This is a genomic window from Streptococcus sanguinis SK49, from assembly GCF_000212815.1.
Lineage (GTDB): Bacteria > Bacillota > Bacilli > Lactobacillales > Streptococcaceae > Streptococcus > Streptococcus sanguinis_C.
The window spans coordinates 738,534-792,747 of sequence record NZ_GL890985.1; the positions used below are offsets into that span (position 1 = coordinate 738,534).

At 43.2% G+C, this 54,214-nt stretch carries 52 protein-coding genes and 2 pseudogenes; 49 read left to right on the forward strand and 5 right to left on the reverse strand.

The window, feature by feature from the left end; genetic code table 11:
- The 26 genes and pseudogenes from HMPREF9380_RS11995 to icd form a co-directional block, all read left to right on the forward strand.
- The coding region (locus HMPREF9380_RS11995) for a prealbumin-like fold domain-containing protein (RefSeq protein ID WP_002932759.1) at nucleotides 1–490 on the forward strand (490 nt) is incomplete at its 5' end.
- A gap of 272 nt (nucleotides 491–762) precedes the next feature.
- Nucleotides 763–894, forward strand: coding sequence for a hypothetical protein (locus HMPREF9380_RS12110; RefSeq protein WP_009659231.1), 132 nt, complete (start codon nucleotides 763–765; stop codon nucleotides 892–894).
- Nucleotides 895–1,072: 178 nt separating this feature from the next.
- The gene (locus HMPREF9380_RS07280) at nucleotides 1,073–1,834 is read left to right on the forward strand and encodes an ABC transporter ATP-binding protein (protein ID WP_002932762.1); all 762 of its coding nucleotides are present in this window, start codon (nucleotides 1,073–1,075) and stop codon (nucleotides 1,832–1,834) included.
- Nucleotides 1,834–3,822 (forward strand): ABC transporter permease, encoded by a 1,989-nt coding sequence (locus HMPREF9380_RS07275; protein WP_002932763.1) that lies wholly within the window; start codon nucleotides 1,834–1,836, stop codon nucleotides 3,820–3,822. Before HMPREF9380_RS07280 ends, HMPREF9380_RS07275 begins: the two co-directional genes overlap by 1 nt.
- Before the next feature lie 156 nt (nucleotides 3,823–3,978).
- Nucleotides 3,979–5,378 (forward strand): annotated as a pseudogene (locus tag HMPREF9380_RS07270) (amino acid permease).
- Nucleotides 5,379–5,421: 43 nt separating this feature from the next.
- Complete coding sequence (locus HMPREF9380_RS07265; RefSeq protein ID WP_002932765.1) at nucleotides 5,422–5,691, forward strand: hypothetical protein; 270 nt, start codon at nucleotides 5,422–5,424, stop codon at nucleotides 5,689–5,691.
- Between the two features lie 66 nt (nucleotides 5,692–5,757).
- A complete protein-coding gene (locus HMPREF9380_RS07260) occupies nucleotides 5,758–6,768 on the forward strand; it encodes a S41 family peptidase (RefSeq protein WP_002932766.1) in 1,011 nt (336 codons plus the stop codon).
- A 63-nt stretch (nucleotides 6,769–6,831) separates the two neighbouring features.
- On the forward strand, nucleotides 6,832–7,257 hold the full coding sequence (locus HMPREF9380_RS07255) for a GNAT family N-acetyltransferase (protein WP_002932768.1): 426 nt from the start codon (nucleotides 6,832–6,834) through the stop codon (nucleotides 7,255–7,257).
- 15 nt (nucleotides 7,258–7,272) lie between these two features.
- Nucleotides 7,273–7,731: a GNAT family N-acetyltransferase gene (locus tag HMPREF9380_RS07250; protein WP_002932770.1), complete on the forward strand. Its 459-nt coding sequence runs from the start codon at nucleotides 7,273–7,275 to the stop codon at nucleotides 7,729–7,731.
- Nucleotides 7,732–7,861: 130 nt separating this feature from the next.
- Nucleotides 7,862–8,098 (forward strand): DUF2829 domain-containing protein, encoded by a 237-nt coding sequence (locus HMPREF9380_RS0110980; RefSeq protein ID WP_002899859.1) that lies wholly within the window; start codon nucleotides 7,862–7,864, stop codon nucleotides 8,096–8,098.
- Nucleotides 8,091–8,789, forward strand: coding sequence for a 3-oxoacyl-ACP reductase (locus HMPREF9380_RS07245; protein ID WP_002932774.1), 699 nt, complete (start codon nucleotides 8,091–8,093; stop codon nucleotides 8,787–8,789). The genes HMPREF9380_RS0110980 and HMPREF9380_RS07245 overlap by 8 nt, the downstream gene beginning before the upstream one ends.
- 20 nt (nucleotides 8,790–8,809) lie before the next feature.
- On the forward strand, nucleotides 8,810–9,136 hold the full coding sequence (locus HMPREF9380_RS07240; RefSeq protein ID WP_032907264.1) for a DUF7716 domain-containing protein: 327 nt from the start codon (nucleotides 8,810–8,812) through the stop codon (nucleotides 9,134–9,136).
- Between the two features lie 148 nt (nucleotides 9,137–9,284).
- The gene (locus HMPREF9380_RS07235) at nucleotides 9,285–9,977 is read left to right on the forward strand and encodes a phosphoglycerate mutase (protein ID WP_002932777.1); all 693 of its coding nucleotides are present in this window, start codon (nucleotides 9,285–9,287) and stop codon (nucleotides 9,975–9,977) included.
- Nucleotides 9,978–10,186: 209 nt separating this feature from the next.
- Entirely contained in the window at nucleotides 10,187–12,253 is a 2,067-nt protein-coding gene (gene pbp2b, locus HMPREF9380_RS07230; RefSeq protein ID WP_002932778.1) for a penicillin-binding protein PBP2B, read from the forward strand.
- A 103-nt stretch (nucleotides 12,254–12,356) separates the two neighbouring features.
- Nucleotides 12,357–12,953 (forward strand): recombination mediator RecR, encoded by a 597-nt coding sequence (gene recR / locus HMPREF9380_RS07225; protein ID WP_002932779.1) that lies wholly within the window; start codon nucleotides 12,357–12,359, stop codon nucleotides 12,951–12,953.
- A gap of 218 nt (nucleotides 12,954–13,171) precedes the next feature.
- Nucleotides 13,172–14,218, forward strand: coding sequence for a D-alanine--D-alanine ligase (locus tag HMPREF9380_RS07220; RefSeq protein ID WP_032907270.1), 1,047 nt, complete (start codon nucleotides 13,172–13,174; stop codon nucleotides 14,216–14,218).
- Nucleotides 14,219–14,293: 75 nt separating this feature from the next.
- A complete protein-coding gene (locus HMPREF9380_RS07215; protein WP_002932781.1) occupies nucleotides 14,294–15,664 on the forward strand; it encodes a UDP-N-acetylmuramoyl-tripeptide--D-alanyl-D-alanine ligase in 1,371 nt (456 codons plus the stop codon).
- A complete protein-coding gene (locus HMPREF9380_RS07210) occupies nucleotides 15,654–16,265 on the forward strand; it encodes an NUDIX hydrolase N-terminal domain-containing protein (protein WP_002932782.1) in 612 nt (203 codons plus the stop codon). The genes HMPREF9380_RS07215 and HMPREF9380_RS07210 overlap by 11 nt, the downstream gene beginning before the upstream one ends.
- Nucleotides 16,266–16,374: 109 nt before the next feature.
- Nucleotides 16,375–17,061 (forward strand): YwaF family protein, encoded by a 687-nt coding sequence (locus HMPREF9380_RS07205; protein WP_002932785.1) that lies wholly within the window; start codon nucleotides 16,375–16,377, stop codon nucleotides 17,059–17,061.
- A gap of 18 nt (nucleotides 17,062–17,079) precedes the next feature.
- On the forward strand, nucleotides 17,080–17,766 hold the full coding sequence (locus tag HMPREF9380_RS07200) for a YwaF family protein (protein WP_002932786.1): 687 nt from the start codon (nucleotides 17,080–17,082) through the stop codon (nucleotides 17,764–17,766).
- A gap of 73 nt (nucleotides 17,767–17,839) precedes the next feature.
- Nucleotides 17,840–18,124: pseudogene (locus tag HMPREF9380_RS12135) on the forward strand (hypothetical protein).
- A gap of 187 nt (nucleotides 18,125–18,311) precedes the next feature.
- A complete protein-coding gene (locus HMPREF9380_RS07195; RefSeq protein ID WP_002932792.1) occupies nucleotides 18,312–19,856 on the forward strand; it encodes a peptide chain release factor 3 in 1,545 nt (514 codons plus the stop codon).
- A gap of 337 nt (nucleotides 19,857–20,193) precedes the next feature.
- Nucleotides 20,194–21,102, forward strand: a complete 909-nt coding sequence (locus HMPREF9380_RS07190) for a magnesium transporter CorA family protein (RefSeq protein ID WP_002932797.1) — start codon at nucleotides 20,194–20,196, stop codon at nucleotides 21,100–21,102.
- A gap of 211 nt (nucleotides 21,103–21,313) precedes the next feature.
- Nucleotides 21,314–23,977 (forward strand): aconitate hydratase AcnA, encoded by a 2,664-nt coding sequence (acnA, locus tag HMPREF9380_RS07185; protein WP_002932798.1) that lies wholly within the window; start codon nucleotides 21,314–21,316, stop codon nucleotides 23,975–23,977.
- Nucleotides 23,978–23,979: 2 nt separating this feature from the next.
- On the forward strand, nucleotides 23,980–25,098 hold the full coding sequence (locus tag HMPREF9380_RS07180; protein ID WP_002932803.1) for a citrate synthase: 1,119 nt from the start codon (nucleotides 23,980–23,982) through the stop codon (nucleotides 25,096–25,098).
- Complete coding sequence (gene icd, locus HMPREF9380_RS07175; RefSeq protein ID WP_002932806.1) at nucleotides 25,085–26,296, forward strand: NADP-dependent isocitrate dehydrogenase; 1,212 nt, start codon at nucleotides 25,085–25,087, stop codon at nucleotides 26,294–26,296. The genes HMPREF9380_RS07180 and icd overlap by 14 nt, the downstream gene beginning before the upstream one ends.
- A 28-nt stretch (nucleotides 26,297–26,324) precedes the next feature.
- Here the strand turns inward: icd and HMPREF9380_RS07170 are convergent, their stop codons facing one another.
- Entirely contained in the window at nucleotides 26,325–26,723 is a 399-nt protein-coding gene (locus tag HMPREF9380_RS07170) for a hypothetical protein (RefSeq protein ID WP_032907274.1), read from the reverse strand.
- 356 nt (nucleotides 26,724–27,079) lie between these two features.
- Between HMPREF9380_RS07170 and HMPREF9380_RS07165 the strand changes: the two genes are divergently transcribed.
- From HMPREF9380_RS07165 to HMPREF9380_RS07155, 3 genes are all read left to right on the forward strand, one after another.
- Nucleotides 27,080–28,651 (forward strand): DEAD/DEAH box helicase, encoded by a 1,572-nt coding sequence (locus tag HMPREF9380_RS07165; RefSeq protein ID WP_002912002.1) that lies wholly within the window; start codon nucleotides 27,080–27,082, stop codon nucleotides 28,649–28,651.
- 385 nt (nucleotides 28,652–29,036) lie between these two features.
- Nucleotides 29,037–29,783 (forward strand): DeoR/GlpR family DNA-binding transcription regulator, encoded by a 747-nt coding sequence (locus HMPREF9380_RS07160; protein WP_002932812.1) that lies wholly within the window; start codon nucleotides 29,037–29,039, stop codon nucleotides 29,781–29,783.
- Between the two features lie 182 nt (nucleotides 29,784–29,965).
- Nucleotides 29,966–30,499 carry an isoprenylcysteine carboxyl methyltransferase family protein gene (locus HMPREF9380_RS07155; protein WP_002915656.1) on the forward strand — a complete coding sequence of 178 codons (534 nt, stop codon included), beginning with the start codon at nucleotides 29,966–29,968 and terminating at the stop codon, nucleotides 30,497–30,499.
- 45 nt (nucleotides 30,500–30,544) lie between these two features.
- On the opposite strand, the gene HMPREF9380_RS07150 is transcribed toward HMPREF9380_RS07155, so the two are convergent.
- The 4 genes from HMPREF9380_RS07150 to HMPREF9380_RS07135 all read right to left on the reverse strand — a co-directional run bounded on the left by HMPREF9380_RS07150 (nucleotide 30,545) and on the right by HMPREF9380_RS07135 (nucleotide 34,863).
- Entirely contained in the window at nucleotides 30,545–31,411 is an 867-nt protein-coding gene (locus HMPREF9380_RS07150; protein ID WP_002932814.1) for a DapH/DapD/GlmU-related protein, read from the reverse strand.
- On the reverse strand, nucleotides 31,404–31,667 hold the full coding sequence (locus HMPREF9380_RS07145) for a GIY-YIG nuclease family protein (protein ID WP_002932815.1): 264 nt from the start codon (nucleotides 31,665–31,667) through the stop codon (nucleotides 31,404–31,406). The genes HMPREF9380_RS07150 and HMPREF9380_RS07145 overlap by 8 nt, the downstream gene beginning before the upstream one ends.
- Entirely contained in the window at nucleotides 31,657–32,403 is a 747-nt protein-coding gene (locus HMPREF9380_RS07140) for a tRNA1(Val) (adenine(37)-N6)-methyltransferase (protein WP_002932818.1), read from the reverse strand. The genes HMPREF9380_RS07145 and HMPREF9380_RS07140 overlap by 11 nt, the downstream gene beginning before the upstream one ends.
- A gap of 120 nt (nucleotides 32,404–32,523) precedes the next feature.
- Entirely contained in the window at nucleotides 32,524–34,863 is a 2,340-nt protein-coding gene (locus HMPREF9380_RS07135; RefSeq protein ID WP_002932820.1) for a cation-translocating P-type ATPase, read from the reverse strand.
- Between the two features lie 157 nt (nucleotides 34,864–35,020).
- Between HMPREF9380_RS07135 and HMPREF9380_RS07130 the strand changes: the two genes are divergently transcribed.
- The 20 genes from HMPREF9380_RS07130 to HMPREF9380_RS07040 all read left to right on the forward strand — a co-directional run bounded on the left by HMPREF9380_RS07130 (nucleotide 35,021) and on the right by HMPREF9380_RS07040 (nucleotide 54,141).
- Nucleotides 35,021–35,761, forward strand: a complete 741-nt coding sequence (locus HMPREF9380_RS07130; RefSeq protein WP_002897977.1) for a lysophospholipid acyltransferase family protein — start codon at nucleotides 35,021–35,023, stop codon at nucleotides 35,759–35,761.
- A gap of 72 nt (nucleotides 35,762–35,833) precedes the next feature.
- Entirely contained in the window at nucleotides 35,834–36,382 is a 549-nt protein-coding gene (locus HMPREF9380_RS07125; protein WP_002932827.1) for an HXXEE domain-containing protein, read from the forward strand.
- Nucleotides 36,383–36,530: 148 nt separating this feature from the next.
- A complete protein-coding gene (locus HMPREF9380_RS07120; protein ID WP_032907278.1) occupies nucleotides 36,531–37,211 on the forward strand; it encodes a helix-hairpin-helix domain-containing protein in 681 nt (226 codons plus the stop codon).
- Complete coding sequence (locus tag HMPREF9380_RS07115; RefSeq protein ID WP_002932833.1) at nucleotides 37,195–39,435, forward strand: DNA internalization-related competence protein ComEC/Rec2; 2,241 nt, start codon at nucleotides 37,195–37,197, stop codon at nucleotides 39,433–39,435. The genes HMPREF9380_RS07120 and HMPREF9380_RS07115 overlap by 17 nt, the downstream gene beginning before the upstream one ends.
- A gap of 124 nt (nucleotides 39,436–39,559) precedes the next feature.
- Nucleotides 39,560–40,699, forward strand: coding sequence for a DUF805 domain-containing protein (locus tag HMPREF9380_RS11400; RefSeq protein WP_002932835.1), 1,140 nt, complete (start codon nucleotides 39,560–39,562; stop codon nucleotides 40,697–40,699).
- A 250-nt stretch (nucleotides 40,700–40,949) separates the two neighbouring features.
- Nucleotides 40,950–41,996: a DNA polymerase III subunit delta gene (gene holA / locus HMPREF9380_RS07110; protein WP_002932836.1), complete on the forward strand. Its 1,047-nt coding sequence runs from the start codon at nucleotides 40,950–40,952 to the stop codon at nucleotides 41,994–41,996.
- A gap of 62 nt (nucleotides 41,997–42,058) precedes the next feature.
- Entirely contained in the window at nucleotides 42,059–42,664 is a 606-nt protein-coding gene (gene sodA, locus HMPREF9380_RS07105; RefSeq protein ID WP_002896081.1) for a superoxide dismutase SodA, read from the forward strand.
- A gap of 134 nt (nucleotides 42,665–42,798) precedes the next feature.
- Nucleotides 42,799–43,878 (forward strand): serine hydrolase, encoded by a 1,080-nt coding sequence (locus HMPREF9380_RS07100; RefSeq protein WP_002932838.1) that lies wholly within the window; start codon nucleotides 42,799–42,801, stop codon nucleotides 43,876–43,878.
- A 210-nt stretch (nucleotides 43,879–44,088) separates the two neighbouring features.
- Nucleotides 44,089–44,229: a hypothetical protein gene (locus HMPREF9380_RS11905; RefSeq protein ID WP_002897970.1), complete on the forward strand. Its 141-nt coding sequence runs from the start codon at nucleotides 44,089–44,091 to the stop codon at nucleotides 44,227–44,229.
- Between the two features lie 265 nt (nucleotides 44,230–44,494).
- Nucleotides 44,495–46,075, forward strand: coding sequence for an ATP-binding cassette domain-containing protein (locus tag HMPREF9380_RS07095; protein WP_002932841.1), 1,581 nt, complete (start codon nucleotides 44,495–44,497; stop codon nucleotides 46,073–46,075).
- 14 nt (nucleotides 46,076–46,089) lie between these two features.
- Nucleotides 46,090–46,575, forward strand: a complete 486-nt coding sequence (locus HMPREF9380_RS07090; protein ID WP_002932842.1) for a hypothetical protein — start codon at nucleotides 46,090–46,092, stop codon at nucleotides 46,573–46,575.
- Between the two features lie 172 nt (nucleotides 46,576–46,747).
- Nucleotides 46,748–48,547 carry a serine hydrolase domain-containing protein gene (locus tag HMPREF9380_RS07085; protein WP_002932843.1) on the forward strand — a complete coding sequence of 600 codons (1,800 nt, stop codon included), beginning with the start codon at nucleotides 46,748–46,750 and terminating at the stop codon, nucleotides 48,545–48,547.
- Between the two features lie 30 nt (nucleotides 48,548–48,577).
- Complete coding sequence (locus HMPREF9380_RS07080; protein ID WP_002932844.1) at nucleotides 48,578–49,402, forward strand: CPBP family intramembrane glutamic endopeptidase; 825 nt, start codon at nucleotides 48,578–48,580, stop codon at nucleotides 49,400–49,402.
- A 128-nt stretch (nucleotides 49,403–49,530) separates the two neighbouring features.
- The gene (locus HMPREF9380_RS07075; RefSeq protein ID WP_002932845.1) at nucleotides 49,531–50,439 is read left to right on the forward strand and encodes a CPBP family intramembrane glutamic endopeptidase; all 909 of its coding nucleotides are present in this window, start codon (nucleotides 49,531–49,533) and stop codon (nucleotides 50,437–50,439) included.
- Nucleotides 50,440–50,641: 202 nt separating this feature from the next.
- The gene (locus HMPREF9380_RS07070; RefSeq protein WP_002897962.1) at nucleotides 50,642–50,929 is read left to right on the forward strand and encodes an autorepressor SdpR family transcription factor; all 288 of its coding nucleotides are present in this window, start codon (nucleotides 50,642–50,644) and stop codon (nucleotides 50,927–50,929) included.
- Nucleotides 50,907–51,416: an SdpI family protein gene (locus tag HMPREF9380_RS07065; protein ID WP_002932846.1), complete on the forward strand. Its 510-nt coding sequence runs from the start codon at nucleotides 50,907–50,909 to the stop codon at nucleotides 51,414–51,416. The genes HMPREF9380_RS07070 and HMPREF9380_RS07065 overlap by 23 nt, the downstream gene beginning before the upstream one ends.
- Nucleotides 51,417–51,875: 459 nt before the next feature.
- Nucleotides 51,876–52,664: a YhfC family glutamic-type intramembrane protease gene (locus HMPREF9380_RS07055; protein ID WP_002932847.1), complete on the forward strand. Its 789-nt coding sequence runs from the start codon at nucleotides 51,876–51,878 to the stop codon at nucleotides 52,662–52,664.
- Nucleotides 52,642–52,923 carry an autorepressor SdpR family transcription factor gene (locus tag HMPREF9380_RS07050; protein WP_002896078.1) on the forward strand — a complete coding sequence of 94 codons (282 nt, stop codon included), beginning with the start codon at nucleotides 52,642–52,644 and terminating at the stop codon, nucleotides 52,921–52,923. Before HMPREF9380_RS07055 ends, HMPREF9380_RS07050 begins: the two co-directional genes overlap by 23 nt.
- The gene (locus HMPREF9380_RS07045) at nucleotides 52,910–53,407 is read left to right on the forward strand and encodes a DUF1648 domain-containing protein (RefSeq protein WP_002932849.1); all 498 of its coding nucleotides are present in this window, start codon (nucleotides 52,910–52,912) and stop codon (nucleotides 53,405–53,407) included. Before HMPREF9380_RS07050 ends, HMPREF9380_RS07045 begins: the two co-directional genes overlap by 14 nt.
- Before the next feature lie 47 nt (nucleotides 53,408–53,454).
- Entirely contained in the window at nucleotides 53,455–54,141 is a 687-nt protein-coding gene (locus HMPREF9380_RS07040; protein WP_002932851.1) for a Crp/Fnr family transcriptional regulator, read from the forward strand.
- Nucleotides 54,142–54,214 lie beyond the last annotated feature (73 nt).

Here is a 54,214-nt window from a genome sequence, read left to right on the forward strand (position 1 = left end):
TCTTCCACGTAAGGTGACCTTCAGTAAGGTCAACCTTGGCGGTACTGAAATTGCTGGTGCAGATATTCAAATTTTCCAAGGCAAAGAGGCAACTGGCAATCCTGTAGCGAAATGGACTTCAGAAGCAAATACATCGCATGAGCTTGAATTAGCTCCTGGAGTATATACCTTCCATGAAGCTGCAGCCCCAACCGGTTACTTAGCTGTTACCGACATTGTGTTCCAAGTGAATCTCGATGGCACAGTAACAGTTGTAAATGCCAATGGAAATACAGTAGAATACAAGGGAGGGAAGTTAGTCATAACTGACCAAACGAAACCGACTGATCCAGATCCGAAAAAATCAAATCAAGATAAACCTGGAGATAAGGCGAATACGAAGAAAATTCTGCCTTTCACAGGTACAGAAATCAGCTTTACGCTACTTGCTATAGGCTTGATTATCATAGTTGGTTGTGGGGTTTATTTTGGGATTCGTTTCAAAAAATAAAACAGAAAACAAGTGTCAATGAACATTGACGCTTGTTTTTTTATGCGCTTGATGAAAGAAGGCAATAAGTATCGTTGAGTTTAGGGCTATTGATGCAGTTTAAGGGTAATCGAAAACTATTTTTTCTAAGTGACAAAAATGTAAGTTTAAAGGCTAAAATGAAAGGTTATCTTATGGCAGCTAGTCTGGGAATTCGGTATCCTATAAGTGTAAAGAAAAAGAAGATAAACGTCTTCCAAACTAATAATCAGATTTCAAGAAGGAGGCTTGCTATGAAAATCAATCTTTTTAACCATCGTCAAAGTAAACCTAAAGCTCAAAAGATTTCCAAGGAAGAAATCGAGAAGACACGCCTAGGCTGTGCTTCCAGTCAATATTATTTCTGGCTGCAGTACAGTCACTGAGAGATTCCATTATTCAAGGATAAGAGAAAGGTCAGTTGACTTTTCTCTTTATCCGACTTGGAGCACAAGATGACAAAAATGTAAGATTGGCAGGCAAAATGAAAGATTAGGTTATGGAAACTTGTCTGTCTTTCCGGTATGATAGTAGTATCAATTTAAATAAAGAAGAGGTTCAAGTATGACATTATTAGACGTACAGCACGTGAAAAAGATTTATAAAACTCGCTTTCAGGGCAGCCAGGTTGAGGCACTGAAAGACATTCACTTTACAGTAGAAAAAGGCGAATATGTCGCCATCATGGGGGAGTCAGGCTCTGGGAAATCCACCCTGCTCAACATCCTAGCCATGCTGGACAAGCCGACTGAGGGTCGCGTCTTTCTCAACGAAACTGACACAGCAACCATCAAAAATAGTCAAGCTTCCAGCTTCCGCCGGGAGAAATTAGGCTTTGTATTTCAGGATTTCAACCTGCTGGATACCCTGTCGGTCAAGGATAATATTCTCCTGCCTCTGGTTCTCTCTCGCCGTCCCATTACCGAGATGATGCAAAAGCTGGTTACGACCTGCAATGAGCTGGGGATTAACAAGCTTCAAGAGAAGTTTCCTTATGAGATTTCCGGTGGTCAGAAGCAGCGGGTTGCAGTGGCTCGGGCCATCATCACAGACCCTGAGATTCTGCTGGCGGACGAGCCGACGGGAGCCTTGGATTCCAAGTCTTCAGCGGCGTTGCTGGATGTCTTTGACGACATTAATGCCCGCGGTCAAACCATTCTCATGGTGACTCACTCAACGGCGGCGGCTAGCCGCGCCAAGCGGGTGCTCTTTATCAAGGATGGGATTCTTTATAATCAAATCTTCCGCGGCGACAAGACCGAGCGGCAGATGTTCCAAGAGATTTCCGATACTCTGACAGTTATGGCAAGTGAGGTGAAGGACTAGTGTTTCGATTAGCAGCAAAATTGGCGGTATCCAATCTGATTAAGAACCGCCGTCTCTATTATCCTTTTGCACTGGCTACCTGTGTGGCTGTAGCCATTTCTTATATTTTCAACTCCTTGGCTTTTAATCCCAATCTATCCAAAATGACAGGGGCCAGCTCTGTTATCCTCGTTTTGGTCCTAGGAGTCGTTATTGTGAACATCACAGCTGTAATTATTGTCTTTTATGCCAATCAATTTGTTATGAAGAATCGCTCCAAGGAGCTAGGGCTTTATGGTATGCTAGGTCTTAATAAGAGTCATCTCTTTGTTATGACCTTTATTGAGCTACTAATCTTCGGGCTAGTGGCTGTAAGCTTGGGGCTGACTATTGGTGTTCTCTTTGACCAGCTGATTTATGCCTTTTTGCTCAAGCTCATGGGTACCAAGGTGGTTCTAGTTTCGACATTTCAACCTTTTGTATTGGTATTGATTATCATTTTCTATTCTTTTGTATTTTTCTGTTTGGTAATTAAAAATGGCTTTTACTTAAGAAAGTTTGATGCTCTGCAATTAGTCAAAGAAAAAAATAGCGGGGAGAAAAAGAGTCGCTTTTTACTCTTGCAAACTATTATTGGTATGTCTTCTCTCGCTTTTGGCTATTATCTTGCTTTAGGTGTATCTAATCCGATGGCAGCCATTATCATTTTCTTCGTGGCCGTACTTTTTGTTATTCTAGGGACTTATCTGCTTTTTAATGCAGGAACAACTGTTTTCTTGCAATTTTTGAAAAAGAAGAAGACGTTTTATTATCAGCCTGATAACATGATTTCGGTATCTAATCTAATTTTTCGAATGAAGAAAAATGCAATCGGTTTAGCGACAATTTCTATTTTGTCGACAATGGTTCTGGTTACCTTATCTGGTGGAGCCAACATTTATGCTGGTGGTGATTATATGCAGAATGCCATGTTCCCGCATGATTTCAGTATCCAAGGAAAAGAAGTAACAGGTGAGGTGCTGGACCAAGCTTTGACAGAGTTTGTTCAAGAGCAGCAGCTGCAGATTAGTAAAAAAGTTATTTACCAGTATTATACGATAGGAGTTAGCGGTCGAACTGGTAATCAGCTAGATATTTATTCTAAGGGACAGAAATCATTCACTCCAAATCTTTATATTTTGGCCATTTCTGAGAGTGATTATCAAGGAATGACGGGTCAAAATCTTCAGCTTAAAGATGATGAAGTAGCCATATTTGAGCAAGGACTGGAACTAGATAGCAAAAAAGATTTACAGCTAGCTGATAAAAATTTAAAAATCAAGAAAAAATTAAAAGAAGATTTCGTTTTCGGTAATATACCCGATCCGATGAATATGATAGTGCCTGAAAAAATCTATATGGTAGCTAAAAATCCGAGTCAAATCTTTTCTTCATTGATGAACGATTACGCTGTCAATGTTAACTATTATGGAGGATTAAATCTCAAGCTTCCAAAAGAAGAACAGAGAAAACTCAAAGAAGCATACCAAGAAAAGCTAAGCAGTTTTAATACCACCTTACCTGAAAATCAAGGTATTTATGGTTCGGTGACAGCCTTTGATAAACAAGAAATAAAAGGAATGCTAGGTGGTATGTTCTTTATTGGAATTTTCTTATCAATCGTTTTTATGCTTGGAACTGTTCTTATCATCTACTACAAGCAGATTTCTGAAGGCTATGAAGATCGAGAAGGCTTTGTTATTTTACAAAAGGTTGGATTGGACGAAAAACAAATTAAGAAAACGATTCGTAGGCAAATTCTGATAGTCTTTTTCCTACCACTAATCTTTGCTTTTCTTCATTTGGCATTTGCCTATCACATGTTGAGCTTGATTTTATCTGCTTTAGGGGTGCTGAATGCCACACTCATGTTAGTGGTGACTCTGGGTGTTTGCGCTCTGTTTATTGCAGTATATGTTGGTGTCTTTCTCATTACTTCTCGCAGCTATCGTAAAATTGTGGCTATGTGATAGTAGAGACAGGCTTCATATAGCTTTCATCTATTTTAAAGACTTAGGCTGAGATTTCTCTCAGCCTTTCTTTTCGGTAAATTTCTGAGAAAGATTCCTAAAAGCGTGGAAATATGATAAAATAGGACGTTAATGCAATTAGGAGAATAAAAATAGATGAATATATTTAGAAAAAAGATGCCAGTAAGGATAGAACGGGCATGCGACGTCACTTGAAAATTCCTGATCTGATTTTGCTTGGTATTGGTGCCATGGTAGGAACTGGGATTTTCACAATTACAGGGACCGGGGCGGCCAAATATGCTGGGCCTGCTCTGACCGTTTCGATTGTCATTTCAGCTCTTTGTGTGAGTATTTCGGCTCTTTTTTACGCTGAGTTTGCCTCACGGATTCCGGCCAATGGCGGAGCCTACAGTTATATTTATGCGGTTCTGGGAGAATTTCCTGCTTGGCTGGCTGGCTGGCTGACCATCATGGAGTTCATGACCGCTATTTCAGGTGTTGCCTCTGGCTGGGGTTCTTATCTGAAGGGCTTGCTGAGCGGCTTTGGCATCCAACTGCCGGCAGCTCTGAATGGCACCTTCAATCCAAAAGCAGGTACTTATGTGGACTTGCTGCCTATTCTGGTCTTGGTCTTCGTTACAGGTGTTGTCCTTTTGAACTCAAAGGCAGCCCTGCGCTTCAACTCAGCCTTGGTGGTCTTGAAATTCTCAGCCTTGGCAATCTTTATCATTGCAGGATTTTTCTTCATCAAACCAGAAAATTGGTCTAACTTTTCACCTTTTGGCTTCGGAGAAATTTATGGCGGTAAGGTCGGCATCATGGCCGGGGCTTCACTCATGTTCTTTGCCTTTCTTGGCTTTGAGTCCATTTCCATGGCGGTCGATGAAATCAAAGAACCTCAAAAGAATGTTCCGCGCGGAATTGTCTTATCCTTGAGCATTGTGACCATTCTCTATATTTTGGTGACCTTGGTCTTGACTGGGATTGTCCACTATAGCAAGCTGGATGTCTCAGATGCGGTGGCCTTTGCCTTGCGCAGTGTCGGACTTGGCTGGGCGGCTAACTATATCTCTGTCGTCGCTATTTTGACTCTGATTACTGTCTGCATTTCCATGACCTACGCCCTGTCGCGGATGATTTACAGTATTGCGCGTGATGGTCTCTTGCCTCGCTCTTTCAAAAAATTGACAGAGACCAGTCGGGTGCCAAAGAATGCAACGATTTTAGTAGGGATTGCCTCGGCTGTCTGTGCGGGCATGTTCCCTTTGGCTAGCATCGCTTCTTTCCTGAACATCTGTACCTTGGCCTATCTGATTTTATTGGCACTAGCTGTCTTAAAATTGCGGAAAGATCAAGGAATGCCCAAAGCTGGGGAATTTAAAACACCTCTGGTACCTCTGACACCGATTTTGTCCATTATCATCTGCCTGTCCTTTATGACCCAGTATACTAAGGAAACCTGGCAGGCCTTTGGAATTGCCCTAGCGCTGGGAAGTCTTATCTATGGATTTTATGGTTATCGAAACTCTGAAATCGCTGTAAAAGAGAAGTAGGGATAAAGTATTGATATTAAAGAGAAAGAAGAAATAGAAAAGAATGAAAAAACTTAACCTAAGCCAAAAGAAAAAAATCTGGCTCTTTGCCCTTGCTTTGCTTGCCCTGATCTTATTAGCGATTGTGATCAATATCCAACTGAACCAGCCTGAAGATATGCATGCTGATTATGTTCGGCTTTGGAAGACAACTTGGCATGAGGAAAATAAAGACTGGCTCTATCCATTGAAAAATATCTGTCTTGTTATTCTGGCAGTTCTGGCTGGGTCTGGTTTGATGATTGCATGTTCCAAGAGTGAGAGATGGAAATAAGCTTTTGTAGATTAAAATAATCTTACAAAAATGTAAGATTAGCTATGATAAATGTAAGGTAGAGACATGGAAAATATGTCTCTATTTTGCTATAATCAGCTCAGAAATCCTCACAAGAAAGGTTGCGAGATTATGAAAAAAGTCCTTTTAGGTTGCTCAGGAACAGTGCTGGTTTTGCTTGCTCTTTTAATAGGTTTTCTAGCCTACTTTGGTCCAGACTATGGCATTTTTCTTTTCCCACCTAGTCCGCAGGACTACGCTCGCTCGGTTGTAAAAAAGCTTGATTTCGGTCTTTATACGGGCAAAGACTGGGAAAATGAGAAAAAGAAAGCTTTAGAGAAGCTTGAATCAGCCAAGGCTTATCAAGACACCTATCCTGTCTTGGAAAAATTAACCAAAGAGGCTGGCGGGAAGCATTCTTATTTTTTAAGCCCACAGGATAATCCCGAAAATAGTCCAGAAAGCAAAAATCAGCCTGAAGTGCAGAATCGGGAGAGTATTCTCTATGTAAAAGTTCCTGCTTTCACTGGTGGCGCACAGGCAGCGAAGACTTATGCCAACAAACTATCAGCAGCTCTTAAAAAGGATGACTATCAAGCGGTTCTTGTGGATTTGAGAGACAATACCGGTGGGAATATGTATCCGATGATTGCTGGGCTGTCCTCTCTTTTGCCTGATGAAGACCTCTTCCAATTCGTTTATAAAAACGGAAGCAAGAGCGCGGTTTCTCGATCAGATATTCTTAATCAGCTTGGTCTGGATCAGACTGATGAGAAAGCAAAGAAAGTGCAAATAGCCGTCCTTATCAATGGGAAGACAGGTAGCTCAGGAGAGATGACTGTTTTAGCTTTTAAGGGATTGGAAAACGTTAGAATATTTGGTCAGCCAACGGCAAGCTATACTACGGGAAATAATTATTATCAACTGTATGATGGAGCGGTTTTGCTCTTGACTACCTCGAGTATCTTAGATCGCACAGGCAAGCTTTATGAGAATGAGGCAATTCAGCCCGATGTCCTAACAGACCAGCCTTTAGAAGAGGCGGAGTCTTGGTTGAAGGGACAGATAGGAGAATAGTTCATTGAAAGCAGTCAAAGAGACTGCTTTTCTGCTATAATAAAGAGAAGAACGAGGTGACAAATGATTCGTAAAGTAAAACTAAGAGATGCCGTAGCCATTCAGCGGCTTAATGCAGAGTGCTTGGGTTATGACTTCGATAGGGAAGCGACGGAGGCTCAACTAAAGAGGTTACTAGAGAGTGACCAGCATTTGATTTTGGTAGCTGAAGAAGGCGGACAGGTCATAGGTTACGCTCATGCGGTTAGCTACGACTGTCTCTATTTCCCATCCTTGCTCAATCTCTTGGCTTTGGCCGTCGCTCCGGATTTTCAAGGGCAGGGACATGGCAGAGCGCTGATGCAAGCTTTGCGTGAAAAGGGGAAAGAGGCTGGCTACACAGGAATTCGGATTAATTCAGGCATTTCCCGCTCATCAGCCCATGAATTTTACCACAGCCTTGGTTGCAGTGAAAAAGCAGACCAGAAACGATTTTATTGGGGATTTTAGAGAAAGGAGGAGTAGATGATGATTGAACCGCTAACCCAGCAGCATGCTTTGGAAATTGCTAAGGACTGGCATTATGAGGCGCCTTATGACTTTTATGATATGAAAAATGACCTGGAAGATTATGAAGAAATGGTTTCTCCTGAAGCGCGCGGAGACCGTTATTATCAAGTACTGAGTGAAGGGGAACTCTATGGATTTTTCTGCTTGGAGCAGAAAGGAGAGCGCATTTTGGAACTTGGTTTGGGGATGAAGCCGGAGCACTGCGGAAAAGGTCAAGGCGCGGCATTTTTGCAGGAAATTCTGGACTTTATCAAGAAAAAATTTGCGCCCCAAGTCCTAAGGCTATCCGTGGCAGACTTCAATCACCGAGCCCAGCAGCTTTATCTCAACATGGGCTTTGAAGTGGTGAGGCGCATCCCGCAGGAAAGCAATGGTGATATTCATCTCTTTGTGGAGATGGAGAAAAACACCTAATTTTAGACTTTGTTGCAAAGCAACAGAAAAACTTGTTGACAGTCAAGAAAAAGTTGTTCAACATACTTATGACTACTGGCGGCTAGTAGGGAATTTGTTAAAGATTACCAATAAACAAAAGGAGAAAACCATGACATTTGAAGAAATTTTACCAGGCCTTAAGGCCAAGAAAAAATATGTGCGTACAGGCTGGGGCGGAGCAGAAAACTACGTCCAGCTCTTTGACACGATTGAGCAAAATGGGGTGGCTCTTGAAGTGACACCATATTTTCTCATCAATGTTTCAGGTGAGGGGGAGGGCTTCTCTATGTGGAGTCCGACTCCTTGTGATGTTCTTGCGACAGATTGGGTGGAAGTAGATGACTAAGACAGTACTAGTGACGGGGGTTAGCTCTGGTATTGGTAGAGCTCAAGCCCAGAGCTTTTTGGAAAATGGCTACCGGGTTTACGGGGTGGATAAGGATGAAAATCCTGGCTTTCTAAATGAGCTTCGTTTTGTCAAGCTGGATTTGACGGGTGATTTGACGCCACTCTTCACCAGCTTGCCCGAGGTAGACATTCTCTGCAATACGGCAGGAATCTTGGACGATTATCGTCCTCTGCACGAGACCAGTGATGAGGACTGGGATCAGATTTTTGCGCTTAATCTGACCGCTACCATGAAAATCACCCGATTTTACCTGCAGAAAATGCTGGAGAAAAAGTCTGGTATCATCATTAATATGTGTTCGATTGCTAGCTTTTTGGCTGGCGGAGGCGGTGCTGCCTATACGGCCTCTAAGCATGCTCTGGCTGGCCTGACTAAGCAGATAGCCTTAGACTATGCGGATAAAAATATCCAAGTCTTTGGCTTGGCACCAGGCGCTGTTAAGACAGCCATGACTGCCGCAGATTTTGAACCAGGCGGACTAGCTGACTGGGTTGCTGAGGAAACGCCGATCAAGCGCTGGCTGGACCCCCAAGAAGTGGCTGACGTTAGTCTCTTTCTAGCTAGTGGTAAGGCAGTTGCTATGCAGGGTGAGATTATCAAAATAGACGGCGGCTGGAGTTTGAAGTAGCCAGTCAGAACATGAAAGTAATGAAGAAAAACCAAACCTATGACTTAAAAGATATCATGGAGGCTGTAAAATCAGAAGAGCTAGATGATGATTTCTGTTTATATGCTAAGGAAAATGCAGAACTGAATTTTCAGGACAGCTACTTGCTTGCTGATTATCCTCAAGTGGTGGATAATAGGGATGTTTATCCAGATCAAGTAAGAGAGCTGGAGCTGGTTTATTATGGTGAAGATTTTGTAGATGTTCTCTTATCAGTCATGGAGCAGAAAGCAGAAGCGACTGACGAAGAGTGTTTACAGGCTCTGCTTTACTATTATGAGCATGATGATTTTATGGATTTTGAATGAGGAGTCATTGAAATTGATAAATCTTTACAAGCTTTCTTGTTGAAAAAGGTCTGATTTGACGAAATAGGCTAGCTTTTTAGGCGAAAATTTTGTAAAATAGAATAGATAAACGGGGGTTTCCTCGGAAAATAAAAGGAGAATCCATCTAATGGTAAAATTAGTTTTTGCTCGCCACGGTGAGTCTGAATGGAACAAAGCGAACCTTTTCACTGGTTGGGCTGATGTTGACTTGTCTGAAAAAGGTACACAGCAAGCAATCGACGCTGGTAAACTGATTAAGGAAGCTGGTATCGAGTTTGACCAAGCTTACACTTCAGTATTGAAGCGTGCGATTAAGACAACTAACCTTGCTTTGGAAGCAGCTGATCAGCTTTGGGTACCAGTTGAAAAATCATGGCGTTTGAACGAGCGTCATTATGGCGGTCTGACTGGTAAAAATAAGGCAGAAGCAGCTGAAGAATTTGGTGATGAGCAAGTTCACATCTGGCGTCGTTCATACGATGTATTGCCTCCAAACATGGATCGCGATGATGAGCACTCAGCACACACTGACCGTCGTTACGCTTCACTTGACGACTCAGTTATTCCAGATGCTGAGAACTTGAAAGTGACTTTGGAACGTGCTCTTCCATTCTGGGAAGACAAGATTGCTCCAGCTTTGAAAGATGGCAAAAATGTCTTTGTAGGTGCACACGGTAACTCTATCCGTGCTCTTGTGAAGCACATCAAACAATTGTCTGACGATGAAATCATGGACGTGGAAATTCCAAACTTCCCACCATTGGTATTCGAATTTGACGAAAAATTGAACGTAGTAAAAGAATACTACCTTGGAAAATAAGCTTAAAGGAATCTGAGATTATTCTCAGGTTCTTTGCTTTTCCAGAGAGGAAGAACAAGGATTGTTAGAAGCCTAGCTAGCAAGTCTTGTCTGTTCAGTGGTTTGACGGACTTCCTCTTAACTCGTCCACATTTTCAGATTTTCTATCAGTTTTGAAACATTCATCGAGCTGGATTTATGGTAAAATAAAGGTCAGAACTTTTACTAGAATGAGAGAGAAGATGGCAAGGAAGAAGAGAAAATTTGACAGTCATTCCATCACCAGAAGGCTTTATCTGCTGTTTGGAATCGTGATGCTTTTGTTTTTAGCCTTGATTGCCCGTCTGGGCTATATGCAGGTGGTCAATCAGGACTTTTATACGGATAAGTTGGCCAAGGCCAGCAAGACCAAGATTACCACTAGCTCAGTGCGTGGGCAGATTTATGATGCTACTGGCAAGCCCTTGGTGGAAAATACGACCAAGCAGGTGGTGACCTATACACGGGATAATCGTCTGACGGCTGGGGAGATTCGAGCGACAGCTCAAAAGCTCCTGACCTATGTCAGTGTCAGCGATACAGAGGTGACAGACCGCCAAGAAGTGGATTATTATTTGGCGGACAGCGCAGTCTATCAGGAAGTGGTGGAAAAGCTGCCCAAGGACAAGAAGTTTGATACAGACGGCAACCGCCTGCCTGAGTCCAAAATCTATAAGGCGGCAGCTGAGAGCATTGACCCTAAGCAGCTGGGCTATACGGATGAGGAAAAGAAGGCCATTGTTCTCTTTAGTCAGATGAATGCAATTTCCAACTTTGCGACGGGGACCATCCAGACAGATGCGCTGACAACAGAGCAGGTGGCTGTATTGGCTTCCAGCAGCAAGGAGCTGCCAGGTATCAGTGTCTCAACGGGCTGGGATCGCAAGGTCTTGGATACCTCACTGGCTTCTATCGTGGGTAATATCTCGACAGAAAAGACTGGACTTCCGGCTGAGGAAGTGGATGATTACCTGAAAAAAGGCTACTCCCTCAATGACCGGGTGGGGACCTCCTATCTGGAAAAGCAGTATGAGTCGGTCCTTCAAGGCAAGCGAGCTGAGAAGGAGATTCATCTGGACAAAAATGGTAATATGGAGAGTGTGGAAAATATCTCTGACGGCAGCAAGGGCGACAATCTCAAGCTGACGGTGGACTTGAACTTCCAGCAGGGAGTAGAGGACATTCTCAAAAATGCCTTTAATGCAGAGTTGGCTAGTGGCAATGCGACTTACTCTGAGGGCGTCTATGCCGTAGCTATGGATCCCAATACCGGCGCCGTTTTGGCTATGGCAGGCATCCGGCATGATCTGGAAACAGGAGAAAGCTCGGTCGATGCTCTGGGGACCATGACCAATGTCTTTGTTCCGGGATCTGTGGTCAAGGCTGCAACATTGACCTCGGGCTGGGAAAATAATGCCATTAGCGGAAACCAAGTCCTGACAGACCAGCCGATTAGCTTTGGCGGTACGGACAGTATCACTTCTTGGTTCACCCAGTATGGTTCACGTGCCATCACAGCCCAAGAAGCCTTGGAATACTCTTCCAATACCTATATGGTGCAGGTAGCGCTGAAGATGATGGGGACGCCTTACTCAGCGGATATGAAGCTGGATTTTGATGAGCTGGATCCGTCCATGAAAAAGCTGCGGTCGACTTTTGCGGAGTATGGTCTGGGCACTTCGACAGGGATTGATTTGCCAAATGAGTCCACAGGTTATCTTCCAGATAAGTTTACCTTTGCCAACTATCTGACCAATTCTTTCGGCCAGTTTGACAACTATACAACGCTTCAGCTGGCCCAGTATGCCTCAACAGTAGCTAATAATGGCAAGCGTGTGGCTCCGCATATCGTTGAAGGCATTTACGGTAACAGTGACCAAGGAGGACTCGGTGATTTGGTGCAGAAAATTGATACCAAGGAGCTGAACCAGGTCAATATCTCTGACGAGGATATGAGCATTATCAAGCAAGGCTTCTATCAAGTGGTTCATGGCAGCAGTGGCTTTACGACTGGCCGGACTATTTCTCAGGGAGAGAGTGTGCCAATCAGTGCCAAGACTGGTACGGCTGAGACCTTTGTGGACAAGGGCAAGAAAGAAGCCATCAATACCAATGTCGTGTCCTATGCACCGAGTGAGAAGCCGCAGATTGCGGTGGCGGTGGTGTTCCCTCACAATACGAACCTATCTTCTACTGTCAGCCACAGTATCACTCGCGATATTATCAATCTTTACAACCAACAACACCCTATGAATTAGTGCTCAATGAAAATCATCGGCAAACGGAGAAAGCTTAAGTTGTCAGTGCTCAAGTGCAGCAATCTGGTTTGAGGAGATTTTTTGAGAATAGAGAAAGGATTTTATGCTTTACCCAACCCCTATCGCCAAGCTGATTGACAGTTTTTCAAAGCTGCCCGGCATTGGCATCAAAACAGCCACTCGACTGGCTTTTTACACTATTGGCATGAGTGATGACGATGTCAATGAATTTGCCAAGAATCTGCTGGCAGCTAAGCGTGAGCTGAGCTACTGTTCTGTCTGCGGCAACCTGACGGACGAAGACCCTTGTGCAATCTGCCAAGACCAGTCGCGCGATCAATCGACTATTCTGATTGTTGAGGACAGCCAGGATGTGTCAGCCATGGAAAATATCCAGGAATACCACGGACTTTATCATGTCTTGCATGGCTTGATTTCGCCTATGAACGGCGTTGGACCGGATGATATCAATCTCAAGAGTCTGATTACTCGTCTGATGGATAGTGAGGTGACGGAGGTGATCGTCGCGACCAATGCGACTGCGGATGGCGAAGCGACTTCCATGTACATCTCACGGGTTCTGAAGCCCGCTGGGATTAAGGTGACTCGCCTAGCGCGTGGCTTAGCTGTTGGCTCCGACATTGAGTATGCGGATGAGGTTACGCTGATTCGCGCTATCGAAAATCGGACGGAATTATAAACATAAAGGATTTTTCTGGCTCTAGCTGGCTGGAAGAGTCCTTTTTTCTGTTCAAAAATGCTGGGAATTGTGATATACTAAAACGGACTGATACAGAAGTTCCTGCTTAGAAGAATCGACTAGCTAGGTAGATGCAAAACCAAGCTTTTTATGTTGTTTTATTTCGAGCTGGCAGTTTTTGTAAATCGTACTATTTTTAGAAAATGATAGGAAAAATCATGGCAAAACAAAGATTGATTTTATTGTATGGCGGACGCAGTGCAGAGCGGGAAGTTTCGGTTTTATCAGCTGAGAGCGTCATGCGGGCTGTCAATTATGATAGATTCTCGGTGAAGACTTACTTCATCACCAAGGATGGAGATTTTATCCAAACTCAGGAATTTGAAGCAAATCCGGCGGCTGATGATAAGCTGATGACTAATGCCACAGTGGACATGTCTCGGAAGATTAAGCCTAGCGATATTTACGAAGATGGAGCAGTGGTCTTTCCAGTCTTGCATGGTCCTATGGGCGAAGATGGCTCTATCCAAGGCTTCCTAGAAGTGCTCAAAATGCCTTATGTCGGCTGTAATATTTTATCTTCTAGCCTAGCTATGGATAAAATCACGACCAAGCGAGTGCTGGAATCAGCAGGCATCGCCCAAGTGCCTTATGTGGCGCTGGTTGATGGCGAGGATCTAGAGCAAAAAATCCAAGAAATCGAAGAGCAATTAACCTATCCAGTCTTTACCAAGCCTTCCAATATGGGCTCCAGTGTCGGCATTTCTAAATCGGAAAACCAAGCAGAACTGCGTGCTTCTCTGGACCTGGCTTTCAAATACGACAGCCGGGTACTGGTTGAGCAGGGAGTGACAGCTCGTGAGATTGAGGTTGGGCTTTTGGGCAATGTTGATGTCAAGAGTACACTGCCTGGAGAAGTGGTCAAGGACGTAGCTTTTTATGACTACGAAGCCAAATACATTGATAATAAGATTACCATGGATATTCCGGCTAAGATTCCAGAAAAAGTGGTGAGTCTGATGCGTCAAAATGCAGAGGCAGCTTTCCGAGCTTTGGGTGGTCTGGGACTGTCCCGCTGTGATTTCTTCTATGCAGAAGATGGTCAGGTCTTCCTTAATGAACTCAATACCATGCCAGGTTTTACCCAGTGGTCCATGTATCCACTACTCTGGGAAAACATGGGACTATCCTATCCTGATTTGATTGAGAAGTTAGTTGGCCTAGCTGAACATGCATTTGCTAAGAGAGAGGCGCATCTTCTCTAAAATATGATATAATAGAGGGGCTGAAAATTTTCGGTCCTTTCTTTTTGCGAGCAAACCGAAAAACGAGGAAGAAGTATGAAATTAGATTTATATGAAATCGCAGAAGTCTTGTCTGCGAAAAATGATGTGACTCAGTTTGAAAATATTGCGCTTAGAAATGCTGAGTTTGACAGCCGCTTGATTGAGTCGGGTGACCTTTTTGTGCCACTCAAGGGGGCGCGTGATGGCCATGACTTTATCCCAACAGCCTTTGCTCAGGGAGCTGCTGCCACCCTATCTGAGCGTCCAGTGGTAGAGGGAGCTTATATCTTGGTCGATGATGTTCTGACGGCCTTTCAGCGCTTGGCCCAGTACTATCTGAAAAAGATGCAGGTGGATGTGCTGGCAGTGACAGGTTCCAACGGCAAAACGACAACCAAGGATATGCTGGCTCAGCTACTAGCAACCACTTACAAGACCTATAAGACCCAGGGCAATTACAATAACGAAATCGGCCTGCCCTATACGGTTCTTCACATGCCTGAGGATACAGAGAAACTCGTCTTAGAAATGGGGCAGGACCACTTGGGCGATATCCATCTCCTGTCTGAACTTGCCAAACCTAAGACAGGCATTGTAACTCTGGTCGGAGAAGCCCATCTGGAATTTTTCGGCAGCCGAGCTGAGATTGCCCAAGGTAAGATGCAGATTGCGGACGGCTTGAGAAAAGATGGTCTCTTGATCGTTCCGGCGGATAAGATTGTCAATGAATTTTTGCCAGCAGACTGCAAACTAGTTCGCTTTGGTCCTGATGCGGATATCTTCCTGACGCGTCTGGAAGAGCGCAAGGATAGTTTGAGCTTTGACTGCAACTTTTTAGAGCAAAGCATTGACCTGCCTGTGACCGGTAAGTACAATGCGACCAATGCCATGATTGCAGCCTATGCGGCTCTGCAGGAGGGTGTATCTGAGGCGGCTATTGCTCAAGCCTTTTCTGAGCTGGAGCTGACCCGCAATCGAACGGAGTGGAAGAAAGCTGGCAATGGCGCGGATATCCTATCGGATGTCTACAATGCCAATCCAACAGCTATGCGCTTGATTCTGGAGACCTTCTCGACCATTCCGGCCAATCCAGGCGGACGAAAATTAGTAGTGCTGGCGGATATGAAAGAGCTGGGAGCGGACTCTAAGTCCATGCATGGCTCTATGATTACTAGCCTCAATCCAGAAATTGTGACCGACCTTTTCCTCTATGGACAGGATATGGAAGCCCTCTATGACTATGCCAAGGAGATTTACCCACCAGGCAAGGTGCAATACTTTGTCAAAAATGACGAGAAAGACCAGTTTGAACAGCTGAAACAAGCTGTCAGAGAGAAGCTGACTCCTGCCGACCAAATTCTTCTCAAAGGCAGCAATTCTATGAATCTGGCTAAGCTGGTAGAGGACTTGGAAGATGGAAACTAAAGAAATTGCAAAAACCATTCAACGTCTCCTTTCTATTACAGAGACAGGTCTAGCATTTAGTCGTGATGAATTTGATCGAGAACGTTACTTAGAACTCCGTCAGCTTTTGGGACACCTCCTGGCTGATTGGTCAGATTTGGATGGGAAAGAATTGGCAGAGTTGTTGCGCCCAACGGATTTTTATGCCACTCCCTTGATTGATGTCCGAGCTGTACTGGTTCGAGACGGAAAAGTCTGTTTAGTCAAGGGTAAAAATGAGAAAACTTGGGCTTTACCTGGCGGCTTTTGTGAAGTCGGACTATCTCCTAAGGAAAATATCATCAAGGAAGTCCAAGAAGAAACGGGATTTAATGTTTCAGTTTCTCGTCTGCTTGCAATTTTTGATACTAATAAATTTCAATTTCAGAGTAAGCAATATGCTAAACTGGTCTTCGAGTGTCAGATAGAGGATGGAGATTTTCAGCCTAATACAGAAATAGAAGAGTTAGCTTTCTTTGATATCCAATCTTTACCAGAATTATCTTCTAAGCGGACGACAAAAGAACAGTTGAAAATCCTTTGGGAGATTTATCAAGGAGATAGAGAACAGTATTTGGATTAGTGAAGTAAGTTTCTGGGGGATACTTTTTGTCTGAAAAAGCTTGAAATTATTGCAACAACAGGCAAACTCAGCCTTGTTCAAATCTTATATTAGAATGGGAGCCTAGGAGATGGGAATAAGAGATATGTTTACAACCTATAAAACCGAACCGCCTCAACTGGGGCTTTGGTATTTTGTTCTTTTGGGGCTGGTCTTTGCGATTATCTGGCTTTCCTATCGCTACTACAATCGGAAGCCTTACCAGCAGCTATTTGTCGGGATGCAAGCTTGTCAGCTGATAGGCCTCTACTCTTGGTATATGCTGACTGCTGCCCCTTTGTCTGAGAGTCTGCCTTTTTATCATTGCAGAATGGCTATGTTTGCCTTGATGTTTCTGCCTAATCGCTCAGTGTATAAATTCTATTTTGCTCTTTTGGGGACTTTTGGCTCGATTGTAGCCTTTATTTATCCGATTTTTGATCCTTATCCTTTTCCCCATATCACTATTTTGTCCTTTATCATCGGTCATCTAGCGCTCTTGGGAAATTGTTTGATTTATCTTTTCAGATATTATCATACTTTCTCTATGAACTGGCAGCGAGTGGTGTGGACGACCTTTCTGATGAATGCTTTTTTGCTTGTTATCAATATGTTGACAAAGGGTTCTTATGGATTTCTCACAGATCCGCCGCTTGTTGGCAATCACGGACTCCTGCTCAATTATCTGCTTGTCTCAATCGTCTTAAGTGCAGCAATCTGTTTGGTTTCTGACATTTTTAAGCGCGTGGAGCAGACCAAGACAGTCACTCTAACCTAATCATCTCATGGAGGATTTATGAAAGATTTTTTAACTACGACAAGAACGGTGGCACCGCCCATCTCGATTTTATGGTATGCTGTGATGATTGCTCTGGTCTTGCTGTCTATTTGGAGTTCGCTCAAATACCATGATAATCCGCGTTTTGTCAAGGCTTTTAAGTGGATTCAGATTGCTCAACTGCTGATGCTTTATAGCTGGTATTTTGGTTTTAGGATTCCCTTTTCCAATAGTCTACCTTTTTATCATTGCCGCCTGGCTATGTTTGCGGTGGTCTTTTTGCCAGACAAATGGCGCAGTAAGCAATATTTTGCTCTATTAGGAGCCAGCGGAGCGATCTTTGCCTTGGGCTATCCAGTTTTTGACCCCTATGATTTCCCGCATATTACCAGCTTTTCTTTCCTGATTGGCCACTATGCCCTCTTGGTTAATTCCTTGATTTATCTGATGAATCACTACGACAAGAGCTTGCTCAAGAAATATATGATTGTAGCTTACACCTTTGGGCTCAATCTTTTCCTAGTCGGCGTTAATCAAGTGACCGGAGGAAATTACGGTCTGTTAAAAAGTCCGCCTTTTATCCCTAACGCACCCCTATGGATAAAGTACCTTCTTGTGTCGGTCATCCTTTCTCTGGCCCTGGTTCTCTTTGATATATTGTTTAAGAAACGGTGGAAAAAGCAGTTAAGTCTGGTCCGCAGTTAATTCACTTTAAATTTATAGCTCCTGTCAAGTTAATGTGGCAGGAGTTTTCTTAATTAGATAGTTTTATCATGACTTGCTTCTAGTAACAAATGGACTATTTGTCTATCAACTCAACTCTTTAAGCTGGTCGAGCTAGACGCTTCTATTAGCAGAATGAAACATCCCAAATTTTGGGCTTTCTTAACAACTGGCGGATGGCTTGATCCTCTATCTCTTAAAACGGAATAAGGTCATTTTTTCCATGACAGCTGAAGAGAAAGAAGAACTGGAAACCAGAAAAAAACGCCTACTCTATTTACTGGTTTTAATCTTCATCTTTGCAGTTTTCCTCTTTAACAGTGTCATTGTCAGATTTTAAAGGAAATTTCATTGACTTAGGAGAATAGAATCGCTCGAAAGGGCGATTTTTATCTTCTTTAGATAATTGAAAAAAAGCGCTAAATCCGCTATAATAGGTAGGTTGAAAGGATTGGAATACTCCGATGTAAAATAAAAAAACAAATACTAGGATTCACCATTATCCTAAATGAAAGAAAGAGAAGAAAATGACTTTACAAGAAGAAATTAAGAAACGACGGACCTTTGCCATTATCTCCCACCCGGACGCGGGGAAGACGACCATTACGGAGCAGTTGCTCTACTTCGGAGGCGAGATTCGTGAGGCTGGGACAGTCAAGGGGAAAAAGACGGGTAATTTTGCCAAGTCTGACTGGATGGATATTGAGAAGCAGCGGGGGATTTCAGTGACTTCCTCTGTCATGCAGTTTGACTACGATGGCAAGCGGGTCAATATCCTAGATACGCCAGGACATGAGGACTTCTCAGAAGATACTTATCGGACTTTGATGGCGGTGGATGCTGCGGTCATGGTTATTGATTCGGCCAAGGGTATTGAGGCCCAAACTAAGAAATTGTTTGAGGTTGTGAAACACCGTGGCATTCCAGTCTTCACTTTTATGAACAAGCTGGATCGTGACGGTCGCGAGCCCTTGGACTTGTTGGAAGAACTGGAAGATATTTTGGGCATTGCCAGCTATCCGATGAATTGGCCGATTGGCATGGGGAAGAGCTTTGAAGGTCTTTATGACCTCTACAATGAGCGGCTGGAGCTTTATAAGGGCGAGGAGCGCTTTGCGACTCTGGCAGAAGGTGACCAACTGTTTGCTTCCAATCCTTTTTATGAGCAAGTTAAGGAAGATATTGAGCTCTTGAGCGAAGCTGGGAATGAATTTTCAGAAGAAGCGATTTTGTCTGGTAAGCTGACACCTGTTTTCTTTGGATCAGCACTGACCAACTTTGGCGTCCAGACTTTCCTGGAAACCTTCCTCAAGTTTGCTCCGGAACCGCATGGCCACAAGAAGACAGATGGCGAGGTAGTCGAGCCACTCAGCCCAGACTTCTCAGGCTTTGTCTTTAAAATTCAGGCCAATATGGACCCGCGCCACCGCGACCGTATCGCCTTTGTTCGTATTGTTTCTGGCGAGTTTGAGCGCGGTATGAGTGTCAATCTGCCTCGCACTGGCAAGTCCGCCAAGTTGTCCAATGTTACCCAGTTTATGGCCGAGAGTCGGGAAAATGTGACCAATGCTGTGGCCGGTGATATTATCGGGGTTTATGATACAGGAACTTATCAAGTCGGTGATACCTTGACTGTAGGCAAGAATAAGTTTGAATTTGAGCCTCTGCCAACCTTTACTCCAGAAATCTTTATGAAGGTTTCAGCTAAAAATGTCATGAAGCAAAAATCCTTCCATAAGGGGATTGAGCAGCTAGTACAAGAGGGAGCCATCCAGCTTTATACCAACTATCAGACAGGCGAGTACATGCTGGGCGCTGTCGGTCAGCTCCAGTTTGAGGTCTTCAAGCACCGCATGGAAAATGAATACAATGCTGAAGTGGTCATGAATCCTATGGGCAAAAAGACTGTCCGCTGGATTTCACCAGATGACCTGGACGAGCGTATGTCTTCTAGCCGTAACATCCTGGCCAAAGACCGCTTTGACCAGCCAGTCTTCCTCTTTGAAAACGACTTTGCCTTGCGCTGGTTCGCGGACAAGTATCCAGATGTTAAACTGGAAGAGAAGATGTAACGTCCTAAGATTGCTTGGCTACATAGTAGTCTAAGCAATCTACGCCATGTCCTATGGGACTATGGCTAAGTACCTTACTAACTGCGTTTGGCAAATAAAATCGATTTGCCAAACTCCGTGTCGAAGTGAATGGGATTGTTATGATTGTATAACAAACTAAAGTTACTAAGGCCGAGTTCAGTTGGCCCCTTGCTAGCCACTTGACTAATCTCGTCAGGCGAGACAGTTGATTTGATTGGTTTTGTGCTCCGACATTGCATATTTACTTGCAGGAAGAGTTTAGGAAGTTGGGTGCTAGTTTATTAGAGAATTATTCTACATTGTAGAAAGGAGCTCCATGTTTCTGGAAAGAAAACTAAAAGATCAGTCTGTCTGGATCAACATTGACTCAGATAGTTTCAAAAAGAACGCCCGGATTTATCAGGATTATGAAATTGATCAGGAGACCATCGAGTATGCGCTGGATAAGAACGAGCGGGCTCACATGGACTACAATCGTGAGAATGGAACTGTTGTCTTTATCTACAATGTCCTTGATCTAGCGACAGATAAGAAACATTATGAGACGATTCCTATGACCTTTGTGGTGCAACAGAGACGGCTCATTACGATCAGCAACCAGGATAATGCCTATGTTGTCAATATGATGAAGGCTTATACTGAGCACCATGAGCCAGTATCGGTCTATAAGTTTCTCTTTGCTAGTCTAGAGTTGATCTCCAATTCTTACTATCCGGTTGTTGAGCGAATGGACAAGCGCAAGGATGAGATTAATGCTCTCCTGCGTCAGACAACTACCAAAAAGCATCTTTTTGCCCTGTCTGACTTGGAAACTTCTATGGTCTATCTAGTTGCTGCAGCTAAGCAGAATCGCATGCTCCTAGAGCATATCAAAAGTCATGGCATTTACCGACGTTTTGATGAATTAGAAACCGAGCAGTTTGAGGATGCTATGATTGAGGCTCGTCAGCTCGTCTCCATGACCGATCTGATTGCTCAAGTTCTCAGCCAGCTTTCTGGCTCCTACAATAATATCCTGAACAACAATCTGAATGACAATCTGACGGTCCTGACCATTATTTCGGTCCTTCTGGCAGTGCTTGCAGTTATCACTGGTTTCTTTGGTATGAATGTTCCTCTGCCTTTGTCTAATGATAAAAATGCCTGGATTTATATTGTTGTCATTAGTCTGATTATCTGGGGACTTCTGACCAAGCTTCTTAAATGGTTAGCCAATAAGAAGTAAACATTTGAAATTATTTTTCCTAAAACAAGCACCGAGAATAGTGCTTGTTTTTTCTTGCTTTGGAAAGAAAATGATTAGTACAGTTTGCCTGCATTTAAAAAACTGTCGCTTTATGTAATAAAATATAACATAAAAATTATAATTATTATTGCATAAAATTTCATAATAAAGTATAATATAAAACAATTTAAAATAAGTGAGGGGTAGAAATATGGCAGAATACCTAAACGATTTAAATTACAAAGGTAAAATATACCAATACATAGACCTTGGGAAAGCCTCGGCTCTACTAGGAGGGGATATAGAAAAACTTCCTTATTCTATACGAATATTATTAGAAAGTGTTCTTCGTAAGGAAGATGGTGTTGATGTAACAAAAGATAACATTAGCTCTTTAATGTATTATCAAGCTAAATCACCAAGCGGAGAAGTTCCTTTTAAGCCTAGTCGAGTCATTCTCCAGGATTTTACAGGTGTTCCTGTCGTAGTGGATTTGGCTAGTATGCGCGATGCTATTGTCGGGCAGGGAGGTCAAGCCGATCAGATTAATCCAGAGATTCCTGTTGATTTAGTTATTGATCACAGTGTTCAGGTGGACTTTTATGGCTGTGATACAGCTTTAGAGGCCAATATGAACCAAGAATTTGTCCGCAATAATGAGCGCTACGAATTTCTCAAGTGGGCAGAAAAATCATTTGATAATTATCGTGCGGTTCCCCCTGCTACTGGGATTATCCATCAGGTCAATATCGAATTTCTCAGTGATGTCATCATTGAGAAGGATGGGCAACTCTATCCGGACAGCATGTTTGGGACGGACAGTCATACGACTATGATTAATGGTATCGGGGTTCTGGGCTGGGGAGTCGGTGGGATTGAGGCTGAAGCTGCCATGCTAGGTGAGGCTTCATATTTCCCAGTTCCTGAGGTGATTGGTGTTCGTCTCTTGGGCAAGCTGCCTAAAATTGCGACTGCGACAGATTTGGCTTTAAAGGTCACGCAAATCTTGCGGCAGGAAAATGTTGTTGGTAAATTTGTCGAGTTCTTTGGGCCTGGTTTGTCTAATCTAAGTCTGGCTGACCGGGCAACAGTGGCTAATATGGCGCCGGAATACGGAGCTACCTGTGGGTATTTTCCGATAGATGAGGAAACGCTCAATTACATGCGTCTGACCAATCGGTCAGAAGATCATATCGAGCTGACCCGTCTCTATGCTCAAAAAAATCACCTCTTCTATGATGAAAAGGTTGAGCCGAACTATACCAAGGTAGTCGAAATTGATTTGTCCAGCATTGTTCCGAGTATTTCAGGCCCCAAGCGGCCCCAAGATTTGATTGAATTAACAGCTGCTAAAGAGGAGTTTCAAGCTAGTCTAGTGAGAGAAGTGGGGGTCCGAGGCTTTGGTCTAGATGAGAGCGAGCTGGAAAAGTCAGCAGTGGTTCAATTTTCTGATCATGAGGAGACGATTAAGACAGGCCATGTGGCTATCGCTGCCATTACTAGCTGTACCAATACATCTAATCCCTATGTCTTGATAGCGGCAGGGCTTTTAGCCAAGAACGCAGTAGAAAAAGGCTTACGGGTTTCAAAGACTGTCAAGACTTCTTTGGCTCCCGGCAGCAAGGTGGTCACAGGCTATCTCAAGAAGAGTGGCCTGCAGTCTTATCTGGATCAGCTTGGTTTCAATCTTGTCGGCTATGGCTGCACTACTTGTATTGGAAATTCAGGAAATCTCCGACCGGAAGTGGCTCAGGCGATTACGGATACTGACTTGCTGGCTAGTGCTATTCTTTCAGGAAATAGAAATTTCGAAGGACGAATCAATCCATTGGTCAAGGCCAATTTCCTAGCTAGTCCGCCCTTGGTGGTTGCCTATGCTTTGGCTGGAAATACCAATATCGATCTGACTAGTGAGCCGTTGGGTTATGATCAAAAGGGGCAGCCAGTCTATTTGATGGATTTGATGCCGGAGCATGACTTGGTTGCTGACTATGTTCAAAGATATGTGACACGGCAGCTTTTTGAAAAAGAATATGCTCATGTTTTTGATGACAATGAAAAATGGAATCAGATTCCGACAGCCTCTTCTCAAAATTATCAGTGGAATCAGGCTTCGACCTATATTCAAAATCCACCTTACTTTGATGGCTTAGCTGATAATTTAGTCATTCAGCCACTGAAAAATCTTGCAGTGCTGGCAAAATTTGGGGATACGGTGACGACAGACCATATCTCCCCAGCAGGAAATATTGCCAGAAACAGCCCAGCAGCTTCCTATTTGCTGGAGCATGGAGTGGATTACCAAGAGTTTAATTCCTATGGCAGCCGTCGGGGTAATCACGAGGTCATGATGCGGGGGACTTTTGCCAATATTCGGATTAAAAATGAATTGGCGGATGGGAAAATTGGTGGTTACACAGATTATAAAGGAGAGTTGCTATCCATTTATGAAGCGGCCATGCGTTACAAAGAAGAGCAAATTGACACCATTGTCCTAGCTGGCAAAGACTACGGTATGGGGTCCAGCCGTGATTGGGCAGCCAAGGGGGCTAATCTTTTGGGTGTCAAGGTGGTGTTGGCAGAGAGTTTTGAGCGTATCCACCGGTCCAATCTGGTCATGATGGGGATTCTTCCTTTGCAGTATCTAGAGGGAGAAAATGCGGATAGTCTGGGCTTAACAGGCAAGGAGACTTTCGACATCAATCTGCCACAGAACCCGCGAGTTGGGCAGTTAGTTGACGTGGTAGCGCGGAAAGGTGCTGAAAAAATAGCTTTTCAAGCTCGACTGCGTTTTGATGCAGAGGCGGATATCCGTTACTATGAAAACGGAGGAATTTTGCCCATGGTCGTTAGAAAGAAATTAGAGGAGGTGTGAGCATGAGTCAGACGGACGGTTTGAAAGATACCATTGCCTGTGATACTCGGATTAGCCAGATTGTGGATGATTCTTTGTCTTATGCAGGCTACAATATTTCTGAATTGGTAGAGCACCACGCGAGTTTTGAAGAGGTGATTTATCTGCTCTGGCATTTGCATTTGCCGACTCAAATTGAGCTCAAGCATTTTGAGGAGGACCTGCGAGCTAATTATGCCATTAGCGATGCGGTGGAGCAGTGCATCCTTATCCAGTCCCGCAAGCACCTTCATCCCATGAGTGTCTTGCGCTCAACGGTCAGTCTTTTGGGCGTTTATAATGTCCATGCTGAGGAAGCATCTCTAGAAGCAACCTACGAGCAGAGCATCCAGCTTATGGCAAAGATGCCGACCATTATTGCGGCTTTTGCCAGACTGAGGTCGGGTCAGACTCCGATAGAGCAACGTGAGGATTTAGGCTTTGCGGCTAATTTCCTCTATATGCTCAAAGGAGAAGAAGCTAGTGAGCTTGAAGTCAAAGCCTTTAACTGTGCCTTGGTGCTCCATGCCGACCATGAACTCAACGCTTCAACTTTTGCGGCTCGAGTCTGCGCCTCAACCTTGACCGATATTTATTCCTGCGTGACCGCAGCTGTTGGAGCGCTCAAGGGTTCCCTTCATGGCGGTGCTAATGAATGTGTCTTTGATATGCTGAAAGAGATCAGAGAGGAAGGGGATTGTCAGGCCTATCTAGACCTCAAGCTAGCCTCTCACGAGAAGATTATGGGCTTTGGTCATCGAGTTTACAAGACCCAAGATCCGCGTGAAAAATACCTGCGTCAAATGGCCAAGGACTTGACGCAGGGGACTAAGGATGAGGTCTGGTATCAGCTTTCAGAGGAAATTGAAGCCTATATGAAGCATACCAAGCATCTGATACCGAATGTCGATTTTTATTCGGCTACGGTTTACCATGTACTGGGCATTGACAGCAGTATCTACACCCTGATTTTTGCTATGAGTCGGGTGGCTGGCTGGATTGCCCATATTCAGGAACAGCGCAAGAACAATAAGCTGATTCGGCCACGTTCTAACTATATTGGTGCTCAAGGTTTGGAGTATCTTCCCATTGGAAGGAGATAAAATGGCAGATAAGATTTTGTTTGAGAAAGGGCGGTTGCAGGTACCGGATGGTCTTATTATTCCTTACATCCAAGGTGACGGGATTGGAGTGGATATCTGGGAAAATGCCCAGCTGGTCTTTGATAAGGCAGTGGAAAAAGCTTATGGCGGGCAGAGAAAGGTTGTTTGGAAGGAAGTTCTGGCTGGGAAAAAAGCAGCGGACCTGATGGATGACTGGCTACCGGATGAAACATTGGCAACGATTAAGAGTCATCTGGTGGCAATTAAGGGCCCGCTAGAAACCCCAGTCGGAGAAGGGATTCGTTCGCTGAATGTCGCGCTGAGACAAGAATTGGATCTCTATGCCTGCCTGCGGCCAGTTCGTTATTTCAAGGGAGTTCCTAGTCCGCTCAAGCACCCAGAGAAGACTGACATCACAATTTTTCGGGAAAATACAGAAGACATCTATGCAGGGATCGAGTGGGAGAGTGGAACGGCTGAAGTCCAAAAAGTTATTGATTTCCTGCAGAAGGATATGCAGGTTGACAAGATTCGCTTCCCAGAAAGCTCTGCTATTGGAATCAAGCCTATCTCTAAGCAGGGAAGTGAGCGGCTGATACGGGCGGCTATTGACCATGCTCTAGCCAAAGGACTGAGGCGTGTCACTCTGGTTCACAAGGGCAATATCCAGAAATTTACAGAGGGCGGCTTTCGGAAATGGGGCTATGAACTAGCTCAAAGAGAGTATGCGGACGAGCTGGCTTCTGGAAAACTAATCATCCAGGATGTCATTGCGGATAATTTTCTGCAACAGATTTTGCTCTATCCAGAGAAATTTGATGTTGTCGCTTTGACCAATTTAAATGGTGACTATGCCAGCGATGCCTTGGCTGCTCAGGTGGGCGGGATTGGTATTGCGCCAGGAGCCAATATCAATTACGAGACTGGTCATGCTATTTTTGAAGCTACTCATGGGACGGCGCCAGATATAGCGGGTCAGAATAAGGCTAATCCGTGTTCTCTTCTTTTATCGGGGGCCATGCTCTTTGATTACATTGGTTGGTCAGAGGTCTCTCAGCTCCTGACTAAGGCTATTGAGAAGGCTCTCTTTGAGCAAAAAGTGACAGGGGATTTTGCCAGTCAGCTGGAAGGAGTAGCAGCTCTGACCACTAGTCAATTTGCTGAGGAGCTGGTAGCTAATATAGAAAAGTGTCCATAATGAAAAAAATGATGAAGAATCTGCCTATCTAGACAGTCTCTTCATCACTTTTTTGTCTTTTTCGATATTCCAGTCCCCAGCCGATGATCCAGCAGAAGACTAGCAGATAATTTTCAATCCAGCCCAGTAGATTCGCTTGATTAGCCTTTTCCAGATAGCGTAGCAGATGGTTGGTACCAAAGCCCAGACCGCCCAGAATCAGTGCTAGTAGGGTCATACGCAGATAGAACCAATCATACTTCATGTTTGCAGCAATGACTAAAGGCAGGATAGCCAGATTCCAGAAACCAATTTCCCGCTGCCAGTAGGGAGCTAGGCCGTAGATGGATTTATTACCCAAGAGCTGGGGATGAAAAATTTGGATCATAGCCGCGCCCAGCATAGCTAAGATAAGTAAAATGAAAGTCACTCGTAAAAATTTATTCATACCTGTCTCCTTTCTCATTTGTAGATTATAATGTTTTTGAAAATGATTTTCAAGTTTTCATTTTTTACAAAAGAATCTCTAATAAAATATTTTACAGGTAAGTCCTATCTTTTTAGGTGCTTTTGTGGTATACTAGATTAGTTGCAGAAATACAGTTTTTCTATTCAGTGGGAACTAGCGACCGAGTCGGCGCTTTTTTAGTGCCTAGACTTGAGAGACCATATTTATGAAGAGAAGAGCGAATACTCTCAGAAAATCGAGATTTAGCAAGAGAAAAGCACTTGGTATGTTTCGATAGTTGAGTATCAAAAGCCTTATAAGGTGGCTTCGCACCGCCTTTAGAAAGAAGAAGAACATTGAAATTTAATGAATTACATTTATCTGCTGAATTACTAGCAGAAATTGAAAAAGCTGGCTTTGTAGAAGCAAGCCCTATTCAAGAGCAGACAATTCCACTTGCTATGGCAGGTAAGGATGTCATTGGTCAGGCCCAGACTGGGACAGGAAAGACAGCAGCCTTTGGCTTCCCAACTTTGGAGAAGATTGATACAGATAATCCTGCTGTGCAGGCTTTGATTATCGCTCCAACCCGTGAATTGGCTGTGCAGAGTCAGGAAGAGCTTTTCCGTTTTGGCCGCAGCAAGGGGGTCAAGGTGCGTTCTGTCTACGGTGGCTCCAGCATCGAAAAGCAAATCAAGGCCCTCAAGTCTGGTGCTCATATCGTCGTAGGAACACCTGGCCGTCTCTTGGATTTGATCAAACGCAAGGCGCTTAAGCTGAATCAGATTGAAACCTTAATCTTGGACGAAGCGGATGAAATGCTTAACATGGGCTTTTTGGAAGATATTGAGTCTATCATTTCACGTGTGCCAGAAGAGCGTCAAACCTTGCTCTTTTCAGCGACCATGCCGGATGCTATCAAGCGCATCGGTGTCAAGTTTATGAAGGAGCCTGAGCATGTCAAGATTGCTGCTAAAGAGTTGACGACGGAGCTTGTAGACCAGTATTATATCCGTGTCAAAGAAAATGAAAAATTTGATACCATGACTCGCCTGATGGACGTGGAGCAGCCAGAGCTGTCTATCGTCTTTGGCCGGACCAAGCGCCGGGTGGATGAGCTGACTCGTGGTCTGAAAATCCGCGGTTTCCGAGCAGAGGGTATCCATGGTGATTTGGACCAAGGCAAGCGACTCCGCGTTCTACGCGACTTTAAAAACGGCAATCTGGATGTCTTGGTGGCGACAGATGTGGCAGCGCGTGGATTGGACATTTCTGGTGTGACCCATGTCTACAACTACGACATTCCGCAGGATCCAGAAAGCTATGTTCACCGGATTGGTCGTACTGGTCGCGCTGGTAAGTCAGGTCAGTCTATTACTTTCGTAGCGCCAAATGAAATGGGTTATTTGCAGATTATCGAAAATCTGACCAAGAAGCGTATGAAAGGCCTCAAGCCTGCCACTGCAGAAGAAGCTTTCCAAGCTAAGAAAAAAGTTGCTCTTAAGAAGATTGAACGCGATTTTGCTGATGAAAGCATCCGTTCTAACTTTGAGAAATTTGGCAAGGATGCCCGCAAGCTGGCAGCAGAATTCAGCCCAGAAGAGCTGGCTATGTATATCCTCAGCTTGACGGTGCAGGATCCAGATGCCCTTCCTGAAGTAGAAATTGCCCGTGAAAAACCATTGCCATTTAAACCGTCTGGCGGAGGCTTTGGTGGAAAAGGCAAGGGCAGTCGGGGCGGAAATAGCAACCGTCGCAGTAATGACAATCGCCGTGACCGAGGTGGCCGTCGCGATCAATTTAAGAAAGGTCGCAAAGACGAGCGTTTTGACAAAGAAAATCGCTACCGCAAGGATCACAAGAAGCCACGCAATACTTCTAGCGAGAAGAAAACCGGCTTTGTTATCCGCAACAAGGGTGATAAATAAGGCAGATTGTTAATTAGAGTTGGCGGCAATTTTAGCGTCGAGAGAGAATGCAAGTTCTCTCTTTTTATTTGTTCGATGAGTCCGCTTATCGACAGTCCTATAGAAATATAAGTCTGAGCCAATGTAGTTTCCTTAATCATGCTGATTGAAGCAGTCCTGTTTTTCAAAGTAAATAATAGTCGTCTTATTTCTGCTGTGAACTGTTTCTGGTGTTTTTGCTATAGAACAGGATTTGAACTATTTCAACTAATTTTTACGTTAAAATTCAACATATCAGTAAATTAAAATAAAAAAATTCACAAATCTTTGTTTATATGCTGGAACTGTTGTATAATAAGGTGAAGGTGAGTCTGTAAGAAATTCAGGAGCAAAAGGAGAATGTAAAATGAAAGAAAGTAGACATAGAATCATTCTGCAAGAACTGGATCAAACAGGTGTAGTTGCTGTTAAAAACCTCAAGGAAATGCTGGGTGTCACGGATATGACCATCCGTCGGGATTTGATTGATTTGGAGAAGCAGGGCATGCTGACCCGTGTTCATGGCGGAGCCCATAAGAAGGTCAAAAATGCTCTCAACGAGATTTCCCACTCAGAAAAGCAAATGCTGAATGTTGAGGAGAAGAAGCAGATTGCCCGTAAATGTGCGGATTTGATTGCTGACGGGGATACGGTCTTTATTGGGTCAGGCACCACAACGGATTTTATAGGAGACTATTTGGATGGCAAAAATATCAGCATCGTTACCAATTCGCTACCAATTTTTGAAAAGTTAAAAGAAAGAGGCAACTTAGATTTAATTCTGATTGGCGGACGCTATCGGGCTAAGACTCAAACCTTTGTCGGTCAATTTGCCAATAATCTTTTGAAAGAAATCAAGGTTTCTAAGGCCTTTATCGGGGCGAATGGCATTGACGGTCATAATGTTACCACCAGTAATGAAGAGGAAGGCAACGGCGACGCGATTATCCTTAACAATGCCATCAGCAAATACATTGTAGCCGATAACAGCAAGTTTGATAGCTATTCTTTCTATTCTTTTTACCGGCTGGACAACCTTAGTGCTGTTGTGACAGACGACAATATCGCTCCGAAAGTTAAGGAAAAATACAGCACTTATGTTGAAATTTTGTGATTTCTGACCGATGAGAGAAACTTGCTTCAAATAAATATTTTATAGAGGTTGTGACTGGGATCTTGTTTAGAAATTCTAGTCGCAGCTTTTTTATATCTTGGTCGATTTTGTAAACAACAGTCTTGACTTAGTCGCGGAATTCCTTATATAATAAAATGTATTATTAAATTTTAGGAGGTCTTATGACAATCAATATAGTGATTTTTGTGGCTGTGTCGCTTTTTCGTTTGGTGTTTTTGAGGAAATCCTCTCAAAATGAGCAGGATATTCTGGCCAAGGGTGGCATGGAGTACGGGGTGAAAAACTCAAATATTATGAAGTACCTGCACATGCTTTTTTATGCGGTCTGCTTTTTGGAATTGCTGCTGAAAAAGCCAGCTTTTGACTTGGTGAGCCTACTGGGCGCTGTCTTGTTGCTCTTTTCTATGTTTATGCTCTACCTTGTTGCCAAGCTCTTGGGACCAGTTTGGACCATCAAGCTTATGCTGGTTAAGGATCATAAGTTTGTCGACCACTGGCTCTTTCGCAATGTCAAACATCCTAATTATTTCCTGAATGTTGTACCAGAATTGGTGGGCTTGGCCCTGCTCAGTCATGCTTACTTTGCTCTTTTCATCCTCTTTCCGCTCTACTGTATCACCCTCTATGTCCGTATCAAAGAAGAAGAGCAGTTACTCAAGGAAGTTATCATTCCAAATGGAATTGCTGGTGAATAAAGTTAATAAAATACATATCGACTGCAAAAGAAAAGTCTAGGATCTTTATGTCCTAGACTTTTCTTTCAATAATTTTCGTATTTCATCAGCCATTTGCTGGGGTTGGTCCGATTCGAAAAGTAAAGTATTTTCTTCAGGCTGGTGGGCAGTTTGGCTGAAAGCCAAAACTGGCTTCCCCTTGCTGATAGCTCTTTGGACAATCTGGTCTACCTCTCCCCAGTGATTGATATCCAAGTATATATCAGCCCTATCGAGCAAGTCCTCAATAAAGTCATCCTGGTGGATATTGGTGTAGAGGTTGATATTGGGATAGTCATTAAAGCTGGCTAAGTAAGGAGAAATATTGGTCTTAGCAGCTATGTGAAATTCTAATTCTGGCAGATTTTCTGCTAAATAGGCCAGTTGTTCCAAAGTATCAGAAGCTGTCAGCGTAAAGGCATGGAAATTGCCTTGTGGACGCTCCTTGATGATAAGCTCTTCCTTGCTCATAGCGATAGAGTTGCTGGGAATATCCTGGAAAATCAAGCTGTTGGCTCCAATGATGACATTATCGCCAATGGTCACACCTTTGAGAATCACAGTATTAGCACCAATCCAGCAGTTAGCTCCAATCTTGACTGGCGCAACAGTAAAATCAATCTTCTCAATATGGTAATTAGAATACTGATGATTATGGTCAAAAATGCGAACCCCATCTCCAAACATGGTGTCTTTCCCGATTTTGATAGAGTGCTGACAGCGGACAGTACAATGGTCATTGAAGAAAACTCGGGTTCTTAGCTTGAGTTGTGCGCCACTTGCAACATTCAGGCTAGTAAAGGATTGGAAGATGACATCTTGACCAATATCAAGCTGGGCATCTGGGGAAATTTCGATATGATGAAAGTCGCCTTTAAACTGGATTTCAGGCATTTTGAGTCCTTTCTTTGATGTAAGCCAGTTTGGCTTGTCTAGTTTTCTTTTTAAAAAGTGCTTCAGCCGACATGGCAGACGGCTTGCTAGGGTGTTCTTCTTGGTAAAGTAAGGTAACTGGTAGGCGAGCACGAGTGTACTTGGCGCCTTTGCCGGCTTGATGTTTTTTGAGTCGGGCTTGGACATCCGTTGTGTAGCCGGTGTAGAGGGAGCCATCCCCGCATTCAAGCACGTACATATAGGCTTTATTTTCCATAGTAAATCTCGTGAATCTCCGAAGTGTAGCTGCCGTCCTGATTGTGAATAAAAAGAGGGGGCAGGATTTTTAGACCGTCGCGGGAACCATCTTTAATAGCTTCGATAAGCAGCATATTGGCCTCTTTACCCAGCTTTGGATAGACAAACTGGATGCGCTTGGGAGCCAGGTTGTGGGCTTGCATGGTATCTAAAATATCTAAAAAGCGTTCTGGCCGATGAACCATAGCCAACCGACCATTGGATTTGAGGACTCTTTGGGCAATCTTGCAAATCTCTTCCAGATTGGTTGAGATTTCATGGCGGGCTAAAAGGTAGTGCTGGCTTTCATTGAGATTGGATTGCTTGTCCACTTTGAAATATGGGGGATTGCAGAGAATCATATCAACCTTGCTGCCAGTGATATAGCGTCCTAGGTTTTTCAGATCGTCCTGAATGACCTGCATTTGCTGAGTTAAATCATTGAGCTCGATGGAGCGCTCGGCCATATCAGCCAGACGTTCTTGGATCTCGACTGCTAGAATCTTGGCCTTGGTGCGAGTGCTGGCAAAAAGTCCAACAGCGCCATTTCCAGCACAGAGATCGACAATCAACCCCCGCTGGGGCAGCTTGGGAAAGCGGGAAAGCAGCACGCTATCTACCGAATAGCTAAAGACCTCACTATTTTGAATAATCTTGACATCTGTCGAAAAGAGCTGGTTGACGCGTTCTCCGTCTTTTAGTTTTGCTTCGTTCATAAGTCAATTATAGCATGATTTAGCAAGGATTCCAAAGGGATATGGGAAGTTTTTGCACAATCAAAAAAAACATGCGATGGTTCTCGCATGTTTACATGAGCTTAAATGCTAATTCAGTCCTTAATCAAATCTGTATTTCTGCTTGATGGTGCAGGCAACAAAGATAAGTCCGAAAATGACCATGAGAATCAGATAGACTGGCAAAGTTGCGGCTGTCAGCGTTGCAATTTCCAAAAGGTGCTGCAGGACAAAGGCTGATAGATAGAAGCCAAAGACAGAAAAGATAATGAGCAAGCTGCGCCAGAGGTTGAGTGGCAGACATGCCCTAATGACGGACAGGAAGCTGATGCTGCCTAACAAGTAGTAGGTCAGGGTTGACATTTCTATGTCGCTCCAGCCATGGCTGCTGCCCCAGATGCGAACAAATAGCACGCTGAAGACAATCATGAGGGAGCTTGGCAGAGCCAGCTGCAGGGAGCGTTTGAGGAAGTGCTTTTCAACCGGCTTAATATTGCGCTCAAAGGTGAGGACAAAGGGTGGGAAACCTTCGACAAACTGGTCAATCAAGGTGATCTGAATTGGGATGAATGGGAAAATCAAGAGGTATTCAGGTTTTCCGAGCAGGATACTGGCGATACAGATGATAGCTAGGATAAAGGAATAGATGGTCTTGATGAAGAAAATCGGAGCAATCCGGCCGATATTGTTAACGACTCGGCGACCTTCAAAAAGAATCTCAGGGACATCGTTAAAGTCGGAGTTAAGAAGGACCAAGTTGGCAATTTGCCGAGTTGCGGGGTCGCCCTCGGCCATGACGATGGAGCAGTCTGCTTCACGCAAGGCCAAGATATCATTAACACCATCTCCCGTCATGGCTGTTGTCCGACCAGCGGACTTGAGAGTCTGGATGAGCAGCTTCTTCTGATGGGGAGAAACACGGCCAAAGATGGCTGTTTCTTCAGCTTGCTCAACCAGTTCTTGGTCGCTGATTTTAGAGCAGTCGATGTAGCTGTCGTAGTTGGCAAATCCAGCCTGGCTCGCAATATGGGAAACAGTCACTGGATTGTCACCAGAGATGATTTTCAAATCAACATCCTGAGAGCGCAGGTAATCCAGTGTCTCAGCCGCTCCCTCACGAATAGGGTCAGTGATTTCCAGAACAGCCAGAGCAGTCATATCTTCAGGCAGTTGGATGCTGTGTTTGTTTAGCACTTGGTCGCTGTGAGCCAGCACCAAAACCCGCGATCCGCGTTTTTGAGCCTCTCCAACCGCTGCAAGATTGCTGTCCAGCAGCATTTCGGGCGCTCCCAGAAAGATAGTTCCGACACTGGATAAATGCATAGCGCCCCATTTTCGGTCACTAGAAAATGGGATGACATTATCGCTAGTATAGGCATGGTCCAGATGGCCGTAGCCCTTGCGGATAGCCTGAGCAGTTGGGTTATTATCCTCGCTGGTTTGGATGTAGGCTGCTAAGATTTGACCGACGGTCTCATCAGAAAACTTATCCGACAGGCTATGCAAGGCTTCAACAGTCATCTTACCTTGGGTAATTGTCCCGGTCTTGTCCAGGCAGAGAGTATCCACCCGAGCCAGAGTTTCAACAGAATACATTTCCTGAACAAGAACCTTGCGCATACCTAGCTTGATGACAGCTGTCAGAAGTGACGTGACTGTCAGCAGGGCGATTCCCTTAGGCAGCATACCCAAAAGAGCTGTTGAGCTGGTAATGACAGAGTTTTTGACAGGCAATCCCTTTATCATCAGGGCTTCAAAGAAGAGAGCCATTCCGAAAGGAATGATAATTTTTCCGGTAAAGCGGGAAATTTTCGCAAGATTGTATAGAATGCGGGAGTTGATAGGCTTGAGTGTTTTAGCTTCAGTCATGAGCTTGTTGGCATAGTTATCTGCGCCGACATGGTGCACCTCAGCATAAATCTGCCCACTGGCCAGAAAGCTACCAGACAGCAGCTCAGCGCCTTCTTCCTTGAGAACCAAGTCACTCTCCCCTGTCAGCATGGCTTCATTGGCCTCGGCAACACCCTCTACTACACGGGCGTCACTGGGAATTTGCTCGCCGGCTGACAGCTTGATCAGATCACCCAGTACAATTTCTTCTGGCTGAATCTTGACTTCCTGGCCGTCGCGGATGACTGTGACCAGCTCTCGGCTGACCAGATTGAGCTTATCAATCATGTGTTTGGCTCGCAGCTCTGTAATAATACCAGTGACGGCGTTAAAGCTGATTACTGCGAAGAAGACTAGATTGCTCCAGGCTTGGACAGAGACCAAAGCAACAGCAATAACAAAGTTAAGGGCATTAAAAAGGGTGAAAACATTCCGCTTAACGATTTGCCAGTTACTAGTACTGGTGTCACTTGTAAAATCGTTGGTCAAGCCCTGCGAAATCTTTTCATCTACTTGGGTTTGGTTTAAACCGATTAATTCTTTCTTGTTCATGAGATTAATGATACCATTTTTTTATGGAAATGGCTATCAGAATCAGCTGTTACAGCCAAAGTTTGGAAAAATATTGCAGACTATAAGGGTATAGGGTATAATGGGAAAGGATGTAATCAATTTCAAGTACAATCACAGTTTGAAATAAGGAGAGTTTATGTTTTATACTTATTTGCGAGGTTTAGTGATTTTTATCCTGTGGACCTTAAACGGCAATGCGCATTACCACAATAAAGAAAAGATTCCTTCAAAAGATGAAAATTATATCTTGGTTGCCCCTCACCGGACATGGTGGGATCCAGTTTACATGGCTTTTGCGACCAAGCCCAAGCAGTTCATTTTCATGGCCAAGAAACAGCTCTTTGAAAATCGGGTGTTCGGCTGGTGGATTCGCATGTGTGGTGCTTTTCCTATCGACCGGGAAAATCCTGGTCCGTCAGCTATCAAGTACCCTGTTAATATGCTGAAAAAGAGCAATCGTTCTCTGATTATGTTCCCAAGCGGCAGCCGCCATTCTACGGATGTCAAGGGAGGAGTGGCAGTGATTGCTAAGATGGCTAAGGTCCGTATCATGCCAGTAGTCTATGCTGGTCCCATGAGCCTCAAAGGCTTGGCAGCTGGAGAGCGTGTGGATATGAATTTTGGTAATCCAATTGACATTTCAGACATTAAGAAGATGAATGATGAGGGAGTTGAGGAAGTAGCTCGCCGTATTCATGCGGAGTTTGACCGTTTGGATGCTGAAGTGGCCCCTTACCAGACACAAAAGAAAGGCAATATCTTCTTACGGATTCTACGTGCCTTTGTCTTTATTCCTGCTATTTTGATTGGAATTTTGACCATCATTTTCAGCTTTTTTGCTAGCTTTGTCTGGGATCCGGATAAGCACAGAAAATAAGATACTAATCAGCTTGCTGAGCAATCTTGCTTGGGAGCTGATTTTTGTATGTGAGTGAGTTATAATGTAGGTATGTTTTATAAGGAGGATACTATGTCTCTTGCTTTTTTATCTTTTGTAACCTTATCGCTTTTCATGCTGCACGAGTTTGATGAGATTATCCTGGTTCGGCCTTGGATTTCTCAGAATCAAGAACATCAAGACTATCAAAAGGAGATGTTTATTGCCAGAAGAGGAAGTTATCTTTCTGCTGAAAGTATAGCTCTGATGATTGCGGAGGAATTTCTGCTGGCCTTTATCCTTTTGTTGCTTGCCATTCTATTTCGCATTCCCGAGCTAGCTTTGGCTATTGGCTTCTGTCATACTCTTCATCTGCTGGGCCATATCATGCAAGTGTTTCGCTTTCGTCGCTGGGTACCGGGCGGCTTCACAGCTTTGACGACTTTTCCTATACTCATCTTAGTCTTCATCCTTTATCTATGTCAGCAGTCAGTTTCTTGGTCGCTGCTTCTGATTCTAAGCGTGTTAGTGATGGCTTTTCTTTTGGCAAATCTGGCTTTTTTACATAGCAGAGCTCAAAAGATAGAAGCTTGGATATACAGGATAAGCAAAGCAGACTGATATTGCAGCTTCTATTTTTGTCAATGGCCTTTCTATCTATACGACTTCTTGCAAAATAAAGATTTTAAAATATGACAAGCTGAAAATATTCTCGGCTTGTTTTATTTTTTTGCAATCTTTTACGAATAAAAAGACAAAGGAGAAAAATATGCTTGAAAAAATCATTGAAAAGCTTAAAGAATACAAGCTCTTTGTCGGTCTGGCAGTAGTTGGCGCTGTGCTAGGTAGTTTTTTCCTTATCAAAGGAAATCATCAACCGCAAAATCAAGTAACCGCCTTGAGCCAAGAGCTAACTTCCTCATCCAGCTCAGCTGATGAAGAAAGCGAAAGGATTGTTTCTAAGGCTAAGTCGGACGAAGAGGAGAGCGAGCAAGTTACTGTGGATATTAAAGGCGCAGTTAAGAATCCTGGTGTCTATGAGCTGAGAGCAGGAGCGAGAGTCCATGAAGCCATCCAAAAAGCTGGCGGATTGACAGCAGACGCCGAGGCTAAGTCCATTAATCAGGCACAAAAATTAACGGATGAAGCAGTAATCTATGTGGCAAAGATTGGTGAAGAAGGAGCTGATGTCACACAGACTGGCCAGCATCAAGCAGGATCTTCTGATTCTGCTGGTGCCGGTGGTGGAAAGTCGGACAAGGTCAATCTAAATACGGCGACAGAGGCTGAACTGCAGACTATTTCAGGCATCGGACAGAAGCGGGCTTCTGACATCATCGCCTACCGCGAAAGCAATGGCCGCTTTAAGTCAGTAGATGATCTGAAAAAGGTGTCAGGTATTGGAGATAAGACCTTAGAAAAGCTGAAAGAATATGTCACAGTGGATTAAAAAGTTACCCCTCACCCCTATCTATCTAGCTTTCATCCTTGTATGGGCCTATTTTGCAGTCTATTCTGGCAGTTCCTTGGCTTATTTTGGGCTGGGTGTCCTTCTGCTTCGTCTCTTTTTCAGCTATCCTCTCAAAAAAAGTCTAGCTGCCTTGGCATTCCTGTCCCTTTTTGTTCTCTTTTTCTTGCTTCGTCGGGAAATGGCAGAGCAGGTCTTTAGGCAGGAACCTCCTTCAGCTAGCTCGGTTCAAGTTTTGCCAGATACGATCAAAGTCAATGGAGATTCCCTATCCTTTCGAGGGCGAACGGATGGTCGACTTTATCAGGTCTTCTACAAGATCAAATCAGCCAGTGAAAAGGAGGATTTTCAGCAACTGACAGATTTGGTCATCCTTGATATTGAAGGAGAGTTTGAACAGGCCCAGCAGCAACGAAATTTTTCGGGCTTTGACTATCAGGCTTATTTAAAGAGTCAGGGGATTTACCGTACCTTAAAAATCAATAAAATTCAGTCACTAAGACCAATTTCCAGCCTGAATCCACTGGATTGGCTGTCTGTCTGGCGCAGAAAAGCGCTGGTCTATATTCGAAGTAATTTTCCTAGTCCAATGAGCCATTACATGACAGGACTCTTGTTTGGTGACTTAGATACGGAGTTTGCGGAAATGAGTGACCTGTATTCTAGCTTGGGTATCATCCATTTGTTTGCCTTGTCTGGTATGCAGGTAGGTTTCTTTTTGGATGGTTTTCGCAGAATTCTTCTACGTTTGGGGATGAAGAGGGAGATAGTAAATGCTTTGCAGCTGCCTCTTTCATTTATCTATGCTGGACTGACGGGCTTTTCTGTTTCTGTCGTCAGAAGCTTAGTTCAGAAATTGTTGGCCCAGCAAGGATTGACCAGATTAGATAATTTTGCTCTGACACTGATGATTCTCTTTATCATCATGCCCAATTTTCTTCTGACAGCAGGCGGTGTCTTGTCCTGCGCCTATGCCTTTTTGATTTCTATGATGGATTTTGAAAAGTTGCCGCCGATTCGGAAGCTTTTAGCGGAAAGTCTGACTATTTCATTGGGGATTTTGCCTATACTAATCTACTATTTTTCTGAATTTCAGCCCTGGTCCGTGATTTTAACTTTTCTATTTTCACTACTCTTTGACCTGCTGATGCTGCCAGGCTTAACCCTCATTTTTATTTTGTCACCACTGATAAAAATCTCTCAGGTCAATTTTTTCTTTGAGATACTTGAAGATGTGATTCGTTGGGTAGCTGATTTTGCTCCGCGTCCTTTGATTTTTGGGAAGCCCAACCTCTGGTTACTGGTCGCTCTGCTTTTGGTTTTGGCTTTAATCTATGACTTTCGGAGAAAGAAAAGCTGGCTTCTGTCTTTTAGTTTGCTTGCTCTTCTCTTATTTTTCCTAACAAAGCATCCGCTGCAAAATGAGATTACAGTGGTGGATATTGGTCAAGGAGATAGCATTTTTCTCCGTGACTGGCAGGGTAGGACAGTTTTGATTGACGTAGGAGGACGAGTCGAGATAGGAAAGAAAGAGGCTTGGCAGGAGCGACAGGCTTCATCCAATGCAGAAAAGACCTTAATTCCCTATCTCAAAAGTCGCGGTGTTGATAATCTGAATGTATTGGTCTTGACTCATACCGATGCCGACCACATGGGCGATATGCTGGAGGTGGCCAAGCATTTTTCTATCAAGGAAATCTACGTTTCCAAAGGAAGCCTCACTCAGCCTGATTTTGTTCAAAAGCTGGAGCAGATAGAAACTTCTGTCCATGTCGTAGAAGTAGGAGATGAGATTCCGGTATTTGACTCAGCTTTGCAGGTTCTCTATCCTAGCGGGGTAGGCGACGGTGGAAATGATGATTCGATTGTACTCTACGGGGAGTTCTTTCGGACAAAATTTTTGTTTACAGGTGATTTGGAAAGGCAGGGAGAAATTGAACTGCTGCAGCGCTTCCCTCAGCTGAAAGCAGATGTCTTAAAAGCAGGACACCATGGCTCCAAAGGCTCTTCCAGTCCAGAGTTTTTAGAGCAAATTCAGCCGAAACTAGCCTTGATATCAGCTGGCCAGAATAATCGTTATCAACATCCGCATCAGGAAACTTTGCAAAGATTTGAGAAGTTTAATACAGCCATCTATCGAACTGACCAGCAGGGGGCCATTCGGTTGACTGGTTGGAATTCCTGGAGGATTGAAACGGTTCGCTGATAGCCGCGCTAAAGATGCCAACTCATACTTTGTAGACTGCTTAGCTTCAGTTAGGAAGTCATATTGATTTATTTATGCATTTGTGATAAGATAATGGGTATAAAAAATTATAGAGGAGAATTTTATGTTTGCTGCATATAAAAAATTTTGGACACACTATGCTGATTTTTCGGGCCGTTCAAGTCGGTCAGACTATTGGTGGGCGTTTTTGTGTCACATGATTATCATCGTACCATTGTTTATCATTTTTTGGGCATCTGCTTTTGGAAGTATTCTTTCAGCCGCAGTTCAAGACTCAACTTATGGATATGAATCAGATCCATCAGCAATCTTGGCTGGAGCAGGATTCGCTGTAATCTTTATTTTCATCTTAATTCTATATGCTCTGGCAACTTTTGTACCTAATTTGGCTATCATTGTCCGTCGTTTACGTGATGCTGGTTATCATTGGGCTTTCCTTTTCTTGTATGTTGGTCCTTTTTTGCTATCATTTATTCCAGTTCTAAATATTATTGCAGGAATAGTATCTCTTCCATGTAGTATTGCTTTGATTGTTTTACTTTGTCAAGGATCTAAGCCTGAAATGGTTGGAAATTCATATGGTCAGCAATATGGCCAGCAAAACTTCCAAGGACAACAGTTTGGCCAACAGTCATACAATCAAGGTTTAAACTATGAAAAACAACCACAACAAGGTGGTTTCCAAGGACAACAGTTTGGTCAGCAATCACAACAAGGCGGTTTCCAAGGACAACAGTTTGGTCAGTCACAACAACCAGTTCAAAATCAACAGTTTGGCCAACAGTCACAGCAAGGTGGTTTCCAAGGACAACAATTTGGTCAACAACCACAGCAACCAGTCCAAAACCAATCATTTGGTCAACAACCACAACAACCAGTTCAAAATCAACCATTTGGCCAACAACCACAACAAGGTGGTTTCCAAGGACAACAGTTTGGTCAACAACCACAGCAACCTGTCCAAAACCAACCATTTGGCCAACAACCACAGCAAGGTGGTTTCCAAGATCAGCAATTTGGTCAACAGCCACAACAACCTGTTTCTGATCAAAGTCAGGCAGTGGAGCAAGCAGAACCAGTTCAAAATCCATTTACTGCTGAAACACCTGAGCAGTCAACACCTCAGGATTTTGGAACTCAAGCACCTGTTCAGGATAATCCTTTTGTTTCATCAGTTCAAGAGGAGCAAGCTTCTACACCAGCTGAAAACAGTGTAGAGGATACAACTGAAAACCAAGAATAAACAAAGAAGAGTTGGAATTTTTCCAGCTCTTTTTGTTCTGTCGCTCGCAGAAAATCTTGAACAGAACTGGACATTGATAGTTTTTTAGAACAAAGAAAAATGAAGCAAATAACAGTTTCTATTTATATAGCAGATCTATTCAAAAATTAGATTTTGTTTGCAAAGAAAATAACAGACTTTCCGACTCTTTTTTGTTACAATCAATACATGAATAAAATTGACAAGAAATATAAAGCAGGGGAGACTTTCGGTGTTAGCTATTGAGGAAATTAAAAAAATCACGCCAAGCAATCTTCCTGCTTTGACCATTTTGGCTGGGGATGATTTGGGGCAGTTTGAGTTGTTGAAAGAGCAGTTTCTCCGCCAGATTCAGTTTCAACCGAGTGATTTGAACACTGCTATTTTCGATATGAAAGAAGCAAACTATCAGGATGTGGAGTTGGACTTGGTCAGTCTGCCTTTTTTTGCGGATGAAAAAATCGTGATTTTGGACCATTTTGCTGATTTGACAACAGCTAAGAAGCGCTATCTGACTGATGAAGAACTCAAATCTTTTGAAAATTATCTGGAAAATCCAGCGGATACAACTCGTCTGGTTATCTTCGCAGAAGGTAAGTTGGATAGCAAGCGCCGTCTGGTTAAACTACTGAAACGGGACGGGAAAATTTTTGAGGCTGCAGAACTCAAGGAAGCAGATTTACGGGCTTATTTCAGCAAGGAAGCGCAGGCAGAAGGATTACAATTTGCTCCGACAGCTTTCGATCAGTTGCTGCTGAAATCAGGTTTTCAGTTCAGTGAAGTCAGTAAAAACTTAGCTTTTTTGAAAGGTTATAAAGAGTCTGGTCAGATTGGTTTAGAAGACATTGCCGAGGCCATTCCCAAGACTCTTCAGGACAATATTTTTGACCTGACCCAGCTGATTTTGCAGCAGAAGATTGATGAAGCAAGAAGTTTGGTACGAGATTTGACTCTTCAAGGTGAGGATGAGATCAAGCTTATTGCTATTATGCTGGGGCAGTTTCGTATCTTTACGCAGGTTAAGGTTTTAGCGGAAAATGGCAGAGCTGAGAGTCAGATTGTGTCTGATTTGTCCGACTATCTAGGCCGCAAGGTCAATCCTTATCAAGTCAAGTTTGCTTTAAAGGATGCTCACTCGCTGAGTTTAGCCTTTCTTAAAAAGACCATGGCCTGTCTGATTGAAACAGATTACCAAATTAAATCGGGGCTGTATGATAAAGATTACCTGTTTGATTTGGCTCTGCTCAAGATTGCGACGGGTGAGTTACAAGCAAAATAGTTGAAAAATTCTAATGATTGCGTTATCATTTTTATAATCATATAGAAAAAGAGGTCTATCAAATGGCAATTATCTTACCTGATCTTCCTTACGCTTACGATGCTTTGGAGCCTTACATTGATGAAGAAACAATGCACTTGCATCATGACAAGCACCACAATACCTATGTAACGAATGTTAATGCTGCGCTTGAAAAACATCCTGAAATTGGTGAAGACTTGGAAAAATTATTGGCTGATGTGGAGTCTATCCCAGCTGATATCCGTCAAGCAGTCATCAACAACGGTGGTGGTCATCTTAACCACGCTCTTTTCTGGGAATTGATGACACCAGCAGAAACATCACCATCTGCAGAGTTGGCAGCGGATATCGAAGCTACTTTTGGATCATTTGAAGACTTCAAAGCAGCTTTCACTGCAGCAGCTACAACTCGTTTTGGTTCTGGCTGGGCTTGGTTGGTTGTCAATAAAGAAGGCAAGTTGGAAGTAACTTCAACAGCAAATCAGGATACTCCTATTTCAGAAGGTAAAACTCCAATCTTGGGACTGGATGTTTGGGAACATGCTTACTATGTGAAATACCGCAATCTTCGTCCGAACTACATCCAAGCTTTCTTCTCAGTTATTAACTGGAAAAAGGTTGACGAACTTTACGCTGCTGCTAAATAAACAGGCAGTTTCAATAGATAAAAAGGCGAATCGATTAGAGATTTGTCTTTTTTGATGTTTAAAAGGACTTTTTTAAGATTTGTCTTGTTATTTGTCCTATATTCTTTTATAATACAAATGCTAGGAGAAATATTTTGAGTAAAAAAATTGTAACGATTATCGTAGCTGTCCTTTCTTGTCTTTGTCTGTTGGGCTTCATCTTTCTTTTTGTGACAGAACGGAATAAGGCTATCGAAAAGAAATCGCAAGAAGCCGCCAAACTTGTAAACTATGGCGAGCAAGAACAGGAAGAAGAGAAAGTCAAGTCTGATTCCAAACTAGTTGAAGAAAAGCCGAAGCCTGTTGAGAAAAATTCAGAAGAGAAGCAGAAGGTCATGGAGGCGGACGGCCCGACTATGGATGCTTTGGGGCTGCGATTTGACTATGCAAATTTGGATTTGACTCAGGTCATTCAGGCTTATATGACTGAAATGGGAATTGAACCCTCCCAGGTTGCATTTTCATATAAGGATTTGACGACTGGCAAGACCTTTGCAATGAATGATACCCAGCCTATGACTGCGGGATCAACCTATAAGCTCCCTCTCAATATGCTGGTAGTAGATGAGGTTGCTGCCGGCAAACTTTCTATGGACGAGCGGTTTGATATTACCAATACAAACTATGAATATAGGGGCGAGCATGATAACTATGTTGGTGCTTTCAACGGTGCTATGAGAATATCAGACATGCAGGAATATTCCTTGGTTTATTCTGAAAATACTCCAGCCTACGCTTTAGCAGAGCGTCTAGGCGGCATGGAAAAGGCCTATGATATGTTTAGTCGCTACGGTCAGTCCAAGGCTGATATTAAGACGATCAGCCGTGAGAATAATAAGACCACGACGGACTACTATATTCAGGTCCTTGAGTATTTGTCTAAAAATCAGGAAAAGTACAAGGATATCCTTTATTATATAGGCGAATCCTTCCCAGGTGAATACTATAAGCGCTATCTGCGTGACATTACCATCTATCAAAAGCCTGGATATGTTCGTGAGGCGCTCAATGTGGATGCATTAGTTATGGAAGAGAAGCCCTATATTATAGCTCTCTATACGGCTTATTTAGGTGGTAGCACCGAGGCCAGTGATGAGATCAGTGGTGTCGGAATTGAGCAAGTTGGTCAGTTAGCCTACGTCATTAATGAATGGCATCGGGTTAATATGAACTAAGAGCAATCTAGTCTAGACAGGCTAGATTTTTTGATAGCTATTTAGAAAAAAACCAAAATACCTCTTGCTTTTTTGAAAGAGAAGTGTTACAATCTATTTAGAAGATGTTCTAATTACTTCATTCTGCTCTGTTTAATTAGTCACTGAGCAATTTTTTATAAAAGCTATTTAGAAAAAATTCTAAATTTCTCTACTCAAAAAGGAGGAAAAATGAAGAAAGCAAGAAACTCAATCCTACTAACCGTAGTAGGTCTAGTGACGGGTCTATCCATTTGGCTGGCTGTTTTTTCCTGGGTGCTCTATAAAAATAAGGACGACCTGCAAAAAATATCCAATCAAAAACATTTTTAAATACAAAATAGGCAATCTAGTTTTTCTAGACTAGATTTTTTAATCCAGAGTATTTAGAAACAAATCGAAATACCTAAGAAGGATTAGATTGCTTCGTTTCGTACTCTTTATTTAGAAAATTTTCTAAATAGATAGATAAAGGAGAAAAGATGAAAAGAGGATTACTTTTATTGCTTATAGGCTTGCTCACGGTTTTATCCGTCTGCTGGGCAATTCCGTCTTGGATCGTTTTCAAAAATAGACGAAAATTGGAAGGAAAAATTAAATGTTGAAAGAAATTTTACGGAAATACCGCGCTTCTTATCTGGGTGCGACTATCTTTAGCATTGGAGCAACGATTTTTATCACTTTGTTTTCTTTGCAGCTGGGAGTTGTTGTGGACAGTGCGCAGAAGGCTCATTCTAACTTGCTTGGACAATTCTTTATCTGCCTTTTTTGCACTTGTGCTTGGTCTCTTTGCAGCTTGCTGGCTATTTGGTTCAAGAACAATCATAATAAGCAAGTCTTGGAAGAAGTCAAAACGAGGCTTTTCCATTCTTTTTATGACAAGAATTTGCATGACAAGGCTTCCGAGCAGGAAAATAGCTATCTCAACACAACGACCAAGAATATGGATATTTACCAAGAGAATTACTTGACCCCGCGCTGTGATATTGTGGCTGCCTTTTCTTCAGTTTTTATCAGTACACTGGCTATTTTTTGGATTGAATGGCGCATGGCTCTGGGCTTTATTCTCATTTCTTTTTTGACCATGGCTGCGTCACAAATTCCAGGGATATTGATGCGCAAGGCGACAGCGAATTTCACTCAGAAAAGCAATTACTTTTTGAAGCAAGTCACCAATTTTTTGGAAGGCTTTGAGCAAATCAAACTTTTGCAAATCCAAAAAAGGGTGGTTGAGCACCTGTCTAGCAGCAACAGCGACTTTGAGCAAGCCAGAAAAAGCTATAATGCGGCTAAGGAGGGTGCTGTGACTCTGATGATGTTCTTTAGCTTTCTGTCTCAGATATTTTGTATGTCTCTGGGGATTTGGTTTGTCAGCCAAGGGTCTCTGACCATTGGGGCTTTGATTGCCAGTGTTCAGCTTTTGAACTTTGTCTTCACTCCTTTGCAGCTTTTTATCAATAACAAAAATCTCATGAGCACGGTCAAGGATATTGAGAATGATTTTGATGCTAAGTTGGCTAAGAAAGAAGTGGAGCCCGCTCAAAATCTGACCGAAACGATTGATAGGATTGATTTTGAACATCTCGGTCTGGAGTTGGGCGACAAGGCTCTCTTTCAGGATTTTTCTTATCAGTTTGCCAAGGACAAGCACTATGCTATTATCGGCGAGTCTGGTCGGGGCAAGTCGACCTTGATGAAGCTCTTGCTCAATTATTTTGATAGCAAGGACTACGCTGGTCAAATCATGGTCAATGGTCAAGCGGTCAGCCAGCTAGCAAGCGACAGTCTCTATCAGAAAATCGCCTTTATCCAAAAGAATGACTTTTTTATCGAGGGAAGTGTGGCGGACAATATCGCGCTATACAGAGATATAAATGCACCTGACCAAACTTTCTTGTACCAAAGTCTGCATTTTAATGAGGCTTTCTTGAGCAAGAAGCTGGATTTGGAGCGGCAGGAAGTTTCCTATGGTGAAAAGCAGCGGATTGATTTGGCGCGTTTCTTGGTTAAGGATTATGATGTGCTGATTTTTGATGAGCCGACCAGTAATCTTGACCCGAGCTTGGCGGCGGAAGTCATGGACTATATCTTGTCCATCAAGGACCGCATTGTTATCGTTATTACTCATAATCAAGGCAGGGCACTCTTAGACCGCTTTGATGACTGTCTGGAATTATAAAAGGAGGAAAGAAAATGAAATTAAAATGGAAAGAATTAGTGGCAAGCCTAATCGTTATTTGGCTACCGCTTATCTACGCTTTGTCAATCTATGCAGACCTATCTCAGCTAATCAGAGGGCATTTGCCCTATAGCGGTCTAGGCATGCCCAAGCAAGTCTTTATCTGGTTTCTGCCAGTTCTCTTGAGTGTAATTCAACTGATTGTTTGCTACACGACGACTATTAAAGAGATTATCGACAAGCAATTTGTCCATTTCCTTTACTGGCTGGTTCCCTTTATCAATGCCGTAGTTTATATCAGCGTTCTTCTTTATGGGCTCAATCCGGCTTTTCCGGTATTTAAGGTCAATGGGATTATGTCTGCAATCATCCTTAATGCTGTCAGCTACTTCCTCACGAGAAAAATAGTGGCAGACCAAGAGCCGGCTCCACGCGTTTTAGCTTATATCTTCGGAGGAGTTGGCTCAATCCTGTTTCTGGTCAGCTTCTTCCTCTTTTAAAATAGCAATCTGATAGGAAAGGAGAAAATCATGTTTCATATTTTTACTTTTGTTAAAATGCTTTTATTCTTTATCTTTGGCTGGATCTGGCTCCTTCTCGGTCTACTCAGTTTGCTCTTTCTTTTTCCTTTTTAAGTGAAGGAAATATAGAAAATAATGATTGGAGATCATCATGAAATCATCATTTTTGAAAAGCACTGTGGCGCTGGTAACGTGTGGCTTGCTAGCTTTTGGAGCAGCCCACGCTTACGCCGACCAGCAAAAATTGCCGTCAGGCACGTCTTACGACCAAATCGGTCAGAAGATTGAAAATTACTACCAAGAACACGAAAAAACCAGCGCAGGACTGGCAACAACGGTCTTTGACAAAGACGGCAATACTCTCTATCAAAAGAACTTCGGCTATACGGACAAGGAAAAGAAGCTAGCGGTGGATGACAAGTCGGTCTTCGAGTGGGGTTCAACCACCAAAATCACCGTCTGGGTCAGCGTCATGCAGCTTTGGGAGGAGGGCAAGATTGACCTGAAAACGGACATCAGGGAGTATCTGCCCCAAAATCTCCTAAAAAATCTCAAATACGACAAGCCCATTACCATGCTGGATCTCATGAACCACCAAGCGGGCTTTGAAGATTACCCTTTGTATATAGGCTCCGACAAGGATTTAGGAGCATTGATGAAAAAAACTCCGTCTCAGATTTATGAGCCGGGGACGGTGACATCCTATTCAAACTATGGAACAGCGCTGGCGGGCTATATCGTGGAGCGCATTAGCGGGCAATCCTTTGCCGACTATGTCCACGAGCATATTTTCCAGCCCTTGGGTATGAAACACACCGCACTCAAACCTGATTTATCAGATAATGTATTTGTACAAAAACAGCGGGAGAAGGAGAAAACTTATGATACAAATGGAGACTTACTAAAAGGCGACCAACCCTTTGTTCTTGGAGAATATCCAGCGGGGCGGGCAACAGGAACATTTGCCGACATCAAGAAATTTGCCCAAGCCCTCCTGCAAAAGGAGAAGCTCTTTAAAAGGGCAGAGACTTGGGAGAATTTTTACAGCGCTAGCCATACTTATCCGGGTACAGATATTCCCGTCAATGCTCACGGACTTTGGGTGACGGAGTTTGAAAACACCAGAACTTTTGGGCACGGGGGAAACTCACCAGGCTTTACGACCAGCCTCTTGCTTGATTTGAAGTCAGGGATTGGCTCAGTCGTTACAGTCAATCAAAGAAATGAGTTTCATTTCGCTCTTAGCATGCCTGACCTCATTTACGGTAAGAAAAAAGAAGCCTCAAAGGCAGCTCAAAAGGACTTTCAAGCTGGTTTTTACCGCGAAGCGCGTATTTATAGTGGAGGTCCCCTATCTATATTTAGGGTTTTCAAGTCGACTAGCTATCTAACTAACCCTTCTGAAAATGCGGCTATCAAAGACTATTTTGGTTTTTGGACGGCAGGAGAAAGAGGAGGGCACTATATTCTGAACCTGCCTATTTCAGATAGGACAAAGCTGCCCTTGTTGGATGTTATCAAAGATTATGGTAGTTTATTACTCGCTGGGCTTGCCGCACTGTATGTCGCCCTTTGCTATCTCAGCGGTATTTTGGCAAAATTGTATCGTTTGCTCACTAGGAAAAACAAGGGAACAGGTTCGGTTTTCTGGTCTAGTTGGCATTATCTGACTGGCTTCCTTATTCTTTGGGCTTTTCGTAATTTGTTCTCATTTTTCTCAATTATTCTCGCGAAAAATTCTTTCGATCTCGCTGGTTTGACGGGGCATTTCCAACTGTTTGCCTTGCTTGCTGTGGTCTTGCTGATTAGTGCTTTTCTTCCCTATCTGCCCTTCTTCAAAGCGAGGTTGAAGCAAGGGAATAAGTACCTCACGCTAGCAACTAGCTCCGTCGCTTTTATCATCGCTTTTAATATTTTCTATTGGTCGCTATACCAATGGTGGACTTTATAATTTTACAAATGACAGAAAGGAGCATTTTATATGCAAAACACAATTTCAACTTCAACCATTAAAAGGTTTCTAGCATGGGCGTTTGGGCTCGCTTGGCCAGGTATGCTAGTCATAGCTTACTTTTATGCGATCAATCAGAAACTTGTCGGTAACATTTTATCCGCAAGTGTGGTAATGTTCGCCCCTATGGTGGCTGCTTTTTTGGCTAAAGCTCCTGTAAAGTCTATCGGCTGGAAATTGAAGCTCGCCAGTAAATGGCGCGATTACTTAGCCTGCTGGTTAGCCATTTGTAGCATTGAACTTGGCGGCGCACTTGTCTATTTTGCTGTCTTTCCGCAGCATTTGGCTTTTGCCCTGAACCCACAAGTCGCCCTTCAAATTTTAATGATTCTTACGGTCTTAACTCTAGCCATCAGTCTTTCTGGCTTGGGCGAGGAAGTTGGCTGGCGGGGTATTCTCTATCCTTATTTGAAAGGGCGCTACGGACGGACTAAGGGACGCATCATTGGTGGTCTCATCTGGGCTATTTGGCATTTTCCTGTCAATATGATTGGAGCAGGGACGCTGGGTGAGCGTTTCTTAAATTTAATTCCCTATTATATCATGGCTATTTCTTTTGGGATTATCCTTGATATTTACTATGTACGTAGCAAAACCATTTGGCTGCCAGCCTTTGGACATGGGGTCATTGATGCCGTTGCCATGATAACTACCGTTTTCACTGTTAGTGGGGTAGAAACGTTTAAATTCCTTGGTCCTGGTCCAACTGGACTTTTTAGCGCTCTCATTGCTCTTGTCATTGCCGTTTGGCTGACCAAGCGCGAAGAGAGAGAAAGTCAGCAGGGGATTTCTTAATCTTTTTTAGGTGATTTTTCTACCACTTACTAGCGCAATCTAACCACTTACCAAAAAGAGCTTGATTTGGTGTACTTCTTTTATTAGGATAAGGGTGTAGGGGAAAATACACCTTAAGGAGGTCACACATGACACATACTTATCAAAAGACAGCCCATCGCTCTAGTCTGGAAATCTTGCAAGAAGAAGCAGGGGCAAAAAATTGGTGGCTGAGCCTGCCGCTGGCTTTTCTTGCGATTGCTGCGGGAAGCCTCATCAGCAGAGCTTTGTCCCAATGGCTCTTGCTGCCGAGCATGACGGACGCCAATCGCTTACTGATAGGCATCGTTTCTTTATCCGTCTTTTTAGGTAGCAGTTTACTCATCATTCTCTTCGTCGCTAAATTTTGGGAGCGGCGCAGCCTTGCCAGTTTTGGACTTTGGAAGGAAAAATTAGGGTTCAATCTGCTGCTTGGTACAGCACTGGGTTTCTTCTTAGTCCTTCTGGCTGTGGGCTTCAATCTGCTCGGCGGACAGCTCCACATTCAAGTCGAAAAGCAGTTCAATCTAGGAATTTGGCTCTTTTTCCTGGTCAATTTCTTCTTTCAGGCGCTGGCTGAAGAGATGATTTACCGCGGCTTTGTCATGAACAAACTCCGCACCAAGCTGGACTTGCTACCGGCTGTCCTGCTCAACTCCCTGCTCTTTGCAGTTATCCACATTTTTAAAGGTGGAACGCCCGTCCTTTATATCCTCAATGTCTTTCTGACCGGGATTTTCCTTTCCCTCCTTTTTGCACTGACGGACAATCTCTGGCTGGTCATAGCGCTGCATGCGGCTAATAACATGATTTATCTAGGTGTCTTTGGAGTGATTGGGACGGGCAACAATCTCCAGCACGGTAGTTTCTTACAGACGACTTTGACCAGTCAAGCCAACAGTTTCTTAGCAGGAACGCCAAGCGAACCTCTATCAGGCGGGCTGATAGCAGTCATCGTTATGGCGCTGGCTGCTCTTCTCACCGCCTATCTAGCCAAGAAAAAGCAAGTGTTTAGCTAAGCCCTCCTTGTCTTTTATCCTCAAAAACAGTATAATGGAGAAAAGAATTTGAAAGTTCTCTAAATAGTTTTAGGAGGATTGCTGGCAGAAAATCTTGTCCGTTTGAGTAGCGCCTTGCTTACATTTGTAGGAGCCATGACTTATCTAGAGCTAGTTGCTTTATTTGTCCTTAGCTAGAAATCAATTTTAAGAGGTATCAAAATTGGGAATTAGTGAAACCATGAAAGCCCTAGCTGATCCAGTTCGGCGGGAAATATTAGAAATATTAAAAAAAGGTCCTAAGTCGGCTGGTGAAATCGCTCAAGTCTTCGATTTGACGGGAGCGACGGTATCCTACCATTTGTCCCAGTTGAAAAAAGCGGGGCTCATCTATGAAGAACGGCAGAAAAATTACATTTACTACCATTTAGATGCCACGGTTTTTGAGGAAATTTTGGTCTGGATTGCCGCGCTAGGAGGGAAAAATAATGAAAACGAAACTGAGAAATAACCTTAGGGAATTGCTGCTGACTTTCTTGGTTATTTGGCTGCCACTTGCTTATGCCTTATGGATTTATCCTAGTTTGCCAGAGAATATTAGGATCAATTTCGTGTCGCTGATTAGCCCGACATTTGAGTATGCACCCAAATTTCTCTTTATCTGGGGTCTGCCAATCTTTATGACTTTGATACAGCTGATTGTTTATGGGGCAACGGCTTACCGAGAAATCACCAAGCCCGCTTTTGCCCGCTTCGTCCTTTGGATTGTTCCTTTGAACCATATTGCTGTCTATCTTTCCATTCTATTTTATGCTCTTGATTCCCACTTCAACATTAATAAAATTGCAGCGATTATTTTTGGGGTGATGTTTCTAATTTCTGGGAATTATATGCCTAAGAAAGTGGTGGTGGAAGAAAAACCAGCGCCGCGTTGGCTAGCCTACCTCTTTATCCTAGTCGGATTGACAGCCGTACTAGTGGGACTCTTTCTTTTGTAAATCAAGTGAAAACAAAGGACTCTTTGTCAACTGTAGTGGGTTGATGAGAAGTTATAATCTGGAGAGGACTAAATCAGTCCTCTCCTTTTTGATGTTCAAAGCGATGATTTCTTTATGAGTTCCAGCATCTAGAACATCCAAGATTATGATGTTAGGGTCTTTTATTCCCAGTAAGTTTGTGATAAAATTGAACTGTTCCATAAGAGTCTTTCTAATGATGGTTTTGTCGCTTTTCATTATAGGTCTTATGGGACTTTTTTTCTACAACAAATAGGCTCCATCATTCCTACAGTGGTTTTACCCACTACAGAAATTATAGAGCCGTTTTTTATTGCAGTAGAGCTTGATGATTTTTAGATTGAAGTTATTTAGAAAAAATTCAAAATAGATTTGACAGAAAGAAAGGAAAGATGTATAATCTATTTAGAAAAAAACCAAAACAGTTTAGGAGAAAAAACGATGATTTCCATTCATATCTTGATTGCTATGCTGCTGATTTTAGGGACAGTCCTTGTTCCTTTAGTTTATTTTAAAAAGACCAAGCACATTTCTCTATTAGTCTTTCTTTTAGGGGGAGTCGGTTTTTATTTATCGAGTCAAGTTCTGGAAAATATTTTGCATCGTATCGTTTTACAGCCTCAGGCTGATGGAACTATCGCTTTGCAGACGGAAAATCCTTGGCTATACGTTCTTTATGCTGTTGCTGCGGCAGCTATTTTTGAAGAAACAGCCCGCTGGGTCATCTTTTACTGGCTGCAAAAGAAGCGTCCACTGACCTTTAGGGATGGTGTGGCCTATGGCTTGGGGCATGGTGGTATTGAGGCTTTGTTTGTTGGCATTGTCAGTCTCTTAAACTTTTGGGTTATAGCTCAGGTAGTGACTCAGGGGAATGCCCAGACGCTGGCTCAAATTCCTCAAGCAGTTATTGACAATGTCCGTTCCATGAGTGCTGGCAGCATCTATCTTTTGGCTCTTGAGCGGATCTTGGCTATTCTCATCCAAATTTTGCTGACCTTCTGGGTTTGGAAGGCAGTCAAGGAGAAGGCTCCAGTGTATTTTTTAGCCGCTCTGGGACTTCACGCCCTGATTGACTTAGCGCCTGCTCTGGCTCAGGTAGGCTTTCTTCCGCCACTGGCTGTTGAGGCTCTGCTCTTAGTAGAAGTAGTGGCACTAGTCTTTCTGACCAAGAAAATTTTGAAAGTTTACCTGAAGGAAAGGTTCAATCATGGGCATCAGTCAAACGCTTAAAGCCCTAGCTGACCCAGTTCGAAGGGGGATTCTGGAAATGCTCAAGCATGGTCCGAAGTCTGCTGGGGAGATTGCTCAAGCTTTTGAGCTGACTCCTGCGACGGTATCCTACCACCTCTCTCAGCTAAAGAAAGCCGGTCTGCTCATAGAAGAAAAGCAGAAGAACTTTATTTATTACAGCTTAGATGTCACTGTTTTTGAAGAAATTCTTGTCTGGTTTCAATCTCTTGGAGGAGGAAACGAAAATGAAAAAAAATAGTTTACAAGAATTAGGTTGGGCGCTTGGCGTCATGCTCTTGCCAGTTTTATATGCCATCTGGGTCTATCAAACATTACCAGAAAACTTGGCTATTCACTTTGACTTATCTGGAAAAGGAAATGCTTTTTTACCTAAGTTTTTAGTAGTTTCGGCTTTTCCAATTGTCATGATGCTGCTAGAAGTTATGATCTATTGGACAACCATTGCCAAAGATATCTTAAATAGAACCTTTAAGCACCTTATTCGCTGGATATTTCCTTTTACCTTTGTTTCGCTGTATCTAGCTACCATTTATCGGGGTTTAAATGAGAGTTTTGATGTGCGTAAAATAGCAACTATGCTAGTTGCTTTGGTTTTCATAATTGTAGGCAATTACTTGCCCAAAAAAGTACAAGCTGACAGAAATTCCATGAATAGAAAATGGGCACACCTCTTTGTTTTGTTAGGATTTCTTACTTTTATAGTCAGCATTTTCTATTTGTAAGCGGATTTATGCTATAATGGTATCAAGTATCAAATAAAAGGGTTATCATGATTACCAAGGAGCATTATCAATTTATCCGGCAGCACCCTGCCTTTGTCAATCTGCCAGTGGAGCTTTTCGATAAATTAGCAGTGGAGATTCAGTATCGCAAGATTCCAAAAGGGCAAATTATCTTTTTTGCAGGAGACCGACGTGAGCGACTTTTTCTCTTATCTCAAGGTTATGTGCGGATTGAGCAATATGATTCGACGGACACATTTTCTTATATGGATTATGTCAAGAAAAACAGTGTTTTCCCCTATGGAGGTATGTTTTTTGATGAGTGCTACCATTATACAGCCAGCGCTGTCACCAATGTCGAATATTTCTCCATTCCTATTGATTTATTTGAAGAATATTCTAAGAAGAGTGTGGATCAGCTTTTGTTTATTACCAAGCGGTTGTCGCAAATCTTGGAATTTCAGGAACTTCGTCTGCGTAATGTTGTAGCAGCCAGTGCCAGCGAGCGTGTGGTTCAGTCCTTGTCTCTACTCTGCATGGATTTGTGCAAAGTGGAAGATAGCCTGCCCTTTCCTATCAGTATGAAAGAGTTGGCAAAACTAGGAGCCACGACTCGGGAAACGGTCAATCAAGTTCTGAAAAAGCTCTTGGATGAAGGTCGGATTGAATACCAACATAAAAAATTAACTTTTAAAGAGAAAGAGTATTTCATGAAATACCTTGCTGGAAGCTAATCGGTTCTGATTGGCTTCTTTTTTGCTTATGAATTCAAAATATTCTAATATTAACCGTGTACTAATTTTATTT

What these genes read in the sequence shown, in the direction of transcription:
- HMPREF9380_RS12110 (WP_009659231.1), top strand. Translation starts at nt 763, where the DNA reads ATGAAAATCAATCTTTTTAACCATCGTCAAAGTAAACCTAAAGCTCAA.
- HMPREF9380_RS07280 (WP_002932762.1), top strand. Translation starts at nt 1,073, where the DNA reads ATGACATTATTAGACGTACAGCACGTGAAAAAGATTTATAAAACTCGC.
- HMPREF9380_RS07265 (WP_002932765.1), top strand. Translation starts at nt 5,422, where the DNA reads ATGAAAAAACTTAACCTAAGCCAAAAGAAAAAAATCTGGCTCTTTGCC.
- HMPREF9380_RS07260 (WP_002932766.1), top strand. Translation starts at nt 5,758, where the DNA reads ATGGAAAATATGTCTCTATTTTGCTATAATCAGCTCAGAAATCCTCAC.
- HMPREF9380_RS07255 (WP_002932768.1), top strand. Translation starts at nt 6,832, where the DNA reads ATGATTCGTAAAGTAAAACTAAGAGATGCCGTAGCCATTCAGCGGCTT.
- HMPREF9380_RS07250 (WP_002932770.1), top strand. Translation starts at nt 7,273, where the DNA reads ATGATGATTGAACCGCTAACCCAGCAGCATGCTTTGGAAATTGCTAAG.
- HMPREF9380_RS0110980 (WP_002899859.1), top strand. Translation starts at nt 7,862, where the DNA reads ATGACATTTGAAGAAATTTTACCAGGCCTTAAGGCCAAGAAAAAATAT.
- HMPREF9380_RS07245 (WP_002932774.1), top strand. Translation starts at nt 8,091, where the DNA reads ATGACTAAGACAGTACTAGTGACGGGGGTTAGCTCTGGTATTGGTAGA.
- HMPREF9380_RS07240 (WP_032907264.1), top strand. Translation starts at nt 8,810, where the DNA reads ATGAAGAAAAACCAAACCTATGACTTAAAAGATATCATGGAGGCTGTA.
- HMPREF9380_RS07235 (WP_002932777.1), top strand. Translation starts at nt 9,285, where the DNA reads ATGGTAAAATTAGTTTTTGCTCGCCACGGTGAGTCTGAATGGAACAAA.
- pbp2b (WP_002932778.1), top strand. Translation starts at nt 10,187, where the DNA reads ATGAGAGAGAAGATGGCAAGGAAGAAGAGAAAATTTGACAGTCATTCC.
- recR (WP_002932779.1), top strand. Translation starts at nt 12,357, where the DNA reads ATGCTTTACCCAACCCCTATCGCCAAGCTGATTGACAGTTTTTCAAAG.
- HMPREF9380_RS07220 (WP_032907270.1), top strand. Translation starts at nt 13,172, where the DNA reads ATGGCAAAACAAAGATTGATTTTATTGTATGGCGGACGCAGTGCAGAG.
- HMPREF9380_RS07215 (WP_002932781.1), top strand. Translation starts at nt 14,294, where the DNA reads ATGAAATTAGATTTATATGAAATCGCAGAAGTCTTGTCTGCGAAAAAT.
- HMPREF9380_RS07210 (WP_002932782.1), top strand. Translation starts at nt 15,654, where the DNA reads ATGGAAACTAAAGAAATTGCAAAAACCATTCAACGTCTCCTTTCTATT.
- HMPREF9380_RS07205 (WP_002932785.1), top strand. Translation starts at nt 16,375, where the DNA reads ATGGGAATAAGAGATATGTTTACAACCTATAAAACCGAACCGCCTCAA.
- HMPREF9380_RS07200 (WP_002932786.1), top strand. Translation starts at nt 17,080, where the DNA reads ATGAAAGATTTTTTAACTACGACAAGAACGGTGGCACCGCCCATCTCG.
- HMPREF9380_RS07195 (WP_002932792.1), top strand. Translation starts at nt 18,312, where the DNA reads ATGACTTTACAAGAAGAAATTAAGAAACGACGGACCTTTGCCATTATC.
- HMPREF9380_RS07190 (WP_002932797.1), top strand. Translation starts at nt 20,194, where the DNA reads ATGTTTCTGGAAAGAAAACTAAAAGATCAGTCTGTCTGGATCAACATT.
- acnA (WP_002932798.1), top strand. Translation starts at nt 21,314, where the DNA reads ATGGCAGAATACCTAAACGATTTAAATTACAAAGGTAAAATATACCAA.
- HMPREF9380_RS07180 (WP_002932803.1), top strand. Translation starts at nt 23,980, where the DNA reads ATGAGTCAGACGGACGGTTTGAAAGATACCATTGCCTGTGATACTCGG.
- HMPREF9380_RS07170 (WP_032907274.1), bottom strand. Translation starts at nt 26,723, where the DNA reads ATGAATAAATTTTTACGAGTGACTTTCATTTTACTTATCTTAGCTATG.
- HMPREF9380_RS07160 (WP_002932812.1), top strand. Translation starts at nt 29,037, where the DNA reads ATGAAAGAAAGTAGACATAGAATCATTCTGCAAGAACTGGATCAAACA.
- HMPREF9380_RS07155 (WP_002915656.1), top strand. Translation starts at nt 29,966, where the DNA reads ATGACAATCAATATAGTGATTTTTGTGGCTGTGTCGCTTTTTCGTTTG.
- HMPREF9380_RS07150 (WP_002932814.1), bottom strand. Translation starts at nt 31,411, where the DNA reads ATGCCTGAAATCCAGTTTAAAGGCGACTTTCATCATATCGAAATTTCC.
- HMPREF9380_RS07145 (WP_002932815.1), bottom strand. Translation starts at nt 31,667, where the DNA reads ATGGAAAATAAAGCCTATATGTACGTGCTTGAATGCGGGGATGGCTCC.
- HMPREF9380_RS07140 (WP_002932818.1), bottom strand. Translation starts at nt 32,403, where the DNA reads ATGAACGAAGCAAAACTAAAAGACGGAGAACGCGTCAACCAGCTCTTT.
- HMPREF9380_RS07135 (WP_002932820.1), bottom strand. Translation starts at nt 34,863, where the DNA reads ATGAACAAGAAAGAATTAATCGGTTTAAACCAAACCCAAGTAGATGAA.
- HMPREF9380_RS07130 (WP_002897977.1), top strand. Translation starts at nt 35,021, where the DNA reads ATGTTTTATACTTATTTGCGAGGTTTAGTGATTTTTATCCTGTGGACC.
- HMPREF9380_RS07125 (WP_002932827.1), top strand. Translation starts at nt 35,834, where the DNA reads ATGTTTTATAAGGAGGATACTATGTCTCTTGCTTTTTTATCTTTTGTA.
- HMPREF9380_RS07120 (WP_032907278.1), top strand. Translation starts at nt 36,531, where the DNA reads ATGCTTGAAAAAATCATTGAAAAGCTTAAAGAATACAAGCTCTTTGTC.
- HMPREF9380_RS07115 (WP_002932833.1), top strand. Translation starts at nt 37,195, where the DNA reads ATGTCACAGTGGATTAAAAAGTTACCCCTCACCCCTATCTATCTAGCT.
- HMPREF9380_RS11400 (WP_002932835.1), top strand. Translation starts at nt 39,560, where the DNA reads ATGTTTGCTGCATATAAAAAATTTTGGACACACTATGCTGATTTTTCG.
- sodA (WP_002896081.1), top strand. Translation starts at nt 42,059, where the DNA reads ATGGCAATTATCTTACCTGATCTTCCTTACGCTTACGATGCTTTGGAG.
- HMPREF9380_RS11905 (WP_002897970.1), top strand. Translation starts at nt 44,089, where the DNA reads ATGAAGAAAGCAAGAAACTCAATCCTACTAACCGTAGTAGGTCTAGTG.
- HMPREF9380_RS07095 (WP_002932841.1), top strand. Translation starts at nt 44,495, where the DNA reads ATGTTGAAAGAAATTTTACGGAAATACCGCGCTTCTTATCTGGGTGCG.
- HMPREF9380_RS07090 (WP_002932842.1), top strand. Translation starts at nt 46,090, where the DNA reads ATGAAATTAAAATGGAAAGAATTAGTGGCAAGCCTAATCGTTATTTGG.
- HMPREF9380_RS07085 (WP_002932843.1), top strand. Translation starts at nt 46,748, where the DNA reads ATGAAATCATCATTTTTGAAAAGCACTGTGGCGCTGGTAACGTGTGGC.
- HMPREF9380_RS07080 (WP_002932844.1), top strand. Translation starts at nt 48,578, where the DNA reads ATGCAAAACACAATTTCAACTTCAACCATTAAAAGGTTTCTAGCATGG.
- HMPREF9380_RS07075 (WP_002932845.1), top strand. Translation starts at nt 49,531, where the DNA reads ATGACACATACTTATCAAAAGACAGCCCATCGCTCTAGTCTGGAAATC.
- HMPREF9380_RS07065 (WP_002932846.1), top strand. Translation starts at nt 50,907, where the DNA reads ATGAAAACGAAACTGAGAAATAACCTTAGGGAATTGCTGCTGACTTTC.
- HMPREF9380_RS07055 (WP_002932847.1), top strand. Translation starts at nt 51,876, where the DNA reads ATGATTTCCATTCATATCTTGATTGCTATGCTGCTGATTTTAGGGACA.
- HMPREF9380_RS07050 (WP_002896078.1), top strand. Translation starts at nt 52,642, where the DNA reads ATGGGCATCAGTCAAACGCTTAAAGCCCTAGCTGACCCAGTTCGAAGG.
- HMPREF9380_RS07045 (WP_002932849.1), top strand. Translation starts at nt 52,910, where the DNA reads ATGAAAAAAAATAGTTTACAAGAATTAGGTTGGGCGCTTGGCGTCATG.
- HMPREF9380_RS07040 (WP_002932851.1), top strand. Translation starts at nt 53,455, where the DNA reads ATGATTACCAAGGAGCATTATCAATTTATCCGGCAGCACCCTGCCTTT.